Here is a 53,058-nt window from a genome sequence, read left to right on the forward strand (position 1 = left end):
AGATATCGCCGCCGTCTCCAGCTATATTCAAGGCTTGCACTAAGGCCTGTGATCGAGCGTTGTGAGTGATGTACATCTCTTGCAACGTTAACTCTCGATTAATCCGTCGATGCAAACATAAAAAGGGTAGCTTTGGCTGCCCTTTTTTGTGGCCGCTGCCGTTACACTACAGAACTCAAGCCCGCCGGAATCTGTCTGAAAACAGGTCGTGCGAGGCGACCCAATTGTCCAGGAGTAAAGCATGCGTAATCTGATCATCAGCGCCGCACTCGTCGCTGCCAGCCTGTTCGGCATGACTGCCCAAGCCGCCGAAAAACCTGAAGCGCCCTACGTCGAACTGAGCAATCCGGTCCCGGTTGCCGAACCTGGCAAGATCGAAGTCGTGGAGTTGTTCTGGTACGGCTGCCCGCACTGCTATGCCTTTGAACCCGTCATCAACCCTTGGGTTGAAAAGCTCCCTTCCGACGTAAATTTCGTGCGCATTCCGGCCATGTTTGGCGGCCCTTGGGATGCACACGGCCAGATGTTCTTGACGCTTGAAGCCATGGGTGTCGAGAGCAAGGTTCACGCTGCGGTGTTCAACGCGATCCAGAAAGAACACAAAAAGCTGACTGACAAGGAAGACATGGCGGACTTCCTGGCGACCCAAGGTGTAGACAAGGATAAATTCCTGGCCACCTTCGACTCCTTTGCCATCAAGGGCCAGATCAACAAAGCCAAAGAGCTTGCAAAGAAATATGAAATCACCGGCGTGCCTACCATGATCGTCAATGGCAAGTATCGCTTTGACATCGGTTCTGCCGGCGGTGCCGAACAAGCGCTGAAACTGGCCGACCAACTGGTCGCCAAAGAGCGTGCGGCAACCAAGGCCGTCGCCAACTAAGCGCGGCAACTGCCATGCGCCGCTGGGGAACTGAACGCATCGTTGGCCTGCACGACCCGCGGGTCAACGAGCATCACCTGGAATCGACGGGGTTGCCCGTGGACAGCCGTCTGCGTTTGCTCAGTTTCAATATCCAGGTCGGCATCAGTACCGAGCGTTATCGGCACTATCTGACCCGCGGCTGGCAGCATCTGTTGCCGCACACCGGGCGTGCCGACAACCTGCAAAAAATCGGCAATCTGCTGGGCGACTTCGATCTGGTCGCCTTGCAGGAAGCCGATGGCGGCAGCCTGCGATCGGGCTACGTCAATCAGGTCGAACACCTGGCGCAGCTCGGCGCCTTCCCTTATTGGTATCAACAACTCAATCGCAATCTCGGTCATCTCGGCCAGCACAGCAATGGCGTGCTCAGTCGCCTGCGCCCGTGGGCGATCGAGGATCATCCGCTGCCGGGGCCCAAGGGTCGCGGGGCCATTCTGGTGCGCTTCGGCGAAGGTCCGGAGGCGCTCGTGGTGGTGATGATGCACCTGGCGCTGGGCGCTCGCGCCCGTAGCATGCAACTGGCTTACATCCGCGAGTTGATCGGCGGTTATAAGCACCAGGTGCTGATGGGCGATATGAATACCCATGCCGGTGACTTGCTGCAACATTCCCCGCTGCGCGATTTAGGCCTGCTCGCGCCGCAGATGGAAGCGACCTTTCCCAGCTGGCGCCCACAGCGCTGCCTGGACCACATTCTGCTCAGCCCCACCCTGACGCTTGAAAAGGTCGAGGTGCTGGCACAACCCATTTCCGATCACCTGCCGGTCGCGGTAGAAATTCGTCTGCCGGGCTCGCTCACGGCCGATGCATTCCCCGCGTTGAGTCCTGCCTGAATGAGCGACGAAGCACAGCGCTGGAAAGAGAAATACCTCAAAAGCATCGAACAACAGGAAAAGCTCGAACGTCGATGGGACGCCCGGCTCGACCTGCTGCGTCGCGGGCTGGTGCGCAGCACCCTGGCTGCCGAAGGCACCGATCGCGCCGTTGACCAATGCATGAAGGAAATGCGCGAAGTCGTACGCACAGACGACATGGACGCCGGCCTGGCAGCCTTGCTGCCGCGCCTGGAAAAAGCCGTGCTCGACTCCGAGCAGCGCCGGGAAACCCGGGTTGATCAAGTCAGCGCCGCACTGACGGCTCTGGTCTCCCAGTTGCAGGCATTGCCGCTGCCACGGGAAGTGAGCCGGCCACTGAAGAGTTTCGCCAAGCAGCTGGACGGACGTGTCGGCCAGGCTCGCGAAATCCCGTTGCTGCTCAGCGAACTGAGCGGCTTGCAAGGCAAAGCCTTGAGCCTGCTGGAGAACCCTGTAGAACCAGGTCGCCCGGGGTTGCTACAGCGCCTGTTCGGCAGCCGGGAGGACGACGCCGCGCCACAGATCGCCACCGCCGAATTGCCAATGCCTGCCCCGCAATCTGTCGAACCGATTGCCGCACTGCTGGCCGAGCGCCCACACGCGACAGTCAATCTCGCGCCAGCCGCCGACAAATCGCAAGGGGTGATGCCAACCGTAGAAGCTGCCCTGCCCGCCACTGCGCCCCCTGAGCCCGTGGAAGCACCGGCACCTGCAGCAGCCCCCACAGCTGAAATGGTGGCGTTCGCCCCACCCGTCCTGGAGCCGGAGGCCACGAGCAGCCAGCCCCCAGAGCCACAATTCCAGCCGAACATCGAACAGCCGCAAGAGCCAGTTCCATCGATCGCCGTACCCGCCACCCAGGCTCCGCCGGCAATCAACCCGGATGAACTGATCCCGGAGACCGGCGATCCGCAAACGCCAGAACACGACATTCTGTATGCCCTGCCGGACTCGCCGGAACCGTCCTACAGCTCTGTGGCCAAGCACATCGAAGACACTCTGCTGGGCCTTCTCGACGACCTGACGCTGCCCGAGCGCCATCGACCGCAAGCCGAAGCGATGCGCAATCGTCTTCAAAATGGTTTGAACTGGTATGAGCTGCTGCCAATCCTCGACGATCTGGCAACATTGATGCTGGCCATTACCGACAGCGGTCAGCACGAATTCGAAGCGTATCTGCAGCGACTCAACGAGCGCCTCGAGTCATTTCAAAGCAACCTGCAAGCGGCCAGCGAAGGCCACGCCGACAACCGTTCTGCCGCGCGGGAGATGGACACGCAGATTCGCGAGCAAGTCGACGGCCTGCAAAGCAGCATGCATGAAGCGGCGGACCTCGATGATCTCAAGCACATGCTGGAAGACCATCTCGAAGGCCTGCTCGGCACCATGGACCAGCACCAGAAGCAACGCGACGAGCGCGAGCAGGAAGTCGCGGCCCGCCTGCAAAGCCTGGCTGAAAGGGTGGCCCACATGGAGCAGGAAGCGCTGGGCTACCGCGAGCACCTCGAAGAACAGCGCCAGAAGGCTTTGATCGATCCGTTGACCGGCCTGCCGAATCGAGCGGCCTGGAGCGAACGGCTGGACCACGAAATCAGTCAATGGCAACAACACGGTAATACCCTGTTGCTGGCGATGCTCGACCTCGACCATTTCAAACGCATCAACGACAACTACGGCCATCTGGCAGGCGACAAGGTGCTGAAAATCATCGCCAGTGTGCTGCGCAAGCGTCTGCGCGGGACGGACTTCATAGCCAGGTTTGGCGGTGAGGAGTTTGTGCTGTTGATGCCTGCCACGGCGCCGATGGCCGGCGCGAAACTGCTGGAAACCTTGCGCGCATCGATCGAAGCTTGCCCGTTCCACTTCAAGGGCGAGCGAGTCACTATCACCATTTCCATGGGACTGACCGCCTTCAGACCGGGCGAGCATAGCGACCTGGTGCTTAAAAGAGCCGATCAGGCGCTATATCGCGCGAAAAATACCGGCCGCAACCGGATAGAACTGGGCTGACAGTTAATTGTTCCATTTTGTTTAAAGGCGCGCTTTTGCGGTCGGCGCGCAAGGCAATACGTTACACTGTTGCATTATTGTCTCGCGTGTATTGCCTCCACCATGAAATTTCTTGCTCTTATTGCTTCGCTGCTTGTATTAGCCGGTTGCGCCAGCGGTCCCCGGATTGACACCAGCCACCCTTCAGCTAATCACGACAGCCGTATTCAGTTCGTGGTGATGCATTACACCTCCGCATCCCTGGAGGACTCGCTGCAATTGCTGACCCATGGCGAGGTCAGCAGCCATTACCTGATCGGCGACGACAAGCACGCCACCATCTATAAGCTGATGGATGAAAATCTTCGGGCCTGGCACGCTGGCGAAAGCCAATGGCAAGGCCGGACCTGGCTGAATTCCAGTTCCATTGGCATCGAAATCGTCAATCCAGGCTTCCAGGACACCCCGACCGGGCGCCTCTGGTATCCCTACAGCGAAGCCCAGGTTCAGTCGATGATCTTTCTGCTCAAGGACATCAGCAAGCGCCAGGGCATCAGCCCTCGCCATATCATCGGCCATAGCGACATCGCCCCCATGCGCAAGCTCGACCCTGGCCCGCTGTTCCCCTGGAAACGCCTGGCGGCCGAAGGCCTGGGGATCTGGCCAAACGAACAGGTCGTGGCGCGTCAGCAAGCGCAGTACGCCGCGCAACTGCCAAGCATCAGCTGGTTTCAGGCGCAACTAGCCCGTCTGGGCTACGCCACGCCACAAACCGGCGAACTGGATGAAGCGACACGCAATGTGCTGGCGGCTTTTCAGTTGCATTTTCGCCCGTCCCGTTTCGACGGCACGCCGGACGCGCAAACCGCGGCGCTTCTCCAGGTGTTGAACCAGACAAAATAATGACGCCCGCCCGACGGTCAGGGCTTTTCCCCAATCAGCAGCTATAACTCATTGGTAATTCTTCGGATATTCCATGATGACGGCTGCTCGAGAGAGGCTGCGTAGCTGGTTCTATCGCCCTTGGTTTCTGGCGACGCTGGCGGCTGCCTTGAGTGCGACGCTGCTGATGACCGGCAGTCTGTTCATTGCGATGCATCAGGTCGAAGACAACGAAAGCCAGGAGATGAACGCCCAGGGGGAGCGCTTTCTGGTCCGTCTGGAGCAGCTGTTCGGGCAACTGCGCGAAAGCCTCGACGACCTTGAAGCTCAACCACTGCGGGGCTGCGATGATGAAATGATCGCCACATTGCAGCAGGTCAGCTTCAATTACCGCTTCGTTTACGAAGCCGCTTACATGGATGCTTCAGGAATCTGCTCCAACCGCCCCCGTCAGGAAGGGCTGTCGGTGATCCGGCCACCGGACATCGAGGGCCCCACCTACAGCTATTGGTTGAACACCACCACCGAACCCGATGAGAACCGCGCCGCACTGATGCTGGGGCGTGGCAATTTCCGGGTGGCTACGTCCCGCGGGCATTTGACCGACATGGTTGATCTGTCTCCGGGGAGCAGCCTGCTGGTAGTGCTCGACCACGACACCCGCGCGATTCCCGTGCTCGGTGTCGCGCAGGAGTGGCCCCCGACGCAACCCTGGCCCCCGAAAAGCCAAGATGCACTGCAAGTCACCCCTACCCGCCTGATTTACCGAATGCCGACCAACGCTCCCGAATACCAACTGGTGCTGATCACCCCGCGTACCGGGATGCATGTGCCGGCCGTTTGGTGGTGGCTGCTTCCGGCCAGCCTCGCACTCAGTGCCTGCGTAGGCATTCTGGTGTTTCTGCTGGTGCGCCAGCGTCAATCACTGGATGCTGAACTGCACGGCGCGATACAACGAGGCGAATTGCAGGTGTTGTATCAGCCGATCTTCGACCTCGACAGTCGCAACTGTGTCGGAGCCGAAGCCTTGCTGCGCTGGCGAAGGCCGGACGGCACCTTGACCAGCCCCGAGCTGTTCATTCCCATGGCGGAAAACACCGGCCAGATCCGCCAGATGACTGATTTCGTATTACAGCGCCTGCTGGAACAGCTCGGACAACTGTTGCGCGCCAATCCGCAGTTGTATATCTCGGTCAACCTGGCGGCCTGCGACGTCATGGTGCCGCGTATCGGTCAGGTGATGGCGCGCCTGCTGGCCTTGCACCGTGTAGCCGCCAAACAGATTGCCTTTGAGGTGACCGAGCGCGGATTGGTTGATGTCGTGGTGGCCAGAGAAAACCTGCAGGCCTTGCGCGATGTCGGGCATCAGGTGCTGATCGATGACTTCGGCACTGGCTATTGCAGCCTCGCCTACCTGCAAACACTGCCCGTGGACTGCCTGAAAATCGACAAGGCATTTATCGACGCGCTGGGTCATGACGCCGCCAGCAGCGGCGTGGCACCGCACATCATTCGCATGGCCCAGGCCCTGCAACTCAAGGTGATTGCCGAAGGCATCGAATATGAAGCCCAGGCAGAGTTTCTGAGCAGCGAGGGGGTGAAGTTCGGTCAGGGCTGGCTGTTCGCGCACCCATTGAGCGCTGTGCAATTCATCGAATTGATTACCCGTGGCCGCCGACAAGCAACGCGGCGTCTGGATGACGAAGACTGAGAGGGTTCAGGCTTATACCGCCAGCGCCATGTAGAACTGCGAACCCTGCCCTGGCCGTGAATACACGCCCATCCGCCCACCGTGCAACTGCACGATCTCCTTGCACAGCGCCAGACCGAGCCCGGCGCCGCCCTTCTTGCGGCCGACTTGAACAAAAGGCTCGAATATCCTCCCCTGCTGGCTGTAGGCAATGCCTTCGCCGTTGTCTTCGACACTGATAATCACCCGCTCTCCATGGCGTCGAGCCTGCAACCGTATCAGGCCATCGCGGGAGGTATGGCGCAAGGCGTTGTCGATCAGGTTGTCGAGCACCCGCTCCAGTTGCGCCTGATCGGCTTGCAGCCGCGGCAACTCCCCCTGTACTTCCACCAACAGCTCAATGCCCTTTTCCTGTGCCAGACCGGTAAAGCGCGCCTGGGCCTGCTCCAGCAAATCCTCGATGGAGCATGGCGCCAGGGTGAGTTTTTGCAGGCCGTTCTGATAGCGTGAGAAATTCAGCAGGTCGTTGATCAACTGCATCAAGCGCTGCATTTCTTCATTCACGGTGTTCAGCAAGTCGGCTTCACGGGAGTCCTCGGCAAAATGCGTCCGCTCGCGGAATAGACCGAATGCCATGTGCATCCCGGTGACAGGCGTGCGCAACTCATGGGAAGCACGCAAGACGAACTCGCTGCGCACCCGCTCGAAGGCGCGCTGTTCGGTTACGTCATGCAACACCATCACGGCGCCGAGAATATGACCTTGGGTGTGGATGACCGGGGTCAGGCTATACGTCAGCAATCGCGACTCCCCATCGACCTCGATGCTCAGGTCGTCCGGCACTCGCTCCAGGGTGCCGCCGCGCAGCACCAATTGCAGCTGTTCATCCAGTTCGGGACGCTCGAGTGCCGTGCCCAGCCCTTGGCCGAGACGCTCGCCGTCCCAACCTAACTGGCGCTGAGCCACCGGGTTGAGGTGCTCGAGATGACCTTGACGATCAATGATCAGCAAACCGTCGTCGATGCTGTCGAGCACCGCTTGCAAACGCTGCTGTCCGGCGAGCAGTTCGTCGATATTAGTGGCTTGGTGCTGCCGCAGGGCCTCTGCCATGACTCCAAAACGGCGGGTCAGCTGGTTCATTTCCACTGCCGAGGAAATCGGCAGGGTCACTTCGAAATTACCCTGGCCGATGTTGTCGGCGGCCGCCGCCAAGGCCTCGATCGGAGCCCCGAAACGCTGGGCGATCGCATGGGCGGTAATGAACCCGATGAACAGCACCCCCACCCCGACCAACCCGAGCAAGCCGGCAATCAGCAACGCCCGGTCCCGAGCCTGACTTTCGGTTTCACTGATGTTATCCAGCGCGCGCTTCTGTTCGGTGATCAAACCGTTGCGTAGCGTGTTGAATTTTTCCGTGAGATCCCCGCCTCCGGTTAGCACCTGTGCCATGTCGCGGGAAGGATCGTAGGCCTGCAGAAAACTCTCGTAATCAGCCTTGGCCCTTTGGAACCCATACTGGTCACCCTCGCCGGACGATTCGTGAGCAATGCCCTCATCGAGCAGCTCGAGGTAATGCTGTCTGGATGCCTCGAACGCTGCGGGATCAGGTTTCTCGCCGAGCATGATGATCAGTTGATCACCCAGGGTCTGGCGCAGCTTCAATCCCAGATCCAGCCTGACGAAGTTGTCACGGATCAGAGCCTCCTGTGTACCGGCCATCTGCATCACGCTGACCAGCCCGAGCAACAGCCCGAGCAGTGCCACCGTGATCAAAGCTGAGATACTCAGGAACAGCCGGGTGCGCAACGTCATCGCCAGTTTCATCGGGTGCGGCTCACAGGTTGTACTGCTTGCGTTTGCGGTACAGGGTCGAGGCGTCGATACCCAAGGTCTTGGCCGCCTGATCCAGCGTATCGGCGGTGGCAAGGACCGCACCGATATGGGCTTTCTCCAGCTCATCCAGGCTCAACGCGGCGCCAATGCGTGGCGTATTGTTGGTCGGAACGTCGGCCATGCCCAAGTGGCTGATCTCGACGCGCTCCTGTGGACAAATAATGCTCGCCCGCTCCACCACGTTGCGCAGCTCGCGGATATTGCCGGGCCAGCGGTAGCTGAGCAGCGCCTCGCGGGCCTCATCGCTGAAACACCGGGCCGGACGCGAGTACTCCTTGACGAAGCGCGCCAGGAAACGGTCAGCCAGGTTCAGAATGTCTTCCCTGCGTTCGCGAAGCGGCGGCAGGTGCAAGGTGATGACGTTCAGTCGATAGAGCAAATCCTCGCGAAAACGGCCGTCGCGAACCATGTCTTCGAGGTTGAGGTTGGTGGCCGCGAGGATTCGCACGTCGGCCCGGCGGGTCACCGGATCGCCCACCCGCTCGTATTCCTTGTCCTGGATGAAACGCAGCAACTTTGGTTGTAAAGTCAACGGAAAATCGCCGATCTCGTCGAGAAACAACGTTCCGCCATCAGCCTGATTGACGCGACCCAAGGTGCTTTCGCTGGCACCGGTGAACGCGCCACGGCTGTGGCCGAAGAGTTCACTGTCCATTAATTCCGCTGTCAGGGACGGGCAGTTGATGGTGATGCAGGATTTCTTCTGGCGTTTGCTCCAGCCATGAATGGCCTGTGCCAGCTCACCTTTACCGGTGCCGGACTCTCCGAGTATCAGAATGTTGGCATCTGTACTGGCAACCTGGAGCGCGGTTTCAAGCACCACTTTCATCGCCGGGCTGTGGGAATCCAGCCCCTCCTTGGGTTTACGCACTTCACCTTCGAGGGCTTCCAGGCGTGCCGAGAGTTGCCGCACTTCCAGCTGTTTGGCGGTTGCCAGACGCAACTGATCGGGGCTGCAAGGTTTGACCAGATAGTCGGCGGCACCGGCCTGAATCGCATCCACGGCAGTGTCCACGGCCGAATGAGCGGTGACGATCACCACGCGCATCCAGGGCGCCTGAATCCGCATTTGGGCCAGCACATCGAGACCGTTGTCTTCACCCAGGCGCAAATCGAGGAAACACAAATCGAAAACCTGACGCTGCAACAAGGCTTCGGCCTGAGCAGCGCTGGTCGCGGTGGCCACGCTGTAGCCTTCGTCTTCGAGGCAATAGCGAAAGGTTCGAAGGATGGCGGACTCGTCGTCCACCAGCAGAATGCGGCCTTGATGCTCAGTGGCTGATTCCATGTTCCTACGCTCCTTTAATAGTGTTCTTGGTTAGTCCCGGAGAAATCGGGCAAGTTGCATGGTTGATTCTGGTCGATTCCAGCCACAACAGGCTATCTATCTGCTCAAAGCGCAGCTAATACGCTGATTTATCCGGCTTTTAATTTACAGACCATTCTTTCAGCGATTGCCTGCGTCCCTTTCTGACATCTGCGCCCTCCCCGCAATTCAAAAATATTGAAAGTGCCTGCGAACTCATCGTGCATTACGCACGACCGCAAAAGGATCATCGTGCAGGATGCGTCAAAAACGTTTTTTACAAGCAACACAACCATTTGATTTTTATCGTTTTTATTCTTTATGAAAGCTGGCATGCGGGCTGCAATGGTCTGGGTAATCAGGGCATTTAATGAACCAGCGCCCGCCAAAGATCACTACCCAGATGGGAGGAACTTCAGGATGAATCGCCAAAGTGCCGCCCCATTGCGTCTCTCGCCACTGCATATCCAGCAAGGTTTGTTTGCCCTGCTGGCATTGTTGATCACCTTGATTGGCGGCCAACAGTTCATGCGCTGGGAGCAGAGCCAGCAACCGGAGCCTGCGCACCTTTCGATTCAGCATGCCCCCCAAACCCAATTCCGCGCTGTCAGCAGCAACCCGGCTGACAACGCCTCGATGCGAATGATGGACGTCGACCAGGCCGGGCCTGTGGATGAGACGCCCCCTCAGGAACGTTGGGTGTTTTAAACAAAGCGAACTTGGCGCGCTCAACGCGCCGGGAAAGGCACCACAAGCAACATCCTTAAATAGAAACGTAAGGAGAATCACCATGTTGAGCTGGGCAATCACATTCCTGATCATTGCCATCATCGCTGCAGTACTGGGCTTCGGTGGCATCGCCGGCACCGCCACGGGTATCGCCAAGATTCTCTTTGTCGTATTCCTGGTGATGTTTATTGCTTCCTTCTTCTTTGGCCGTCGCGGTCGAGGTTGAGACGGGCATTTCGTTCAAAGTCGAAGCGCCCATAGGGCTCCCGGACGAAGGCATGCAGAAGATGTTGATGGAGCGACTGAAAAAAGATCCGGACAGCTATTGAGTTCAAAACACGAAAGAGGTCTCGCGCTCTTTCCACTGCGCTACCCGAGGACGGTAGACGCATGACCAAGGGGTCGGGATGTTCTGACTGCTTCAGGGTCGGAGTGACCTACGGGTACAGGGAGTACCTGCGCAAGGGCCGGGTCAGGTAAGGCTGCTACGCAAGTTCGCCGGCCCAGGGTGGCTCGACGAACTTGCGGAGAGCTTCAACGTGCAAAACGTTGATCTAGAGCATTCTGCTCATCTGTTCTTGCTGCATATTCCCCGCCAAACCATTTCGCGGTGTTTCTTCGTGACCGTATATCGAGAAAGCCCCGACTTTCTCGCGAAGAAAATTCGCAATCAAATGTAGGGTTTTTCCCAAATTCCCACCGGTTCGAAAAACATCAACCTACGCTGAAATGGCCGGTTCACGGCACTTATACCTGCCGAAATGTCGTATTCGAACCGGCTGGGACGTGGGTTTCAGTTGAAAAATCTCATGCCGATTCGGCATAGGGTAGGCGTTTACGGCATTAGACGGCGCTTCCCGGCATCGGAATAGTTGCGCCTTTTTCGCTGCCAGAGAGCTGTAAATGCTCGCTCGCGGGGACCTTATACGGGGGCCGATGCAAAACTTCTTCGCCATCGTGCGTTGCAGTTCATGCATCGGCCTGAGTCAAACGCAAGTAAGGGTAAAGATATGAAGAAGGCAAAGCTTAGCCTCGCCTGGCAGATCCTCATCGGTCTGGTTCTGGGGATAGCAATAGGTGCACTGCTCAACCACTTCAGCGCTGAAAAGGCCTGGTGGATCAGCAATGTCCTGCAACCAGCAGGCGATATCTTTATCCGTCTGATCAAGATGATCGTGATCCCGATCGTAATCTCCTCGCTGGTCGTCGGCATCGCTGGCGTTGGGGACGCGAAAAAACTCGGGCGTATCGGTCTGAAGACCATCATTTACTTCGAGATCGTCACCACTATCGCCATTCTGGTCGGTCTGGTGCTGGCCAACGTGGTCCATCCGGGCAGCGGCATCGACATGAGCACCCTGGGTACCGTGGATATTTCCAAGTACCAGGCCACTGCTGCCGAGGTTCAGCATGAACACGCGTTCATCGAAACCATCCTCAACCTGATCCCGTCGAACATCTTTGCGGCCATGATGCGCGGCGAGATGCTGCCGATCATCTTCTTCTCCGTGTTGTTCGGTCTCGGTATGTCGAGCCTGCAATCGGACCTGCGCGAACCGCTGGTGAAGATGTTCCAGGGCGTGTCGGAAAGCATGTTCAAAGTCACCCACATGATCATGAACTACGCCCCGATCGGCGTGTTCGCACTGATCGCGGTGACCGTGGCCAACTTCGGCTTCGCCTCCCTGTTGCCGCTGGCCAAGCTGGTCGTCCTGGTTTACTTCGCCGTTGCCTTCTTCGCCTTCGTGGTGCTGGGCCTGATCGCTCGCCTGTTCGGCTTCTCGGTGATCAAGCTGATGCGCATCTTCAAGGATGAGCTGGTCCTGGCCTACTCCACCGCCAGTTCCGAAACCGTGCTGCCGCGCGTGATCGAGAAGATGGAAGCCTACGGCGCGCCGAAAGCCATTTGCAGCTTCGTGGTACCGACCGGCTACTCGTTCAACCTCGACGGTTCGACCCTGTACCAGAGCATCGCGGCGATCTTCATTGCCCAGCTGTACGGCATCGACCTGTCGATCAGCCAACAATTGCTGCTGGTGCTGACCCTGATGGTCACCTCCAAAGGCATCGCCGGCGTACCGGGCGTGTCCTTCGTGGTCCTGCTGGCCACTCTGGGCAGCGTCGGTATTCCGCTGGAAGGCCTGGCGTTCATCGCCGGTGTCGACCGCATCATGGACATGGCCCGTACCGCGCTGAACGTGATCGGCAACGCCCTCGCCGTGCTGGTCATCTCGCGCTGGGAAGGCATGTACGACGACGCCAAGGGCCAGCGCTACTGGAACTCCCTGCCGCACTGGCGCAGCAAGGAAAAGCTGCCGGTTGGCGAGATTTCCCGCAACTGATCACAAACCCCTGTGGGAGCGGGCTTGCTCGCGAATGCGGCGTGTCAGTCAACAGAGTTGTTGAATGATGGCCTCTTCGAGAGCAAGCCCGCTCCCAGATGGGGTCCTCGCTAGCAGTGCCAGACAAACCCCGGAGAAATCCGGGGTTTGTCGTTTCTGCCTACCCCGCTATCATTCGCCGCATCTTCCGGGGGATTTGACTGATGCTTAATGGCCTGTGGCTTGGCTTCTTCATCGTGGCAGCCGTATCGGCGCTGGCGCAATGGCTGATCGGCGGTAACGCCGGGATCTTTGCGGCGATGGTGGAAAGTATTTTCGCCATGGCCAAATTATCGGTCGAGGTCATGGTCCTGTTGTTCGGCACCCTCACCCTCTGGCTGGGCTTTCTGCGGATCGCCGAGAAGGCCGGGATCGTCGAGTGGCTGGCGAAAGCGCTGGGGCCACTGTTCCTGCGCCTGATGCCGGAAGTGCCGGCCGGTCATCCCGCCATAGGCCTGATCACCCTGAACTTCGCCGCCAACGGCCTGGGCCTGGACAACGCCGCCACACCGATCGGCCTCAAAGCCATGAAGGCGCTGCAAGAGCTCAACCCCAGTGCAACGATCGCCAGCAACGCGCAGATCCTCTTCCTGGTGCTCAACGCGTCCTCCCTGACCCTGCTGCCCGTGACGATCTTCATGTACCGTGCCCAGCAAGGCGCACCCGATCCGACGCTGGTGTTCCTGCCGATCCTGCTTGCCACCAGTTGCTCGACCATCGTCGGCTTCCTGACCGTAGCGTTCATGCAACGCCTGCGCATCTGGGACCCGGTGGTGCTGGCATACCTGATTCCCGGCGCCCTCGCCCTTGGCGGCTTCATGGCACTGCTGGCGACGCTCTCGGCGACCGCGCTGGCGAGCCTGTCATCGGTCCTCGGCAACGTGACGCTGTTCGGCTTGATCATGCTGTTTATGATCATCGGCGCATTACGCAAGGTGAAGGTCTACGAGGCATTCGTCGAAGGCGCCAAAGAAGGCTTCGACGTCGCCAAGAACCTGTTGCCGTATCTGGTGGCGATGCTCTGCGCCGTGGGTGTGCTGCGAGCATCCGGAGCGTTGGATTTCGGTCTGGACGGGATTCGTCACCTGGTGGCGTGGGCCGGTTGGGACACGCGCTTTGTCGATGCCTTGCCGACCGCATTGGTCAAACCCTTTTCGGGCAGTGCCGCCCGGGCAATGCTGATCGAAACCATGAAGACCGAGGGGGTGGACAGCTTCCCGGCGCTGGTGGCGGCAACGATCCAGGGCAGTACCGAAACGACTTTCTATGTCTTGGCGGTGTATTTCGGCGCGGTGGGCATCCAGCGTGCACGGCATGCGGTGGGCTGTGCGCTGCTGGCGGAGCTTGGCGGGGTGCTGGGGGCCATCGGGGTTTGCTACTGGTTCTTCGGTTAAACGAAAACCCTGTGGGAGCGGGCAAGCTCGCTCCTTTCAGCGGTGGCTTCAGGGCCTCAGCGGCGGCACGACTTTCTGACCCTGCTCCACCGTCCAGGCCACCACCTGCGCCGTCAACTGGTCGCTGGCCTGGCCGAACCCGGCGACCACCGCCGGCACCTTCACATCGCTCAACGGCTGGCGCACTTCAAAGCGCCGACTGGCGAGGATGCGCTGGTCATACCCACGCACCAGCAATGCATCCAGCCGCACGACCACGCTCGCTGTCGTGCCCTGGTATTCGGTTTGAAATGCCTGCAGGTTGCCGCCCAGCTCCAGGTCCGCCTGCAGATTGCTGTCGTCAGTGCTGAGCAACGGCACCCGACCATCACGCTGGAAACCATCGAGCAGACGATTGCGCAGCAACACCGGTGCCGGGTCGCTCCAGCGGGAAGCCTTGTAGCTGCTGATCAGGTCACCCTGAGGGATCACGGCGATCTTCGGGTTGTTCAAGGCTTCGCTGGTCTGCGGCTTGGCCAGCCGCAACGACCAGTGCAGCACCGTGCTGTGATTGGCCGGTGCGCCGCTCTGGGCCGAGGGCAACCGGTAGACATCGGATGGCTCGGACTTGGGCAGAATCGAGCAGGCACTGATCAGTGCAAAACCGGCAGCCAAGGCTAACGGGATCAGCTTCATGGCGTGAACTCCTTGTTCTTGTCGCTGCCCAGCAGGTAACCGCTGGGGTTGGCCTCAAGTCGCTGGGAAATGGTGCGCAAAGAGCTCAAGGTATCGCGCAACTCACGTACCGCCGGCGCCAGGCCATTGAGGCCCTGCATGCCGTTGTTGAGGGAATCCTGATTAGTGGTGAGCAATGAGTTGAGGGTCGCGCTGCTCTGTTCCAGGGACTTCATGGCTTGCTCGGCACTGCCAAACATCTGCTTGCCCTGATCGTTGAGCAGGCCATTGGCGTTGCGCATCAGCCCTGCGGTTTGTTCGAGTGTGGCCGAGGCCTGTTTACCGATCGACGCCAGTTGCTGCATGGCCTGACCAATGTCGCCGCGCTGGTCAGCGATGGTGCTGGTGGTTTGCTCCAGATGCTCAAGGGTTTTGCTGATGCGCTCGACGTTTTCCGAAGAAAACATCTGATTGGCGTTCTGCATCAACACGTTCACACCCGTCATCAAATCGTTACTGTCACTCATCAAACGGGCGATGGGCGAGGGCGATGCCACGATGGTCGGCAAGTTGCCGTCCTTGCCCTTTAGCGTCGGACTTTGTGGCGTGCCACCGCTAAGCTGAATGATCGAGGTGCCAGTGATCCCGGTCAGCGCCAGTTTGGCCTGGGTGTCTTCCTTGATCGGGGTATCGCCGCCCAGGCGGATCCGTGCCAACACCCGGCGCGGATCGTTCGGGTCCAGGCGCAGCGTCACTACATCGCCGACCTTGATCCCGCTGTACTGCACGGCGCTGCCCTTGGACAAACCGCTGACCGCCTCGTTGAAGACGATTTCGTAATCCTTGAATTCGGTGTCGACGCTGGACTTGGCCAGCCACAAACCGAAGAGCAGGGCGCCTGCCACCACTATGACGGTGAACAGGCCGATCAACACGTGATGGGCTCGGGTTTCCATGTCAGACCTCGTTGAGCTGGTTAGCGGCCGCGAGGGCCATGGAAGTATTCGTGAATCCACGCGTCGTCGGTTTCCGAAACCTTGTCGATGGCATCCGCCACCAGTACTTTCTTTTGCGCCAGCACCGCCACCCGGTCGGTGATGGTGTAGAGCGTGTCGAGGTCGTGGGTGACCAGAAACACACTCAAACCCAACGCGTCGCGCAGGGTCAGAATCAATTGATCGAACGCCGCCGCGCCAATCGGGTCGAGACCAGCGGTGGGCTCGTCGAGAAACAGAATGTCCGGGTCCAGCGCCAGCGCCCGGGCCAGGGCGGCGCGCTTGATCATGCCGCCAGACAGTGAAGCAGGGTACTTGTCGGCCGCCGACAAGGGCAATCCGGCCAATGCCATTTTCACCGCCGCCAGGTGCTCGGCGTCGGTACGGCTCAGGCCGGCGTGTTCGATCAGGGGCAGGGCGACGTTCTCGGTCACCGTCAGCGAAGAGAACAGGGCGCCTTTCTGGAACAACACACCGAAGCGCCGTTCGATCAGCGAGCGCTCGTGCTCCGACAGGCTCGGCAAGTTCTTGCCGAAGACCTTCACCAGCCCTTCGCTGGGCTGACGCAAGCCGACGATGCTGCGCAACAGCACCGACTTGCCGCTGCCGGAACCGCCGACCACCGCCAAAATTTCGCCCTTGTACAAATCCAGGTCGAGGTTCTCGTGCACGCTCTGGCGGCCGAAACGATTGCACAACCCACGGACTTCGATCACCGCCTCGGAGGGCGCTCGGGGTAAACGACTCACCAGCCCATCTCCATGAAAAACAATGCGGCCACGGCATCGAGGACGATCACCACGAAAATCGACTGCACCACGCTCGACGTGGTGTGCGCGCCGACGGACTCGGCGCTGCCACTGACCTTGAAGCCTTCGAGACAGCCGATGGCGGCAATCAGGAACGCAAAAATCGGCGCTTTGACGATTCCCACCAGGAAGTGCTGAATACCAATGTCCGATTGCAGCAGTGACAGGAACATCGCCGGCGAAATATCCAGCGACAGCGCACACACCACGCCACCGCCGACAATCCCCGACAACATCGCCAGGAAGGTCAGCATCGGCAGCGCCACCAGCAACGCCAATACCCGCGGCACCACCAGCAACTCCATCGGGTCGAGGCCGAGGGTGCGTATCGCGTCGATTTCTTCGTTGGCCTTCATCGAGCCGATTTGCGCGGTGAACGCGCTGGCGGTGCGGCCGGCCATCAGGATTGCGGTGAGCAACACACCGAATTCCCGCAAAAAAGAGAACGCCACCAGATCCACGGTAAAAATACTCGCGCCGAAACTCGCCAGCACGGTCGCGCCGAGAAACGCTACCACGGCGCCCACCAGAAAGGTCAGCAGGGCGACGATGGGAGCGGCGTCGAGGCCGGTCTGCTCAATATGGGCGACCATCGGCGTGAGGCGCCAGCGCTTGGGACAAAACAGCCCGCGCGCGATGGTTTGCAGGATCAGGCCGACGAAGCCCAGCAGCTGCAGGAGGTCCTGCCAGACCGCATCGACCGCACGGCCAATGCGAGTCAGCAGTTGAATGCCGACGCTGATTTCCGGCTCTTTTATCGGCACGCAGAAATCAGTCAGCGAGCAATACACCGTCTGCAGCAAGGCGCGATCGGCGGAGGAAAGGGTGCAATCAGGGTGTTCGGCGGATTTGCCCAGACGCTCGGAGCCCAGCAACTCCACTAACAGCGATGCACCCGCCGTATCCAGGGCACCGAGGCCGTTGAGGTCGATGGGGGTGTTGTTGTCGTATTGGCCGCGGAGCTTTTCGCTCAGGTGACTGAGATCGGCGTAATGGGCGAGCGTCCAGTCCCCCGTGACCCGCAGCAGGGCTGGGATGTGCGAGGTATCCAGTCGGGCACTGCCGGGCGTTGTGCTACTGGTCATAAGCTCCTGCTTGTTCGGCAATTGCGCAGACCAGATTAATAGCACGAACCGCGTTACTTATCTTTGATAGGTGTGCTGTCCATGACCTTGAAGCGCAGCACGCCGATCAACTGGCCGTCTTCGGTGAGCACCCGAACCTGCCATTTGCCCGCGGAATTGCCGGGGAAGTTCTGCTTGTGGGTCCAGGCACGGTAGCCTTCCTTGCGTCCACCGTGGATATCCAGAGGGATGCGGTCAACCTCTTTACCGTTGAACATCCAGACGTGATAAATCCGCTCGTCCAGCCCCCGCGGGGCATTGATCGCGGTGTAGGCGTACAAACCGTCGCCACGAATCTGCTCGGCGCTGACTTCTTCCAGGCTCTTGCCGGGAGTTCGGTCCTGCATCTGGGTGCTGATCGCCACATCGGTCATCCACAGGGTGGCCGGCGGAACCCAGGAACGCAGCACCCAGCCGACAGCGCCGATGCCAACGGTGATGCTGAGGATCGCCAGCGCATTGCGCACGGTCCGAATCGGGAAGATCGACGCCAGACTCGGGAACGACAGCACCATGGCAATGCCCAGCGCCAGTTTGAAGCTCTGGGAGGTGGTCAGGTGCAGGATGACGGGCAGGGCGGTCAGCAGGGCGGCGAACAGGGTCAGGGTATGCAGCGCCAGGAACGCCCAGCGGCGCGGCGCCAGCCATTTGTAGTAGAGCGGGTCGGTGATCGAGATCAGCGCCGCCATGCCCAGCAACCCCGTGAAAAACAGTTGGCCGCTGTTCCAGGTGGTGGTGATGAAAAAGAACGGCAGGACGAAGAACAGGCTTTCCTGATGGATCATCTGCGTCGCATAACGCAGCAGGGGCTGGGGTATTTCGCGTTTGAAGACCCTGGCGAACAACTTGGTGAGGCTGTTTTCCAGCATCAGCCAGACCCAGCTGACCAGCATGATGGTGGTGATCCAGGTCGCCAGGCTTTGTTGGCGATCCACCAAGATGAAGCTGCCGACCCCGGAAATGAAACCGCCGAGCGCGATGACCCCGGGATAGCGCTTCATCAATTCCAGGATGCGCTGTATGTACAGGGTCAGAGTCGGCATTCGGCGGTTCACAATAGTCGTGGGAAAAATCCCCGACAGGGTACCGTCCGAGGGGGCCTGTGGCGAGGGGGCTTGCCCCCGTTCGGCTGCGCAGCAGTCGCAATATCGGCGAATGCGGTGTACCTGATAAACCAGGTTGCCGCATTTTCAGGGCCGCTTCGCAGCCCAACGGGGGCAAGCCCCCTCGCCACACAAAACCCGTTGCCACAGGGAAATAACTACTTTCTGCCGTGAACACGCCAACCCAATGCCCCAAGCACCATCAATCCAAATCCCCCGGCAATCGCCCACATCAACTGGTCATAACTCATCAGCGGCTTCTCGATCCGCAAATACCCCGGTTGCAACAACAACTCACGCATCGCCTTGTTCGCCTCGGCCAGCGTCACTTCCTGCAGCGCCTTGGCCGGGTTGGTGAAATGGCCATCCTCGTAGTCTCCAAGGGCGCTCCAGTAGTAATCCGCCAAGGCGCTGTTGCCTTGCACGGCCCAGGCCTGCCGGGCGATGGCGGCCTGTTTGAGGCGGGCGAAGGTGGTGGCGTCGAGCCCGTTCTTGAGCAGATCGGCTTTGAGCTCATCCAGCACTTGTTCTGCTGCAGACACGTTGTCGCGTTCAAGGTCGGCGTTCAGGCTCATGAAGCCCACTCCGCCAAACACCTCACGCTCGGCCGAGGGCCCGTAGGACAACCCATGAACCAGGCGCAGTTGGCGATAGAGCGCCCAGTCCAGGTAGTCCTTGAGCAAATCGAACGTTTCGTCGTGCTGATCCTCCAGCACCGGCTCCGGCACCAGCCAGTGCAACTTGGCGCTGCCACCGACGAAACCGCTACTCAAATCGCGCTGGTGGGCCGCGCTGGCCTGGATGTCCGGCAAGGGCAAGTGCTCAGTCGGCTCAACCGACTGGAGTGCACCGTAAGTCCGTTCCAGATAGGCCGGCAGCAGGCGGTCGAGCTCGCCGACCACGATCAGGGTCATGTTGTTGGGTGCGTACCAGGCTTTGCGCACCTTCTCCAGCTGCTCGCGGGTCAGGTGATCGACTTCGGCGCGCTCGGGGCATTTGAGGCCCAGTTCCACCGCCAATTGGTTGCTGGCGGTGTGGCCCAGGTCCTGGCGATCCAGCCAGCGTTGCAGGTGCGAATAATGGCCACCGTCTTCGCGCTCGACCACCTGCTTGGCGACGTTGATCGCGTTGTCGTCAATACGGGTCTGGGTCAGCAGCGCCAACAACAGATCGAGGACCTTACGCTGGTTTTTCGCCGGGGCTTCGATGACGAACGTGGTGTCGGCGTTGCTGGTGTAAGCGTTCCACTCACCACCCAGGGCCTGCATGCGCTCCTCCAGACCACCTTCGCCGGTGGCGTCGATGCCGCTGAACAGCAAGTGTTCGAGCAGATGCGGCAGCTCCTTGTCGGCGCAGCTGAAATCATCCAGACCCACGCCAATCACCAGCCGAATTGCCACATGCCCGCGCTCGGTGCCCGGCTTGAGGACCAATTGCAGACCGTTGGGCAACGTATAGCCCTCGACCTGAAAGCGATCCAGGGCAAATGAAGGCAGGGCGCCGAGCAACAGACAAGCGAACAGCAAACAACGCATAACGAATTTCCGTACGACCAGCGTAAGTACAACAGACTTCAGGTAACTGTGGACGTTCAGGGTGAATGAGTGATGTCAGCCAAATCGTCGACCATCAGAGCGCCGGTATCCGAAGTGCCCAACACCGCATAAGCGCTGCTGCAAAACAGCGAATTGAGACGCCTCATGTCAGCGATCAGCTCCAGATGCAGCGAACTGGTCTCGATGCTCTGCACAATCTTACGGTGCAAACGACTGACATGAGCGTGGGCCAGGCGGCGTTCCTGTGCGCGAAAGCGACGTTTCTCACGCAGTAACTGACGGGCACTTTCCGGGTCGGAACTGAGGAACACCGACAACCCCAGACGCAAGTTGGCAATCAGTTGGCTGTGCAGCCCCGCCAACTCCTCCAGACCGACCTCGGAAAACGACCGGCGCTGCGAGGTTTTCTGCTGCTGAACCTTGCGCAGCATGCGTTCGATCAGGTCGCTGGCCAGTTTCAGGTTGATCGCCAACTCGATGATTTCCGCCCAACGCTTGCTGTCCTGCTCGCTGAGGTCTTCGCGGGGCATTTGCGCCAGATAGAGTTTGATCGCGCTGTAGAGCGCTTCGACATCATCGGTCAGGCGCCGGATTTCCTGGGTGACTGCCGTCTGTTTGCCACGCAGTACGGCGAGCATGGCTTCAAGCATGTTGTCGACCAGATCGCCGATACGCAGGGTTTCCCGAGCGGCATTGGCCAGCGCCAGGCTGGGGGTCACCAATGCTGTCGGGTCAAGGTGCCGCGGTTTGGCCGTGCCGTTGATATCCGGCCGCTCTGGCAGTAACCACGCACAGAGCCTGGCCATCGGCCCGACGCTGGGCAACAGGAGCAGGCAACGCGCAGTGTTGTAGAGCAGGTGGAAGCCGATGACCATTTCCTGAGCGCTGAAGTCGAAGCTGTCGATCCAGTGCACCAGTGGATCGAGCACCGGAATGATCAGCAGCAGACCAATCAGTTTGTACAACAGGCTGCCAAACGCCACCTGACGGCCGGCGGCGTTCTGCATGCTGGTGCTGAGGAAGGCGAGAATGCCGCTGCCGATGTTGGCACCAATCACCAGGCCGATCGCCACCGGCAGACTGATCACATTGGCACCGGCGAGGGTCGCGGTCAGCAGGACGGCAGCCAGGCTGGAATAGGAAATCATCGCGAACAGCGCGCCGACCAACGCATCGAGCAGGATGTCGCCGGTCAGTGAGGCGAAAATGACCTTCACCCCCTGAGCATGCGTGATCGGCGCGGCGGCCTCGACGATCAGTTGCAGCGCCAGAATGATCAACCCCAGACCGATGCTGACCCGCCCCATCTGCCCGACCCGGGTCTGCTTGCGCGACAGAAAGAAAATCACTCCGAGGAAGATCAGCAGCGGCGACAGCCACGACAGATCGAGGGTCAGTACCCGCGCCATCAGTGCGGTCCCGACGTCGGCACCGAGCATGGTCGCCAAGGCCGGGGTCAGCGCCATCAGACCCTGACCGACAAACGAGGTGACGAGCATGGCGGTGGCATTGCTGCTCTGGACCATGGCCGTCACCACAATCCCGGCGACAAACGCCAGCCAGCGCCTGGACATGTTCTGGCCAATCACATGGCGCAAGTTGGAGCCATAAACCCGCAGGATGCCGGTTCGGACGATGTGCGTGCCCCAGATCAACAAGGCCACGGCCGATAATAAATTGAGCAGGGTGAGCATACAGGCCCCCTGTGGTGGTAGCGCCCCAGTGGGGCAAGTCGACGGTGCCGCGCGTTTTTCTACGTTCTGTACTTAAGCTGTAGTCGGCTAACGGTCTGGACGCCAGCATCGCATAGCTAAAGCAGCGATTGAAATAAAACTGTCATGAAAACAGTTTGATGCAGACATGACAAAGGGGCCAAAAGGCCCCTTTGTGATGGCAGGGTGTTCGGGTTATTGGCCCGGAACATCCTTGCGCAGTTTCACCGGCTCTTGCTGTGTGCGTTTTTTCGCAATCGCGGTGCGCATCCTGATGTTGATCGCTTCCACTGCCAGCGAGAACGCCATGGCGAAGTAGACGTAGCCTTTTGGCACGTGCACATCGAAGGACTCGGCAATCAGCACGGTACCGACGATCAACAGGAAAGACAGCGCCAGCATCTTCAGCGACGGGTGCCTGTCGATGAACTCGCTGATGGTGCCGGAAGCCCACATCATCACCAGCACAGCAACGATGATTGCCGCAACCATGACCGGAACGTGGGACACCATGCCAACGGCAGTGATGACGGAGTCCAGCGAGAACACGATGTCGATGATCGCGATCTGGATAATGGTGTAGAGGAAGTTGCCGCCCTTGCCACTTGGCTCGTCGCTGGTTTCATCCTCGCCTTCCAGCGCGTGATACATCTCTTGCGAGCTTTTCCACAGCAGGAACAGACCACCGAAGAACAGGATCAGGTCACGCCCGGAAATGCCCTGGCCGAACACTTCGAACAGGTCCGCGGTGAGACGCATGACCCAGGTGATCGACAGCAGCAACAGAATCCGCGTGACCATGGCCAGCGCGAGGCCGAAGATCCGGGTACGCGCCTGCATGTGTTTGGGCATGCGGCTGACCAGGATCGAGATCATGATGATGTTGTCGATGCCCAGGACGATCTCCAGGGCGGTCAGGGTGAAGAAGGCAACCCAGATTTCAGGGTTGGTCAGCCATTCCATGTGTATTCCTTTGAGGATGTGTTTAAACCACGAAGGGCCCAGGCTTCAAACAAAGCCTGGACCCCTCATGGTGAGTCTTGGGCTTATAGCGTGCTGAACAGCGGAAAAATCCCCATCAGCAATGCAGCGACCAGTATGCACAGGCAAACCAGCACTGCCCACTTCAGGGTGAACCGCTGATGGTCACCGAATTCGATACCGGCCAGGGCCACCAACAGGTAGGTCGATGGTACCAGCGGGCTCAGCAAGTGGACGGGCTGACCGACGATCGAGGCACGTGCCATTTCTACCGCGGTTATACCGTAATGACTGGCGGCTTCGGCAAGCACTGGTAACACGCCGTAATAAAATGCGTCGTTCGACATGAAGAACGTGAACGGCATGCTCACCAGCGCGGTGATCACGGCGAGGTACGGGCCGAGGAAATCCGGGATGACTGCCAGCAGGCTCTTGGACATTGCATCGACCATGCCCGTGCCCGTCAGGATACCGGTGAAGATGCCTGCGGCAAAGATCAACCCGACCACCGCCAACACGCTACCGGCGTGGGCCGCAACGCGGTCCTTCTGCTGTTGCAGGCAAGGGTAGTTGACGATCATCGCGATACTGAACGCCACCATGAACAGCACCGGCAGCGGCAACAGACCAGCGATCAAGGTGCCCATCAGTGCCAGGGTCAGCGCGCCGTTGAACCAGATCAGCTTTGGACGACGGGCATCCGGGAACTGCGAGACGCTGATTTCGCTGTGATCGATTTCATCACCGACCAAATGCAATTCACCCAGACGCGCACGCTCGCGCTTACCGTAGAAGTAGGCAATCGCCAGAATCGCCACCACACCAGCCAGCATCGCCGGAATCATCGGCACGAAAATCGCGGACGGGTCCACATGCAGCGCACTGGCCGCGCGAGCGGTCGGACCGCCCCACGGGGTCATGTTCATCACGCCACCGGCGAGGATGATCAGACCGGCCATGATCCGCGGGCTCATGCCGATGCGGCTGTAGAGCGGCAGCATGGCGGCCACGCAGATCATGTAAGTGGTGGCGCCATCACCGTCCATGGACACGATCAGTGCCAGCACGGCGGTACCGACCGACACTTTCAACGGGTCGCCCTTGACCAGTTTGAGGATCTTGCGCACGGCCGGGTCAAACAGGCCGGAATCGATCATCAGGGCGAAGTAAAGGATGGCGAACATCAGCATCACGCCGGTTGGTGCGAGCTTGGTGATGCCTTCGAGCATCATCGGGCCGATTTTCGGCGAGAAACCGCCGAACAGGGCGAAGATGATCGGGATGATGATCAGGGCGATCAGCGCGGACAGGCGCTTGGTCATGATCAGGAACATGAACGTGATGACCATGGCAAAGCCAAGGAAAGTCAGCATAGGAATACTCCAGGCGTAGCGCGGCTAGGGAATGGGCGAACCGATGAGGTCAGCGCAGAACGGGAAGCACGAAACGTACGGGCGGAGGTGCAGCGAAGAGGCGGATAAGAGTGGACATCAGAATCACCATTGTTGTTGTTAAATGGGCCGGGCGGGCAATGAAACACTCGCGTTGGCCAACCGGTCTGTTGCCGGCAGTGAGGCGATCCTAATCGGGGAAGCTTTCAGCCAGCTTTCGCGGATGAAAGCATTGACCGAATGTACGACCGGTCGTCGGCTGGGTTGAAAGTCCGTAAACACGGGCTCAGGAGGAAAAAACATGGGCGAACTTCACACTGGCGGCTGCCACTGCGGACAAATCCGCTATCAATTCAGCGGGCTATTGCAGGATATCGCCCACTGCCATTGCTCGATTTCTGGTGAGACAGGAGAACAACTCTGATCAGAAAACAGACAGGTCCAGCGGCCGGATCGCCCCCATCCAGATCGCGTGCTCGGTGTGGTCGAGCAGATCGTTGCCGGTATCCGGGTGCAGGAACACCACCAACCCCTTGCGATTGAGCGCCAGCCACGGCAACACCTCGCCAATGTATTGCGGCTCGAAAGCCAATTGGCAGCTCCAGTCCGGGTGCGGACCGACCGGGCGCTCGTGCACGCGGCCCATCTTCAGCGGAAACAATTGCGCGGCCTGCTCGCACAAGGCCCGGGCCTGCGGGAGGGTGTTGGCGTCAAAATAGACATGGGCGTGGTAGCCCTTGATCTGTTGCATCTGAAACCTCTTTATACCTGGTCGAACCCACACCGTTCCCTGCAGGTCTCACGCTATATAGGCAGGACGTTCGGAGCACAGCCATGAAAAATGCCGAAACCCCGGTAGTGAAGGTAGTGCTTTATGGTGCCATGAGTAGCCTGGGCAGTGCGCTGATAGCTGAAATGCTGCGGCGCCAACATGAAGTGATCGCGATTCTCGATGACCTGACGGCACTCGCGCCACGCCCCGGATTGCGCACCAAGGCCGGCAATCTGTTCGATGCCAAACGGGTCAAGCAAAGCGTAGCCGGTTGTTCGGCGGTGATCTGCCTGCTGGATGCGCCGGGGTTGCCGATGAACAGCGAACACATCGAAAAATCCATCGTGCCCGGCCCGGTCGAGCAGGTGCTGGCAGTGGATGCACTGATTGACGGCATGCAGGCCGCGGGTATCGCGCGGTTGTTTGTGGTGGGTGATTTCGAGGTGCTGGACGATCCGGAGATAGAAGACGAACTGCAACGCCACGCCGCTGAAGAAATCCGCGAGGCGCTGCAAAGCAGCCCATTGCACTGGACCCTGGTGAATGCCCCACGCGGCGTACCGGGACTGTCCATCGAGCATTTCAGTCACATCAGTACGAGCCTGGAACCCGGCCTGGCCGAACCGCTGGAACGGCTGAACCGAGTTGCCGTCGGGATTGCCGACGAGTTATGGCTGAATTTGCACGTGGGCCAGCATGTGAATTTTGTCGCGACTTCGGAACCGTAAAGCCCTCATACCGCAATCGATGGCAAAGGAAGGCCATTAAGCGATTGCGCACTGCTGGCCTGTTCCGCCATCAACCAATCCACAAATGTTTGAATCAACGCCCCGCGCCGTTTGCGCTGGGGCAGGACCACGTAATAACCCAGCCTGGAAATCACTGTCTCGGCAATCGGTCGACACAACAGACCTTGCGCCAGCAAGTTATCCACAAGGTGCCGCCAACCGATCGCAACGCCCTGGCCGCCAATCGCCGCCTGAATCAGCAACGTGTAATTGTCGAAGCGCAGTTGCCCCGGCGCTGGCGCCGACGTGATCCCCAGTTCGCGAAACACGCCGCTCCAGTCGAACCAGTTGCTGCTGTGTTCGCCTCGCAGGTGCAGCAGCGGAAACTCCAGCAATGACTGAGCCGGCAAGGGCAGGGGACGATCCTTCAAGAGCAGCGGACTGCACACCGGAAACACTTCTTCACTGAATAACCAATGGCTCTCGCCTTGCTTGAACCGGCCATCGCCGAACAGCACCGCCACATCGATATCAGTGCGCAGCATGTTGTGGCTGCGCTCACTGGTAACCAGGCTGACATCCACTTGAGGATGGGCGGTATGGAAGCGGTGCAGCCGTGGCATCAGCCAGTACGCGGCGAAGGCGAAGTCGGTGGCCACCTGCAACACTTCGTGTTGCTGCTGTGCACTGATCGCGCTCAATCCGGCGTCGATATTCTGTAAACCGAGCTGAACTTGCTCAAACAGAATCGCGCCAGCCTCGGTCAGTTCGATACCGCGATAAATGCGGTCAAACAATCGTATTGCGAGCTGCTCCTCCAATCGTTTGATCTGCTGACTGATGGCCGGTTGCGTGGTGCCGAGCTCCACTGCAGCAGCAGTAAAGCTGCGTTGGCGGGCCGCGGTCTCAAAGACACGCAGCAGGTCCAGAGACAAATCACCGAGAGCTTCATACATAAGCTGTGCTTATCCTAGTCATTGCCTGGCGTGGGCTTTACCACAAATTCCATGGGTTGCATGCTCGACCACAGCACTCTCGCATAAATATCCACTATGGAATGCCGCGATCACATGAAGCGCAAAAATATTCTTTTCATCATGGCCGATCAAATGGCCGCGCCAATGTTGCCGTTCTACGGCCCTTCGCCCATCAAACTGCCGAATCTGAGCCGCCTCGCCGCCCAAGGCGTGGTATTCGACGCCGCGTATTGCAACAGCCCGCTCTGCGCGCCGTCACGTTTCACCCTGGTCAGCGGTCAGTTGCCGAGCAAGATCGGCGCCTACGACAACGCGGCCGATTTCCCCGCCGACGTTCCAACTTATGCCCACTACCTGCGGCGCCTCGGCTACCGCACTGCGCTGTCGGGCAAGATGCACTTCTGCGGTCCGGACCAGTTGCACGGCTATGAAGAACGCCTAACCAGTGACATCTACCCGGCCGACTACGGTTGGGCGGTGAACTGGGACGAGCCGGACGTGCGACCGACCTGGTACCACAACATGTCGTCGGTGCTGCAAGCCGGGCCCTGCGTGCGCACCAACCAGCTGGATTTCGACGAAGAGGTGGTGTTCAAGGCCCAGCAATACCTGTTCGATCACATCCGCGAGGATGGCGATCAGCCATTCTGCCTGACCGTGTCGATGACTCACCCACACGACCCGTACACGATTCCCAAGGCGTTCTGGGATCTGTACGACGACGCCGACATCCCTTTGCCGGAAACACCCGCACAGGATGAACTCGATCCTCACTCCCAGCGCCTGCTCAAAGTCTATGACCTGTGGGACAAGCCGCTGCCTGTGGATAAGATTCGCGACGCGCGCCGTGCCTACTTCGGGGCGTGCAGCTATATCGACAGCAACGTCGGCAAACTCCTGCAAACACTCGAGGAAACCGGGCTGATCGATGACACCATCATTGTGTTCTCCGGTGACCACGGCGACATGCTCGGCGAGCGCGGCCTCTGGTACAAAATGCACTGGTACGAAATGGCCGCCCGCGTACCGCTGCTGATCAGTGCGCCGGGGCAATTCGGCGCCGGACGGGTCAGCGCGGCAGTATCCACCGCCGACCTGCTGCCGACCTTTGTGGAACTGGCCGGCGGCTCATTGGAGCCAGGCCTGCCGCTGGACGGCCGCTCGCTGGTTTCACACCTGCAAGGGCAGGGCGGTCACGACGAGGTGTTCGGTGAATACATGGCCGAAGGCACCATCAGCCCGTTGATGATGATTCGGCGCGGCGCCTACAAATTCATCTACAGCGAAGACGACCCTTGCCTGCTCTTCGACGTGCACAACGACCCGCATGAACAGGAAGAACTCAGCCATTCGCCGCAATATCGTCAGCTGTTCGAGGATTTTCTCGCCGAAGCACGGGCTAAATGGAATATCCCGGCGATCCACCAACAGGTGCTCGCCAGTCAGCGACGCCGGCGTTTCGTCGCCGGCGCCCTGACCATCGGCAAGCTGAAGAGCTGGGATCACCAGCCGCTGGTGGACGCCAGTCAGCAGTACATGCGCAACCACATCGACCTCGACGATCTGGAGCGTAAAGCCCGTTATCCACAACCCTGCCAAAACCAATAATGTTAAGGGGACGTCCATGCAAAAGTTATCCACAGTACTGACAGTCGGGCTTCTGGCTCTGGGCAGCGCCTCGGCGTACGCCGAGCAAAGCTGCGAAACGGTGAAGATGGCCGACCCCGGCTGGAGCGACATCGCCGCCACCAACGCCATCACCGGGTTTCTGCTGGACGGCATGGGCTACAAGGCCAAGGTCGACACGCTGGCGGTGCCGATCACCTTTGGCGGTCTGAAGGATGGCCAGGTGGACGTCTTCCTCGGCAACTGGATGCCGGCGCAGCAAGGCTTCTACGACAAGTTCGTGGCCAACGGCGATGTCACACAACTGGCGAAGAACCTCGACGGCACCGAGTTCACCCTGGCGGTCCCGGATTACGTCTGGGACGCGGGTGTGCATAACTTTAACGACTTGAACAAGTACGCCGAGCTACATCCAAAAGAAGTCGACAAGAAGATCTATGGCATCGGCTCCGGCGCCCCGGCGAACATTTCGCTGCAAGAGATCATCAAGAAGAATGACTACGACATGGGTCAGTGGAAACTGATCGAGTCCAGCGAGCAAGCAATGCTGGCCGAAGTGTCCCGCGCGGTGAAGAAACAGAAGTTCGTGACCTTCCTCGGCTGGACGCCACACCCGATGAACGTGCAGTTGAAAATGCATTATCTGAAGGGCGGCGAGAAGTACTTCGGTGACACCGGCAGCGTTTATACGCTGACCCGCAAAGGTTATGCACAGGCCTGCCCGAACGTCGGCAAGCTGCTCACCAACCTGAGTTTCACCCAGGAAATGGAGAACAGCATCATGGCCGAGGTGGTGAACAAGAAGGTCAGCAATGCAGACGCGGCCAAGGCGTGGATCAAGGCCAATCCGGCGGTGCTGGATAAATGGCTCGATGGTGTGAAGACTGTGGATGGCAAGGATGCTCTGCCGGCGGTCAAAGCCAAGTTGTAACGGTTCTCTGTGGCGAGGGAGCTTGCTCCCGCTGGAGTGCGTAGCGCTCCCATTTCGGCGAACACGGTTTATCTGTCTCACCGAGTTGTCCGGATTGGCGGCTGCTGCGCAACCGAGCGGGAGCAAGCTCCCTCGCCACAATGATCGTTTTACCCTGTTACCCTTGTGCAAAACCCCGCCCGAGAGGACCCATGGCCTTCCCCAGCCGCCATTCACTCTTTCCCTTCCTGACCTGGTTGCCCCGGCAAACCCGCGCCAGCGTCGGTCGTGACCTGATCGTCGGCCTGAGCGGCGCGATTCTCGCGTTGCCACAATCGATTGCCTACGCCCTGATCGCCGGTCTCCCACCGGAATATGGTCTGTACGCCGCCATCATCCCGGTACTGATTGCCTGCCTCTGGGGTTCGTCGTGGCATTTGATCTGCGGTCCTACAGCAGCCATTTCCATTGTCCTGTACGCCAGCGTCAGTCCTCTGGCCGTCCCTGCATCGCAGGACTACGTCACGTTGATCCTGCTTCTGACTTTCCTTGCGGGCATTTTCCAGTGGTTACTGGGTTTGCTGCGGTTCGGTGCCTTGGTGAATTTCGTCTCTCACTCGGTGGTGCTGGGCTTCACTCTCGGCGCGGCGGTGGTGATTGCCATCGGGCAGCTGCCGAACCTGCTGGGGCTGGATGTGCCCAACCAGGCCACGGCGCTCAACAGTTTGATGATGCTGCTCAATCATCTCGGCGAAGTAGACAAACCCTCGCTGCTGCTGGGCCTGGCAACGGTTGCGGTTGGCATTGTGCTCAAACTGCTGGTACCACGCTGGCCAACGCTGTTGATCGCGCTGGCCCTGAGCGGATTGCTGGTGTGGCTGTGGCCAGCGATGTTCGGTCATGTGAAGCTGGTCAGCGCGTTTGTCGGGCGGCTGCCGCCCTTCAGCCCGCTGCCGCTGGATCTGGACCTGATACTGCGCCTGCTGCCCAGTGCGGTGGCGGTCGGCATGCTCGGGCTGGTGACCAGCCTGTCGATTGCCCGCTCCCTGTCGGCCCGCTCGCAGCAATTGCTCGATGCCAATCAGGAAGTTCGCGCCCAGGGTTTCTCGAACATGGTCGGGGCGTTTTTTTCCGGTTCGCTGTCCGCCGGTTCCTTCACTCGCTCGGCCCTGAGCTATGACGCCGGTGCCTGCTCGCCACTGGCGGGCGTTTTTTCGGCGTTGTGGGTGGCGTTGTTCGCGATCTTCGGTGCGACGTTGATCGCGCACATCCCGATCCCGGCCATGGCCGGCAGCATTTTGCTGATCGCCTGGGGATTGGTGGACCATCGCGGCATTCGCGCCTTGTTGCGAGTCAGCCGTGCCGAGTTTCTGGTGATGGCGCTGACCTGTGTCGCCACCCTGTTGCTTGAGTTGCAGACGGCGATCTACGCCGGGGTGTTGGCGTCACTGTTCTTCTACCTCAAACGCACCTCACAGCCACGGGTGCAGCACTGGCGCAATGGCGACGAAGACATTCTGAGGGTCGGCGGTTCGATCTTTTTCGGCGCCAGCCATTACCTGCAAGTGCGCCTGCAACGGATGCAAGGCCCGCGAGTGGTGATCGAGGCACAACAGATCAACTTCATCGACTACTCGGGCGTGGAAATGCTGCACCAGGAAGCACGACGGCTGCTGCGTCAGGATCGCAGCCTGACCCTGCGGCAGGCACGGCCGCAAGTGGTGGAGGAATTGAGGAAGCTGGAAGGGCCGGAGAAATGCCCGATCCGGTTTGAGGATTGAAACATTGCCCCCTGTAGGAGCGAGCGGTGCGGCGATCCGACTTGCCCGCGAAGAACGATGACGCGGTATTTCTGAAAAACCGCGGCGTTACCTTCGCGGGCAAGCCTCGCTCCTACAGGGTTACAGCGCCAGTTGCCGGCGAAGTTCGGCCAGCACCGGCGCCGTATCCGGGCGCACACCGCGCCATAGATAGAAAGCTTCCGCCGCCTGCTCGGCCAACATGCCCAAGCCATCCATCGACACCGCAGCCCCATGTTCACTGGCCCAGCGGCAGAACGAGGTTGGGTCCTTGCCGTACATCATGTCGTAGCAAACCGTCTTGCCCGGTTCGATCAAACTGCCGGCAATCGGCGGTACATCGCCGGACAGACTGGCGGATGTGGCGTTGATGATCAGGTCCACCGGCTCGCGCAGCCAATCGAAACCGCTGGCCGACACCGGCCCCAGATCGGCAAACAATTGCGCCAGCAATTCGGCTTTTTCCACGGTGCGGTTGGCAATGATCACCGACGCCGGTTGCTCCGCCAGCAGCGGCTCCAGCGCGCCGCGCACCGCGCCACCGGCCCCCAGCAGCAGAATGCGTTTGCCCGCGAGGCTGAATCCGGCGTTGACCGTCAGGTCCCGTACCAACCCGGCGCCATCGGTGTTGTCGCCCAGCAGACTGCCATCGGCCAGTTTGCTCAGGGTATTCACCGCGCCGGCCCGCTGCGCCCGCTGGGTCAAGCTGTTCGCCAGGCGATAGGCATCTTCCTTGAACGGCACTGTCACATTCGCCCCACGGCCTTCGCGGAAAAATTCCAGCGCACAGCCGGAAAAGTCGTCGAGAGGTGCCAGCAAGGTGCTGTAGTCCAGTTTCTGCCCGGTCTGCTCGGCGAACAGACGGTGGATCAGCGGCGACTTGCTGTGGCCGATCGGGTTACCGAATACGACATAACGGTCCATCAGAATTCCTCGTTCAGGCCTTGGCCAACCAATCGCGGTCTTGCAGGAAGTATTCGGTCAGGCGCGCTTCTTCGCTGCCCGGCTCGGCCTTCCAGTCGTAGGCCCAACGCACTTGCGGCGGCAGCGACATCAGAATCGACTCGGTGCGCCCGCCCGATTGCAGGCCGAACAGCGTGCCGCGGTCATAGACCAGGTTGAATTCAACGTAACGACCACGGCGAAATTCCTGGAACTCACGCTGTTTGGCGGTGAATGCATCATTCTTGCGGCGTTGCACGATCGGCAGGTACGCGTCGATGAACGCATCGCCGATGGCGCGCATGAAGGCGAAGCTGGTGTCGAAGTCCCACTCGTTCAAGTCATCAAAGAACAGGCCGCCAATGCCCCGTGGCTCGTGACGATGCTTGATGTGGAAGTAGCTGTCGCACCAAGCCTTGTAGCGCGGGTAAACGTCCGGGCCAAAGGGCGCGCAAGCCTGTTCGGCGACGCGGTGCCAATGCACGCAATCTTCTTCATTGCCGTAATAAGGGGTCAGGTCAAAGCCACCACCGAACCACCAGACCGGCTCTTCACCTTCTTTTTCGGCGATGAAAAAACGCACATTGGCGTGGGACGTCGGCACATAGGGGTTGTGCGGGTGAATCACCAACGACACGCCCAGGGCTTCGAAGCCTCGACCGGCCAGTTCCGGCCGATGGGCGCTGGCGGACGGTGGGAGACCGCTGCCAAACACGTGGGAAAAGTTGACACCGCCCTTTTCGATGACTGCGCCGTTCTCAATCACCCGGGTGCGACCACCACCACCGGCAGGCCGGGTCCAGGCGTCTTCGACGAAACGCGCGCCGCCGTCTTCGGCTTCCAGGGCAGCGCAAATGCGGTCTTGCAGGTCGAGCAGGTAGGCTTTTACGGCCTCGGTGCGGGTAGTCATGGCATCACCTTGAATCGGGCAAAGCTACGCGGCGCTCAAACAGGCCGGCGGCAAATTGCTGCGTAGGATAACACTGCACCTTGTGCCGTCGCAGTTGACGAAGATCAAGCTTGGGAGTTCGATAGAGCGCTTGGCGCTACAACTCTAGAAGCCAAGACCCAAGGAGAGTGCAGATGGCAAAGCGTATCCAGTTCCGCGTCCATGGCGGCCCCGAAGTGCTCGAACATGTAGATTACCAACCCGCCGAACCCGGCCCGCAACAGGTACGCGTGACCAACAAGGCCATCGGCCTGAATTTCATCGACACTTATTACCGTAGCGGTCTCTACGCACCTCCGACCCTGCCCTCGGGTCTGGGTGCTGAAGGCGCGGGCGTGGTCGAAGCGGTCGGTAGCGAAGTCACTCGCTTCAAGGTTGGCGATCGTGTGGCTTACGGCAGCGGCCCGTTGGGCGCCTACAGCTATATTCATGTATTGCCGGAAGCCAATCTGGTGCACCTGCCGGACGCCATCAGCTTCGAGCAAGCCGCCGGCGTGATGCTCAAAGGCCTGACCGTGCAGTACTTGCTGCGTCAGACCTATGAACTCAAGGGTGGCGAAACCATCCTGTTTCACGCCGCGGCCGGCGGTGTCGGATCGCTTGCCTGCCAATGGGCCAAGGCCTTGGGCGTGAAGCTGATCGGCACGGTCAGTTCACCAGAGAAAGCCGCCCTGGCGAAAGCCAATGGTGCCTGGGCGACCATCGATTACAGCCATGAAAACGTCGCACAACGCGTGCTGGAATTGACTGACGGTAAAAAAGTCCCGGTGGTGTACGACGGTGTAGGCAAAGATACCTGGCTGACATCGCTCGACAGCGTTGCGCCGCGGGGGCTGGTGGTGAGTTTCGGTAATGCTTCAGGTGCAGTCGATGGGGTGAATCTGGGGATTCTCGCGGCCAAGGGTTCGCTCTACGTGACCCGGCCGACGCTGGCGACCTACGCCAACAACGCGCAAAACCTGCAACGCATGGCTGATGAGCTGTTCGAGATGATCATCAGTGGCAAGCTGAAGGTGGACATCAGCCAGCTCTATCCACTGGCTGATGCGGCGAAAGCGCAGACCGAATTGTCGGCGCGGCGTACGACTGGTTCGACGATTCTGTTGCCTTGAGGGCCTCTTCGCGGGCAAGCCTCGCTCCTACAGGATTTGTGTCGTTCACACGATCACGGAACGACATTGATCCCCTGTAGGAGCGAGGCTTGCCCGCGAAGAACGATGACGCGGTCTCAATCCGGGCGCACCACATGCCCCGTCGCCAGATCGCGAATCACGCTCGGATTCTTGCGCCCGCCCAGATGGCCACCGAGCACATAATCAACCTGCCCCCGGAAATACTGCTCCACGCGAATCCGTGTCCGCGCCGCCGGCCGACCCTGAGGGTTCGCCGAGGTCGACACCAACGGGCCGACCAACGCACACAAATCCCGCACCACAGGGTGATCGCTGACCCGCAACGCCACTGTTTCATGCACACCGGTAATCCACTGGGGCAATAGATTCTGATGCGGCACCAGCCAGGTGTTGGGACCCGGCCAAGTGCTGGACATGCGATCCATCCACAACTCCGGGAAGTCTTCGAACAGGAAGTCGAACTGACGGATATTGTCGGCCACCAGAATCAGGCCTTTATCCACAGACCGGCCCTTGATCAGCAGCAGACGATCCACCGCTTCTTCGTCCCACGGGTCGCAACCCAAGCCCCAGACAGCTTCGGTTGGGTAGGCAATCACCGCCCCGGCGCGAATTTCTCGTGCGGCTTGCTGCACACGCCAACTGTTAACCATGAAAAACTCTCCGGAATAAGGCTCTGCGCAGTTTACCGATCTTCCTTATAAAACCTAGTTTACCCGCGCAAACCATCGGCCGCTCTCACAGACCGCCCGGCCGTCCATCTCCAGCTCCGTCAGCGCTGCCAGCACTTTCGACAAGGCCCAGCCGCTGGTGACCGACAAGGCTTCGCTGGTATGGGGCGCCGCGTGGAGCAATATGAGCAGTGGATGAGTCACCGTCGTTTGCGGCGTTTCTGTGGATAACGGCAGCCGTTGCCAGCCGCGCAAGGCCTCAAGGATGTGTTCGATGGTTTCCACCAGCACCGCACCGTCGCGGATCAGTTGATGACAGCCCTTCGCGCCAGGGTGATGGATCGACCCTGGAATCGCATACACCTCACGCCCCTGTTCCGCCGCCAGTCTCGCGGTGATCAATGAACCGCTGGCGACACTTGCCTCGACCACCAGTACACCAAGGGACAAACCGCTGATGATCCGATTGCGCCGGGGGAAGTTGCTCGGGGAAGGGCCGGCGTCCAGCGGGAACTCCGAAAGTACCGCACTTCCCGAGGCGATCATGGCGTCCGCCAGTCGTCGATTACGCTGTGGATAAAAATTTTCCAGCCCCGTGCCAAGCACCCCTACTGTTTGCCCGCCAACATCCAGAGCCGCCTGATGCGCGGCAGCATCGATGCCCAGAGCCAGACCGCTGGTGATGACAAAACCGGCGCCGGCCAGACTGCGGGAAAATGCGGTGGCAGTGTCCATGCCTGGTCGCGACGCCCGACGGCTGCCGACCATCGCCAACTGCGGTTTTTCCAGAATGCCCGGATCGCCCGCGACGAATAACAGCGGCGGCGCATCACTGATTTGTGCCAATAGCGCGGGGTAGTCAGGTTGGTCCCACATCAGTAAATGCTGGCCCGGGCGTTCTAGCCAGGCCAATGCGTGGCTGGCGCCATCACGAATTTCACTGCAGCGCCGGGCCTCCGCGCAAGCGAGAGGCAGGCCCAATGCACGCCAGGCACTGGCGGGTGCGCTGATGGCTTTGGAGGCAGAGCCGAAGGCTTCGAGCAACTTCTTGAAACGTGCCGGACCGAGTTCGGGCAAAAGGTGCAGGCGTAAACGAGCTTCCAGTTCCGCAGGGGAAACGGACGTACAGGCAGACAGCGACATGGATCATCCTTGATCGTTATAAAGTCCCGTCGAATCGGGAATAAGCTGTGGATAACTCTGTTGGTAACTTGTGGAACGTGTTTAAGGATTTCGCACCTTGTCCATCACCGCCAGAGAGCGCGATGCGTTAAGTACCAGCCCGTAACTGAGCTTGTCGTAGGTGCGGAATACCATCAGCAGGCCGGCCCGTTCGTCGGGGATTTTCAAGGGCTGACCGGTGATCCGGTCGCGCACGGTTTCGCCGGTTTTCATCACCACCAGCACATTGCCCTCGGCCAGACCATCGCGCTGCCCCTTGTTCAGCGTGACGACATCCAGCGCGCCAATCTGGGTGACCCCACGCGGCACATCGATGATCAGGCCATTGATGTCGGTGCTTGGCGCACTGGGCATGAAGGTCGAATTGATCGAGCGTTCTTCACCGCTGAACAACCGGTCGCCGAGTCGCACCTCTTGAGTGGTGCGTTGCAGGGCCAGGGTGGCGACGTCGCCCTCAGTGGCAATGATTTCGCCACCACCGATGTCGTCGGCGTTGATCCCCAGGAACTCCTTGCTCTGCGGATCGGTGTAGACCTTGCCCTGACGAAAGATGCCGTAGACCGACTGCGCCGGGTCGAAATGGCCACGCGCGAAGATTCGATCGCCGGTGCCGCTGAGTACCCGTTCGGCATCTCCGGCAACGATGTAGGGCGCCTTGTCGAAATCCTCGAGCTTGTCGACGATGCGATTGCTCAACAGAAAACTGTTGATCGACTTCAGCGGAATGCTCGGGATGGCGTCGGCCACCGGCGAACTGCGGACTCGTGGCGACAGCTTGATGGTGCCCCGGGAAGCGCCGCGGTTGAGGGTCAGGCGTGGCTGACCGTTGACGTAGACCAGCGACAGCGTATCGCCGGGATAGATGAGATTGGGGTTTTCAATCTGTGGATTGGCCTGCCACAGCTGCGGCCACTGCCACGGCTCACGCAGGTATTTGCCGGAAATGTCCCAGAGTGTGTCCCCTGCCACCACGGTGTATTGTTGTGGAAAACCTTCCCTGAGTTGCACTTGCCCATGCGCAAAACCGGCCGAGGCCAGAAGGAGCAAGGCGAGTAGTGATTTCCTCATGCGGTGAATCCCTTTATTATGTACGTTCGCGTGAAACGCCAGAGCCCTCGTGGCTCGCCTCCGGCTCATTATTGAAAAGCCGGAAGCTACGTTCACAACGGTAGCCTGCATCTTCGGACTCGCCAGGCCATCGACCCGACTTTACCTCACACGTGCAGCAATTAAGCTTATGGCCATTTTAGACATCCTCGAATTCCCCGATTCGCGCCTGCGCACTATCGCCAAACCAGTGGCCGTAGTGGACGACGAAGTGCGTCAGTTGGTCGACGACATGTTTGAAACAATGTATGAAGCGCCAGGCATCGGCCTCGCCGCTACCCAGGTCAACGTGCACAAACGTATCGTCGTGATGGACCTCTCCGAAGACCGCAGCGAACCGCGGGTGTTCATCAACCCCGAGTTCGAAACCCTGACCGACGAGATGGGTCAGTACCAGGAAGGCTGCCTCTCGGTGCCGGGCTTCTACGAAAACGTCGATCGCCCGCAAAAGGTCAAGATCAAGGCCCTGGACCGCGACGGCCAACCTTACGAACTGATCGCCGAAGGCCTGCTCGCCGTGTGCATCCAGCATGAATGCGACCACCTGAACGGCAAGTTGTTCGTCGATTACCTGTCCACGCTCAAACGCGACCGGATCAAGAAGAAACTGGAAAAGCTCCACCGCCAGAACGCTTGATGCCCTTCTTTCAAAGGCTTGCCGCGGCAAGCCTTTTTCTTTTCAAGATGCTTTGCAATTGAGAGCTTCCATGACTGAGCCACTGCGCATTGTCTTTGCCGGCACCCCGGAATTCGCCGCCGAACACCTCAAGGCCCTGCTGGGCAGTCCTTACGAGATCGTTGCGGTCTACACCCAACCGGACCGTCCGGCGGGCCGTGGGCAGAAGCTGATGCCAAGCCCGGTCAAGCAATTGGCTCTGGAGCACAACATCCAGGTGTTGCAACCGCCAACCCTGCGCAACGAAGACGCTCAGGCGGAACTGGCCGCGCTGAAACCGGATTTGATGGTGGTGGTCGCCTACGGCCTGATCCTGCCGCAAGTGGTGCTGGATATTCCGCGCCTGGGTTGCATCAACAGCCACGCCTCCTTGCTGCCACGCTGGCGCGGTGCGGCGCCGATCCAGCGTGCCGTTGAAGCGGGCGACAGCGAAAGCGGCGTGACCGTGATGCGCATGGAAGCCGGCCTCGATACCGGGCCGATGCTGCTCAAGGTCACCACGCCGATCAGCGCCGAAGACACCGGCGGCAGCCTCCACGATCGCCTCGCAGAGATGGGCCCACCGGCCGTGATCCAGGCGATTGCCGGCCTGGCTGCGGGCACACTGGAAGGCGAAGTGCAGGACGACAGCCTCGCCACCTACGCACACAAATTGAACAAGGACGAAGCGCGCATCGACTGGAACCGCCCGGCGGTTGAGCTGGAGCGTCTGGTTCGCGCCTTCAATCCATGGCCTATCTGCCACAGCACGCTGAACGGCGAAGCGCTGAAAGTGTTGGCCGCAGGCTTGGCCGAAGGGCAGGGCGCGCCGGGTGAAATCCTCAGTGCCAGCAAGGACGGCTTGATCGTCGCCTGCGGTGAACAAGCGCTGGTTCTGACCCGTCTGCAATTACCCGGCGGCAAAGCACTGAACTTCAGCGACTTGTTCAACAGCCGTCGTGAGAAATTCGCCGTCGGCACCGTCCTCGGTCAAACGGCAGACGCTCAATGAACCCACGTCTGGCCGCCGCCAAGGCACTTGCTGCAGTTCTTAACGGAAAAGCTTCACTCAACAGTTCTCTGCCGACACAAATGGACAAGGTTGAAGACCGCGATCGCGGCTTCACCCAGGACTTGGCCTTCGGCACGGCTCGCTGGCAGCCGCGTTTGTCGGCGCTGGCGGCCAAATTGCTGCAGAAACCGTTCAAGGCGGCTGATGCCGATGTCGAGGCGCTGTTGCTGGTGGGGCTTTATCAGCTGCTCTATACCCGCGTCCCGGCTCACGCCGCCATCGGCGAAACCGTCGGTTGCGCCGACAAGCTGAAAAAGCCGTGGGCCAAAGCCTTGCTCAACGCCGTGCTGCGCCGCGCCCAACGGGAAAGCGAAGCGCTGCTGGCCGAGCTGGAACGCGACCCGGTGGTGCGCACCGCCCACCCGCGCTGGCTGCAAAAATCCCTCAAGGCCTTCTGGCCTGAACAATGGGAAGCCATTTGCGCAGCGAACAACGCACACCCGCCGATGATTCTGCGGGTCAACCGTCGTCATCACACTCGCGATGCCTACCTCGGTTTGCTGACTGAGGCGGGTATCGCTGCCACGCCGTGCGTTTACAGTCGGGACGGCATCATTCTCGACGCCGCCGCCGACGTGCGCAGCCTGCCGGGTTTTGCCGAAGGCTGGATCAGCGTGCAAGACGAAGCCGCGCAATTGGCCGCCGATCTACTGGACCTGGCGCCGGGTCAACGGGTGCTGGATGCCTGCTGCGCACCGGGCGGCAAGACCTGCCACATCCTTGAGGCCGAGCCCAAACTGGCCGGCGTGGTGGCTGTGGATCTGGAAGCCAAGCGTCTGGTGCGGGTACGGGAAAACCTCGAGCGACTGGGCCTGAGCGCCGAACTGATCGCCGCCGACGGTCGCGACACCGCCACCTGGTGGGACGGCAAGCCGTTCCAGCGCATTCTGCTCGACGCGCCATGCTCGGCCACCGGGGTGATCCGTCGTCACCCGGACATCAAACTGACCCGCCAACCCGACGACATCGCCGCACTGGCGGTGCTTCAGGGCGAACTGCTCGACGCCATGTGGATAACCCTGGAAGTGGGCGGCATTCTGCTTTACGCCACCTGTTCCACGCTGCCGACCGAAAACACCGAAGTCATCGAAGCGTTCCTCGCCCGCACGCCAGGCGCCCGTGAACTGGACCTCGCCACGGCGGCCGGCATCAAGCAGCCCCATGGTCGCCAGTTGCTGGCCCAGGAAGGCGGCCACGACGGGTTCTACTACGCCAAGCTGATCAAGATTGCCGCCGCACGCGGTTAACCGGGTTTAAGGGAGTGACTGGATGAAGATCATCATCCTCGGCGCAGGGCAGGTCGGCGGTTCGCTGGCAGAACACTTGGCCAGCGAGGCCAACGACATCACCGTGGTCGACACCGATGGCGAACGCCTGCGCGACCTCGGCGATCGGCTGGACATCCGCACCGTGCAGGGTCGCGGCTCGCTGCCAACCGTACTGAGGCAGGCCGGTGCCGACGACGCCGACATGCTGGTGGCCGTGACCAACAGTGACGAAACCAACATGGTCGCCTGCCAGGTCGCCCACACCCTGTTCCACACCCCCACCAAGATCGCCCGGGTCCGCGAAGCCGCGTACCTGACCCGTACCGAACTGTTCGACAATGAAGCGATTCCGGTCGACGTGCTGATCAGTCCGGAACAGGTAGTCACCAATTACATCAAGCGCCTGATCCAGCATCCGGGCGCATTGCAGGTGATCGACTTCGCCGAAGGCAAAGCGCAGCTGGTAGCGGTCAAGGCGTACTACGGCGGGCCGCTGGTGGGCCAGCAATTGCGCCAGTTACGCGAACACATGCCGAATGTCGAAACCCGTGTGGCGGCGATTTTCCGTCGTGACCGGCCGATCCTGCCCCAGGGCAATACGGTGATCGAGGCTGACGATGAAGTGTTTTTCATCGCCGCCAAAGCGAACATTCGTGCAGTGATGAGCGAAATGCGCCGCCTCGATGAAAGCTACAAACGCATCGTCATCGCCGGTGGCGGGCAGATCGGTGAACGCCTGGCCGAGGCCATCGAAAGCCGTTACCAGGTGAAGATCATCGAGATGAACCCGGCCCGCTGCCGCTACCTCTCGGACAACCTCGACAGCACCGTGGTGTTGCAGGGCAGTGCTTCAGACCGGGATCTGCTGCTGGAAGAGAACATCGCCGACGCCGATATTTTCCTCGCCCTGACCAACGACGACGAAGCCAACATCATGTCGTCGCTGCTGGCCAAGCGCCTGGGCGCGAAGAAAGTGATGACGATCATCAACAACCCGGCCTACGTCGACCTTATCCAGGGCGGCGACATCGACATCGCCATCAGTCCGCAACTGGCGACCATCGGCACCTTGCTGGCCCACGTCCGGCGCGGGGACATCGTCAGCGTGCACTCATTGCGCCGGGGCGCGGCGGAAGCCATCGAGGCGATTGCCCACGGCGATGCGAAGTCGAGCAAGGTGATCGGCAAGGCTATCGAAAACATCGGCCTGCCACCGGGCACCACCATCGGCGCGATCATCCGCGACGAAGAAGTGATCATCGCCCACGACGACACCGTGATCGAAACCGGCGACCATGTAATTCTGTTCCTTGTGGATAAGAAGCATATTCGGGATGTGGAGAAGCTGTTCCATGTGGGGTTGAGCTTCTTCTGATCCGAAGGCCTCTTCGCGGTCAAGCCTCGCTCCTACAGGTTTGAGCCGTCCAGCTATTATGCGAACGACTGAACCGTGTAGGAGCGAGGCTTGCCCGCGAAGGCGATTTCGAACTCCCCCAAAAAACCAGAGGTGCCACCCAATGATCGAATCCCTGGAAAAAATGCTCGCCAAGGGTGTGGATAACTCATTGCTGCGCTTCGGCCTGGGCAAGGGGTATCTGGACCTTGGGGAAAACGCCAAGGCCGCAGAGCATTTCCAGCGCTGCGTCGAGTTCGATCCGAAGTATTCGGCAGCCTGGAAGCTGTTGGGCAAGGCCCATCTGGCGCTGGCGGATTACGCGGCGGCGCGACAGTCCTGGGAGCAGGGTCTGGAAGCTGCCCGCGCCCATGGCGACAAACAGGCAGAGAAGGAGATGACGGTGTTTCTGAAAAAGCTTGAGCGACAGGCGCACTGATCAGCGGTAACGCAGGCCAAGATCAATAGATCGCAGCCTACGGAGTTATCCACAGCAGCCTCAATACCAGCGAGCTTCACCCGGTGGACGCTTCTTGAAGCGCTTCATGCTCCACATGTACTGGCTCGGATAAGCCCGTACATAGCGCTCGACCACCTGGCTCATGGCCGCGCAGGAGGTTTCGGTATCGGTGCTGTACATGGCCTCTGGCGCAGCTTCGAGGATCACTTTGTATCCTGAACCGTCCGGCAGGCGCAGGGCATGCAGGAATACGCCGACCGCTTTGCCGCCGGCCAGCATGTTCGGCACGAATTTGCTGGTCAGGGCCTGAGTGGCGAAGAACGGCACGAAGATCCCGGCGGATTCGGCCGGTTCCGGGTCAGCCGGAATGCCCACCGCGCCACCCTTGCGCACTTCCTTGATCACGCTGAGGATCCCTTCCTTGGTGGAAGCCGCCACCCGGTTACCCAATTGCACTCGCTGCTTGCGCAGCAACTCATCCACCGCCTTCAGTTTTGGCGGGCGGTAGAAAATGATCGGTTTGCACTGGCTGCAATAGAAGTGGTTCAACACCTCCCAGTTGCCCAGGTGGCTGGTGATGCCAACCACACCTTTGCCAGACGCCAACGCCTCTTTCAAAACGTCGAGGCCTTCGACTTCGCGTACCAGGTCAATGGAACGCTGGGCTGGCCAGATCCACGCGCAGGCGCTTTCAGTCAGAGACTTGCCGATGTCTTTCAGGCTTTGCCCCACCAGACGCTCGCGCTCGGCCGGGTCCATTTGCGGAAAGCACTTGGCGAGGTTGATCCGCACCACGTCGCGGGAACGGTTGGGGGTTTTCCACATGATCCAGCCAATCGCCGAACCCACCGCTTGCACTGCCCGCCATGGCAGCAAGGCAAACAGCCGCAGAGCGCCTACCAGCAAGGCGCCTTTAAACTTATCCACAGGTCACTCCTGATCTTGTGCTGTGCGCGAGGCGGCTATTCTAACCGCCGTTCGCCAACGTAGCGTAGCGATCGCAATCCAGGGTGTGGTCCATGACCATGCCTGAAGCCTGCATCAGCGCGTAACAAATGGTCGGGCCGACGAACGTGAAGCCGGCTTTTTTCAGGCCTTTGCTCATCTCGATGGCGGCCGGTGTCACCGCCGGCACTTCACTGCGATCCTTGAAATGATTGATCACCGGCGTGCCGCCGACGAACGACCAGAGAAACGCCACCGGGTCTTCCAGCTCCAGCCAGGCCTGGGCATTGCGCCGGGCCGCGTTGAGTTTGAGACGATTGCGGATGATCCCCGGATCGAGCATCAGTTCATCGATTTCCGCATCGCTCATCTGCGCCACACGCTGTACGTCGAAGCCGAACAGCACCTTGCGATAACGCTCTCGCTTGCGCAATACAGTGATCCAGGAAAGCCCGGCCTGGAACCCTTCGAGCAAAAGCAACTCGAACAAACCCTGCGCATCGCGTAGCGGCGTGCCCCACTCCTGATCGTGATAAGCCATGTACAGCGGATCTTCGGTACACCAAAAGCAGCGTGGCATAAGGCTCCAGGGGGCGTGCGCAGGACCGAATCGGGTATACTCCCGCTCTTTAAATCGCAGCCCAAGAAACAGGTGAATTTCGTGAGCCAGCCTACGCCAGCCGTGCGTACCTTCCAAGACTTGATCCTCGCCCTCCAGCAATACTGGGCCGAGCAAGGTTGCGTGGTACTTCAGCCCTACGATATGGAAGTAGGCGCCGGCACTTTCCACACTGCCACATTCCTGCGCGCCATCGGCCCGGAAACCTGGAACGCCGCTTATGTGCAGCCCAGTCGTCGCCCGACTGACGGCCGCTACGGCGAAAACCCGAACCGTCTGCAGCACTACTATCAGTTCCAGGTAGTGCTGAAGCCGAACCCGGACAACTTCCAGGAACTGTACCTGGGCTCCCTCAAGCACGTGGGCCTCGACCCATTGGTGCATGACATCCGTTTCGTCGAAGACAACTGGGAGTCGCCAACGCTGGGCGCCTGGGGTCTGGGCTGGGAAGTCTGGCTCAACGGCATGGAAGTGACGCAGTTCACTTACTTCCAGCAAGCGGGCGGCATCGAGTGCTACCCGGTGACCGGCGAGATCACTTACGGTCTGGAGCGTCTGGCCATGTACCTGCAAGGCGTGGACTCGGTCTACGACCTGGTCTGGGCTGACGGTCCGTTCGGCAAGGTGACCTACGGCGACGTGTTCCACCAGAACGAAGTGGAGCAGTCGACCTACAACTTCGAACACGCCAACGTCGAGAAGCTGTTCGAACTGTTCGACTTCTACGAAAGCGAAGCCAAGCGCCTGATCGAACTCGATCAGCCACTGCCGTTGCCGAGCTACGAAATGGTGTTGAAGGCTTCCCACACCTTCAACCTGCTGGATGCGCGCCGAGCGATCTCGGTGACCGCGCGTCAGCAATACATTCTGCGTGTACGCACCCTGGCGCGTTCCGTCGCGCAAGCCTACCTGCTGGCTCGCGCCAAGCTCGGCTTCCCGATGGCGACCCCGGACCTGCGTGATGAAGTACTGGCCAAGCTGGAGGCTGCACAATGAGTGCTCAAGATTTTCTGGTTGAACTGGGCACCGAAGAACTGCCACCCAAAGCCCTGAATACCCTGGCCGACGCATTCCTGGCCGGTATCGACAAAGGCCTGCAAGCCGCTGGCCTGAACTACGAGAGCAAAACCGTCTACGCCGCGCCGCGTCGCCTGGCGGTGCTGATTACCGCGCTGGCAACCCAGCAGCCGGATCGCAGCATCAACCTCGACGGCCCGCCACGTCAGGCTGCATTCGATGCCGAAGGCAACCCGACTCAAGCGGCCCTGGGCTTCGCCAAGAAGTGCGGCGTAGAGCTGAGCGAAATCGATCAGAGCGGCCCGAAGCTGCGCTACAGCCAAAACATCGCCGGCAAGCCGACCGCAAGCCTGATGCCGACCATCGTCGAAGATTCCCTGAACGACCTGCCGATCCCCAAGCGCATGCGCTGGGGTGCCCGCAAGGAAGAATTCGTTCGCCCGACCCAATGGCTGGTGATGCTGCTCGGTGACCACGTCATCGACTGCACCATCCTCGCCCAGAAGGCCGGCCGCGATTCCCGTGGTCACCGCTTCCACCACCCGGAAAGCGTGCGCATCACCTCGCCAGCCAACTACCTGAACGATCTGCGTGCCGCTTATGTACTGGCCGACGCCAACGAGCGTCGCGAACTGATCAGCAAGCGCACCGAAGAACTGGCGACGATGCAGGAAGGTACGGCGATCGTTCCGCAAGCCTTGCTCGACGAAGTGACTGCGCTGGTTGAATGGCCAGTGCCGCTGGTGTGCTCGTTCGAAGAACGTTTCCTCGACGTGCCGCAGGAAGCGCTGATCACCACCATGCAGGACAACCAGAAGTACTTCTGCCTGCTGGATGCTGACGGCAAGTTGCTGCCACGTTTCATTACCGTGGCCAACATCGAAAGCAAGGATGCGCAGCAGATCATCGCCGGTAACGAGAAAGTGGTTCGCCCACGCCTGACCGACGCCGAGTTCTTCTTCAAGCAAGACAAGAAGCAAAAACTCGAAGAATTCAATCTGCGTCTGCAGAACGTGGTGTTCCAGGAAAAACTCGGCAGCGTCTACGACAAGGCCGAGCGCGTGTCGAAGCTGGCGGCCTACATTGCCGCTCGCATCGGCGGTAACGCTTCCTGGGCGGCCCGTGCCGGCCTGCTGTCCAAGTGCGACCTGGCGACCGAAATGGTCGGTGAGTTCCCGGAGATGCAAGGTGTCGCCGGTTACTACTACGCCCTCAACGACGGCGAGCCGGAAGACGTCGCCCTGGCGCTGAACGAGCAGTACATGCCGCGCGGTGCCGGCGCTGAACTGCCGACCACCCTGACCGGTGCGGCCGTTGCCATCGCCGACAAGCTCGACACCCTGGTGGGCATTTTCGGTATCGGCATGCTGCCGACCGGCAGCAAAGACCCGTATGCCCTGCGCCGTGCCGCACTGGGTGTGTTGCGGATCCTGATCGACAAGAAACTCGACCTCGACCTGAACGACGCCGTGGCCTTCGCCGTGAATGCGTTCGGTGCCAAGGTCAAGGCTGCCGGCCTCAATGACGCGGTGCTGGAGTTCATCTTCGACCGTCTGCGTGCCCGTTACGAAGACGAAGGCGTGGACGTCGCGACCTACCTGTCGGTACGTGCCTTGAAGCCGGGTTCGGCCCTGGACTTCGACCAGCGCGTACAAGCGGTAGAAGCGTTCCGCAAATTGCCGGAAGCTGCTGCCCTGGCCGCCGTGAACAAGCGCGTGTCGAACCTGTTGAGCAAGATCGAAGGCTCCGTGCCGACGGTCGTTGAAGCCAAATACTTCGACAACGCCAACGAGTTCTCGCTGTATTCGGCGATCCAGCAGGCAGACCAGGCTGTGCAGCCAATGGCCGCTGCCCGTCAGTACAGCGAATCGCTGGCGCGTCTGGCCGCATTGCGCGAGCCGGTGGATGCGTTCTTCGAAGCAGTGATGGTCAACGCCGAAGACGCCAAGGTGCGAGCCAACCGCTATGCGCTGCTGGCGCGTCTGCGTGGCTTGTTCCTCGGCGTCGCCGACATTTCGTTGCTGGGCTGAGGGGCTGCTGTTGAAACTGCTGATTCTCGATCGGGACGGGGTGATCAATTACGACTCCGACGCGTACATCAAGTCGGTGGAGGAGTGGATTCCACTCCCCGGTTCGATCGAAGCGATCGCGCAGTTGAGCAAGGCCGGCTGGACGGTGGCGGTCGCCACCAACCAGTCAGGCATCGCTCGCGGCTATTACGACATCGCCACCCTGGAGACCATGCACGCTCGCTTGCGCGAGTTGGTGGCGGAGCAGGGCGGCGAAGTCGGGCTGATCGTCTATTGCCCGCACGGGCCAGACGATGGCTGCGATTGCCGCAAGCCAAAACCGGGGATGTTGAAAACCATCGCCGCGCATTACAACGTTTCGCTGACGAATCTATGGTTCGTCGGCGATACTCTCGGTGACCTGGAGGCCGCCAAAGCCGTCGACTGTCAGCCAGTTTTGGTAAAGACCGGGAAAGGCGAAAAGACTCAGGGCAAGACCCTACCGGCAGGCACCTTGATTTTTGACGATCTGGCGGCGATTGCCGCAGAACTTATCCACAACTAAGGCTCTTCTGACATCCTGGCCAAGGACTGATCGGGAGTGCGCTTGAATAGGCGGGCAGTGCCCGCAACGGTAAATGTCGCCATGTCGATACTGCAGGCCATCAGAAATTTCCTCTTTTACCTGCTGCTGGGCACCAGTTCGTTGCTCTGGTGCACCCTGAGCTTTTTTATCGCGCCGTTTCTGCCGTTCAAGGCGCGTTATCGCTTTATCAACGTGTACTGGTGCCGCTGCGCCTTGTGGTTGAGCAAAGTCTTTCTGGGTATCCGCTACGAAGTGAAGGGTGCCGAAAACGTGCCTGAGCAGCCCTGCGTGATTCAGTCGAACCACCAGAGCACCTGGGAGACGTTCTTTCTCTCGGCCTACTTCGAACCGTTGAGCCAAGTGCTCAAGCGCGAGCTGCTCTACGTGCCGTTCTTCGGCTGGGCCATGGCCATGCTGCGGCCGATCGCCATCGACCGTGACAACCCGAAAGCCGCGCTCAAGCATGTGGCGAAAAGGGGCGATGAACTGCTCAAGGACAAGGTCTGGGTGCTGATTTTCCCGGAAGGAACTCGCGTTCCCTACGGCACCATCGGCAAGTTCTCCCGAGGCGGCACCGCATTGGCCGTCAATGCGTCATTGCCCGTTCTGCCGATTGCGCACAATGCCGGCAAGTTCTGGCCGAAAACCGGTTGGGCCAAAAAGCGGGGCGTGATCACCGTGATCATCGGCGCTCCGATGTACGCCGAGGGTAGCGGGCCACGGGCCATTGCCGATCTGAATGACCGGGTGCAGGCCTGGAACGAACAGATGCAGCGCGAGATGGGTTCGCTGCCAGCAGCCCCGGCGGCGCCGAGTGCGACCGATCAAGTGGTTGTCTGAGATTCTGTGGATAACCTGTGTACCGTTTTGTTGAAAAGCGCTGTATTTAATGTTTAAGCTTATGATTTATATACATATTTCTAAAGCAAATAAAACGCCGAAAAACGTGCATAAGTTTTATACGACGTAAAAAAACCGGCTGATATATAGCCGGTTTTTTTATGCCTGTGAAAAGGCTTTGACTCATTCGCTCAACAGGGGCAGCTGGATGCTGAACGTCGTACCTTGCCCCACTACGCTATGACAGGAAATCCGCCCGCCGTGACGATCCATCACCGCCTTGACCATGGACAACCCCAGCCCTAGGCCGTCACTGCCGTGAGCCGATGCAAAGCGTCGATACTGACTGAACAACTCCGGGAGTTCTTCGACGGCAATCCCTCGACCCTGGTCGGCGATCTCACACGTCAACCAACCCTTGGCACAACTCACCCGCACGGAGATCCGTGAACCCGCCGGACTGTACTTGATGGCGTTTTCCAGCAGGTTGAACAGTGCCCGTGTCAGTAACGACTGATCGGCCAGAACCAGGGCTTCAGCATCTTCGTCGAGGTCATGCAGCAATTGAATGTTTTTCAGATGAGCAATGCTCGAGGCCTGGTCGAAGGTATCGAGCAACAACATGGCAAACATGCTCGGCTGAAACTGATAGGCCTCGGATTCAGCCTTTGCCAACTGCACAAAGGCCTCGGTCAGATTCAGCGCCTTGCGCACTTGTAACTCGATCTGACTGAACACTTGAGTGTCGCCAGACACCTGATGCCGCTGAACGTCGAGCAAAGCCAGAATCGCCGAGTGGGGGGCCCTCAGGTCATGAGACAGAAAACGCAGCAACACGGCCCGCTGTTCCTCGGCGTCCCGTTCGACGCTCAAGTCCGTGAGGCTCAGTAACCAGCCAATCACCGAGTCGCCCTCGGCCGGCAACAGCGGCGCCAGGTCCAGACGCAGGCTGCGTGCCTGGGTGTCACGAAACTCCAGCAACTCCAGGGTCGACAACGCAGGTAGCGCTCCATCGGACTGTACCGGATAACCCAACTCGCTCAGTTGCTCGAGCATGTCCTCGCCCACCAGGCTGCTGGAAAATATCTCTCGGGCCTTGCGGTTGGCCAATAGAATCCGCCCGTTCGGATCGCTGATCAGCGTCGCCACCGGCAGGTACTCAAGGCCATCGGCAATAAAGCGCCGGGTGTCGCGGGTCCGGCTCATGGCCTGCTCCAGCGCAACGATTTGCCCTTGCAGCACATCGCCAGCCGGGGCTTGGGTGCGGCGGCGTTCGGGAAAGACTTTCGGTTCGCTGTCCAGACGCGCCAGTTCCCAGCCGAAATAGGCGAGCACCGCATTCAGCCTTCGCCAATTCCAGATCAGGTAACCCAACAGCATACCCAACAGACTCGCGGCCGGTGACCACCACCAGCCAAGACGTAGCAGCAGGCTCGACCCCAGCAGCGCGACCGCCATTGCCCCCAGGGTCAGCCAAAGGGCGCGACGGGGACGCACCAACATCAGGCCCAGCAATTCACCGACAATCACTACTGATAACAACGCCGCCAAGCGTTCATCGACCACCACGATATTGCGCTGTTGCAGCAGCCCGTTGAGGATATTTGCCTGGATCTCGATACCCGGGGTGGTGCCGATGCTCGCCGATTGCGGTGTCACATAACGGTCCCCCAGGCCTGGCGCGGTGGAACCGATCAGGATCAAGCGATCGCGCAGCAACTCGGGCGGGACTTCACCGCGCAAGACGCTGACGTAGGGCACACTGGGAAAACCCGCATCGGAACGGATGAAAGGAATCCGTATTTCGTGGGCTCGCTGCCAGCCTTGCGGCGACGACAGGGCCGGGGCCCCGGGCATCGGTACATTTCCCTTGTCGGCAAGGGTCTCTTCGTACAGCAGCCAGGCCAGTTGCACGCGTGTTTGTTGTGCCGGCCCTTCGCTCAAATACACACTGCGCACGATCCCGTCAGCATCTGCTTCGGCATTGATGTGCCCGATGCCTTTGACGCAATGGCTCAGTGGCGCCACCGGTTCAATTTCCCCCAAAGGCTGTCCATAACGCGCCACGCCTTCGCGCAGCAGCGGCACGAAGACATTCCCGGCACGACAAGCCGCCTGGGCCAGAAGCTGATCGTTGCCGGGATGGCTATCGGGCTCGCTGAAAATCACGTCGAACAGAATGCCTTTGACGTTCGCGGCGCTGAGCCGATCAAGCAATTGCGCGTGCATCGCTCGCGACCAGGGCCATTTGCCAAGCTGCTGCAAGCTGTAGTCGTCGATCGTGACGATGAGTATCCGTGGGTCCACCGGCAGCGGACTCAGCCGGCGCAGGTTGTCGTACAGCAGATGGCTCAAGGTCAGGCCCTGGCTCATGGACAGCAACGCCGTCAGCGGCAACAGGATCAGGCTGACCCACAGCCACTCGCGGACCATCCGCCGAAACAGCCGCTGAGCCTGGGTCGGCTCGCGACCGTCCTTCCATGGGCGACCCTTCATTGGTCGTCAGCCGGGGCGCTATTGGACACGCGTGGTCCTGGGGTAATAGAAAATGTCATACACCCCGGTTTCTCCCTCTAACCCCTGAGCGTCATATGCCGACAGACGGACATGATAGAACAACGCTTTCAGCCCGCTGAATTTGACCTCGGGCGTGCTGGAAAACTGTTCTTGTTTGATGTCCAGAAAAGCAGCGTCAGTGGCCACTTGCGCCCGATAACGCGTGGCCCCCTCGATAGGCTTCATGATCAATTGCCAGACAGGCACATTACCCGTCTGACCGGCTTGCCCCAACAAACGTGGCGCGGGTAACAAGTCGATTGGCGTCAACGTGCCTTGTTTCTGAATACGCAAACCCTGACGGGCCATGACCTGGACTTCGTCACCCTCCAGGCCCTGAGTCTGTTTGGCAGTGGAGCGGGCAGAGCGGGGGGGCGACGGTTCCTCATCACGATTGACCGCCACTTGCCCGTTCAGCACTTCCAGTAATGCCTGACCACCATCATCGTTGCGCGCCCGGAAGTGCGTACCCCGTACGCCCAGTACACCGACCGGCGTGACGATCTGAAAACGATCATGGTCGCTGGCACGCTTGATCACATACGACTCGACCTGACCCTGCTCGAGGATAACCTGAGGGATCGAGTGTTCTTCATTGAGGTGCAGCGTGATCTGGGAACTGGAAGGCAGTACTACCCGCGAGCCATCGCCCAGGGACAGGCTGACAAACGCCGAAGGCGAGGTCTTGACGCCTTCCTGCTCGTCGATCGGCATGCCTTCTTGCAGTGGCGTCTGTTTGCCTTTGGCATCCAGTTTCCAGGCTTCGCCAGTCAGATGCTCGACAGTCGCGGGCAGCGGTTGGCCGCGACATTGTTGATTGTCATCGATATAAGGCAGGCGTTTTGCCGAGGCGCCAGCCGCCGATACACTCGGGGTGAGTAATCCCATCAAGCCGGCAACCAGTAAAAGACAAACGCCAGAACGGCGTGGGAGCAATAAGGTCATGGGGTTCATGGATTGGCTTTTATGCTCTTATACAAATCATGCCGGGAAACGCACGCGCTTGACGCACGATACCTGACCGGATGCTCTGGCAGATAGCCATGGGAGCAAAGGAAATGAGATGACACATCCCTGTGTCGGAGCCGAGCAGGCACTCCTTGTGTTTTCCCCTGAACTGCAGACCCGCCGAAAACCGGCGATCGACGGTCCTGCAGTTTGGCATTGACGCTCCCTGCGTCGGAGCACATCCCAATGCCCCTGTGCCGCTCAGCGAAATGAATTTACCGGCATAAACGACCTTGCGCGGTCATTCTCAATATTTGTTCAGAATTGACTGAAGGCGCCTAAAACACCCAACGTTGCGCCGAGGGAATGTCGAGCTGGGCGGCTTCCACCTGTGCGGAGTGCACCGGGGCAAAACCTGGCGAGTCCCCCATCACCGTGTTCGTCTCTGCCGGGCCGAAGTAACGCGGCGCGACATTCTGCTCGATGACTGGTGTTGACTGGACCGTGGTGCATCCCAATCCGAGACCCGCGGCCAACATCAACGCTGCCAATCTTGTAAACCCGTTAAAGAGAATCTTTAGACGCATTTTTCCCCACAGTCCCTCTTGAGCATTCTGCCGATCATTCATCACCTACCGGCTAAGTGATATCAGCGTATCCACACTTGGGAAGTTCGCAGCAATTCGCCACAATTGTTCAGATTCAATCAATCAGCCTAAACTCCCGCAGGAATTTTCTTAACGTTGCACTTACGAGATGAAGGAAACACTCGGCATGCGTGTCGCAATACTGGATGACGAACCCGCCGAACTCCGCCGGGTGGAACAGACACTGCGACAGATCCCCGTAACGGGGGAGCAGGCGTGGACGTTGCACAGTTTCGAGCGGGGAGAGGATTTGTTACGGCAACTTCGCCGGGAAACTTTCGACCTGCTGATCCTCGACTGGCAATTGCCCGATATCAGCGGCCTGTCGTTGTTGCGCTGGACCCGGGAACACATGGACTCACCACCGGCTGCGATCATGCTCACCAGTCGCGACACCGAAAGCGATATCGTCCAGGCCTTGAACGCCGGGGCCGACGATTACGTGAGCAAACCGTTTCGTCCCAACGAGTTGATGGCGCGGGTCAGCGCAGTACTTCGCCGACATGGACTGCAACGCGCGGCGGCCACTGAAATACTGACATTCAATGACCTCCAATTCGACGACGCCGAACTCACCGTCACCCGTGCCTCCACCCCCATCAGCCTGACCGAACGGGAATACCGTCTCGCCCGCTGCCTGTTCGCCAATCTGGGCCGGCCTTTATCCCGTGAATACTTGTATGAGCGCTTCTGGACCCATGAAGAAATCCTGTCCTCCCGGCCCCTGGATACTCATATTTATCGCCTGCGCAACAAGCTGGGCCTGACGGCTGATCGCGGTTGGCAACTGCTGACGATTTACGGGTATGGGTATCGGCTTGAGAGCGTAGCGACTGCCAGCGAGTGAAGAGCTGTTACATTCCTACGATCAATAAAAAA

48 protein-coding genes and 1 pseudogene (1 of these 49 only partly in view) are annotated in these 53,058 nt (G+C 59.8%); 26 read left to right on the forward strand and 23 right to left on the reverse strand.

Annotated elements, in window-relative coordinates:
* From AC30D7_RS22630 to AC30D7_RS22655, 6 genes are all read left to right on the forward strand, one after another.
* Window positions 1-43, forward strand: the final stretch of a protein-coding gene (locus AC30D7_RS22630; protein ID WP_490135541.1) for a c-type cytochrome. It extends 569 nt beyond the left edge of the window; the window shows 43 of its 612 coding nt (coding positions 570-612); its start codon lies off the left edge, out of view; the stop codon is at window positions 41-43.
* 198 nt (window positions 44-241) lie between these two features.
* Window positions 242-883 carry a thiol:disulfide interchange protein DsbA/DsbL gene (locus tag AC30D7_RS22635; RefSeq protein ID WP_019580303.1) on the forward strand — a complete coding sequence of 214 codons (642 nt, stop codon included), beginning with the start codon at window positions 242-244 and terminating at the stop codon, window positions 881-883.
* 14 nt (window positions 884-897) lie between these two features.
* Entirely contained in the window at window positions 898-1,758 is an 861-nt protein-coding gene (locus AC30D7_RS22640; RefSeq protein ID WP_007940704.1) for an endonuclease/exonuclease/phosphatase family protein, read from the forward strand.
* Entirely contained in the window at window positions 1,759-3,789 is a 2,031-nt protein-coding gene (locus AC30D7_RS22645; RefSeq protein ID WP_490135542.1) for a GGDEF domain-containing protein, read from the forward strand.
* Window positions 3,790-3,891: 102 nt separating this feature from the next.
* A complete protein-coding gene (locus AC30D7_RS22650; protein WP_490135543.1) occupies window positions 3,892-4,671 on the forward strand; it encodes an N-acetylmuramoyl-L-alanine amidase in 780 nt (259 codons plus the stop codon).
* Between the two features lie 73 nt (window positions 4,672-4,744).
* A complete protein-coding gene (locus AC30D7_RS22655; RefSeq protein ID WP_490135544.1) occupies window positions 4,745-6,361 on the forward strand; it encodes an EAL domain-containing protein in 1,617 nt (538 codons plus the stop codon).
* Between the two features lie 12 nt (window positions 6,362-6,373).
* Here the strand turns inward: AC30D7_RS22655 and AC30D7_RS22660 are convergent, their stop codons facing one another.
* Together AC30D7_RS22660 and algB are read right to left on the reverse strand one after the other, a co-directional pair.
* Window positions 6,374-8,164 (reverse strand): KinB sensor domain-containing domain, encoded by a 1,791-nt coding sequence (locus AC30D7_RS22660; RefSeq protein WP_490135545.1) that lies wholly within the window; start codon window positions 8,162-8,164, stop codon window positions 6,374-6,376.
* Window positions 8,165-8,174: 10 nt separating this feature from the next.
* The gene (algB, locus tag AC30D7_RS22665; RefSeq protein WP_490135546.1) at window positions 8,175-9,521 is read right to left on the reverse strand and encodes a sigma-54-dependent response regulator transcription factor AlgB; all 1,347 of its coding nucleotides are present in this window, start codon (window positions 9,519-9,521) and stop codon (window positions 8,175-8,177) included.
* Between the two features lie 438 nt (window positions 9,522-9,959).
* Between algB and AC30D7_RS22670 the strand changes: the two genes are divergently transcribed.
* The 4 genes from AC30D7_RS22670 to AC30D7_RS22685 all read left to right on the forward strand — a co-directional run bounded on the left by AC30D7_RS22670 (window position 9,960) and on the right by AC30D7_RS22685 (window position 14,043).
* A complete protein-coding gene (locus tag AC30D7_RS22670) occupies window positions 9,960-10,247 on the forward strand; it encodes a hypothetical protein (protein WP_490135547.1) in 288 nt (95 codons plus the stop codon).
* An 82-nt stretch (window positions 10,248-10,329) separates the two neighbouring features.
* Window positions 10,330-10,494, forward strand: coding sequence for a DUF1328 domain-containing protein (locus tag AC30D7_RS22675; protein ID WP_003177151.1), 165 nt, complete (start codon window positions 10,330-10,332; stop codon window positions 10,492-10,494).
* A 784-nt stretch (window positions 10,495-11,278) separates the two neighbouring features.
* Complete coding sequence (gene gltP, locus AC30D7_RS22680) at window positions 11,279-12,610, forward strand: glutamate/aspartate:proton symporter GltP (RefSeq protein ID WP_490135548.1); 1,332 nt, start codon at window positions 11,279-11,281, stop codon at window positions 12,608-12,610.
* Window positions 12,611-12,813: 203 nt separating this feature from the next.
* Complete coding sequence (locus AC30D7_RS22685; RefSeq protein ID WP_019580309.1) at window positions 12,814-14,043, forward strand: nucleoside recognition domain-containing protein; 1,230 nt, start codon at window positions 12,814-12,816, stop codon at window positions 14,041-14,043.
* Window positions 14,044-14,091: 48 nt separating this feature from the next.
* On the opposite strand, the gene AC30D7_RS22690 is transcribed toward AC30D7_RS22685, so the two are convergent.
* The 9 genes from AC30D7_RS22690 to AC30D7_RS22730 form a co-directional block, all read right to left on the reverse strand.
* A complete protein-coding gene (locus tag AC30D7_RS22690) occupies window positions 14,092-14,718 on the reverse strand; it encodes an ABC-type transport auxiliary lipoprotein family protein (protein WP_490135549.1) in 627 nt (208 codons plus the stop codon).
* Entirely contained in the window at window positions 14,715-15,653 is a 939-nt protein-coding gene (locus tag AC30D7_RS22695; RefSeq protein WP_490135550.1) for an MlaD family protein, read from the reverse strand. Before AC30D7_RS22695 ends, AC30D7_RS22690 begins: the two co-directional genes overlap by 4 nt.
* A 20-nt stretch (window positions 15,654-15,673) precedes the next feature.
* Window positions 15,674-16,441, reverse strand: a complete 768-nt coding sequence (locus AC30D7_RS22700) for an ABC transporter ATP-binding protein (protein ID WP_490135551.1) — start codon at window positions 16,439-16,441, stop codon at window positions 15,674-15,676.
* On the reverse strand, window positions 16,438-17,586 hold the full coding sequence (locus tag AC30D7_RS22705; protein WP_490135552.1) for an MlaE family ABC transporter permease: 1,149 nt from the start codon (window positions 17,584-17,586) through the stop codon (window positions 16,438-16,440). The genes AC30D7_RS22700 and AC30D7_RS22705 overlap by 4 nt, the downstream gene beginning before the upstream one ends.
* Window positions 17,587-17,639: 53 nt before the next feature.
* Window positions 17,640-18,668: a DUF5924 family protein gene (locus AC30D7_RS22710; protein WP_490135553.1), complete on the reverse strand. Its 1,029-nt coding sequence runs from the start codon at window positions 18,666-18,668 to the stop codon at window positions 17,640-17,642.
* A gap of 218 nt (window positions 18,669-18,886) precedes the next feature.
* On the reverse strand, window positions 18,887-20,263 hold the full coding sequence (locus AC30D7_RS22715; RefSeq protein ID WP_490135554.1) for a M16 family metallopeptidase: 1,377 nt from the start codon (window positions 20,261-20,263) through the stop codon (window positions 18,887-18,889).
* A gap of 56 nt (window positions 20,264-20,319) precedes the next feature.
* Window positions 20,320-21,978 carry a Na/Pi cotransporter family protein gene (locus AC30D7_RS22720; RefSeq protein WP_490135555.1) on the reverse strand — a complete coding sequence of 553 codons (1,659 nt, stop codon included), beginning with the start codon at window positions 21,976-21,978 and terminating at the stop codon, window positions 20,320-20,322.
* A 213-nt stretch (window positions 21,979-22,191) separates the two neighbouring features.
* A complete protein-coding gene (locus AC30D7_RS22725) occupies window positions 22,192-22,959 on the reverse strand; it encodes a TerC family protein (RefSeq protein WP_019580315.1) in 768 nt (255 codons plus the stop codon).
* A gap of 83 nt (window positions 22,960-23,042) precedes the next feature.
* A complete protein-coding gene (locus tag AC30D7_RS22730) occupies window positions 23,043-24,350 on the reverse strand; it encodes a CitMHS family transporter (RefSeq protein WP_205888962.1) in 1,308 nt (435 codons plus the stop codon).
* A gap of 319 nt (window positions 24,351-24,669) precedes the next feature.
* On the opposite strand from AC30D7_RS22730, the pseudogene AC30D7_RS22735 reads away from it, so the two are divergent.
* A pseudogene (locus AC30D7_RS22735) lies at window positions 24,670-24,765 on the forward strand (GFA family protein); the annotation flags it as partial.
* A 27-nt stretch (window positions 24,766-24,792) separates the two neighbouring features.
* On the opposite strand, the gene AC30D7_RS22740 reads toward AC30D7_RS22735, so the two are convergent.
* Window positions 24,793-25,119, reverse strand: coding sequence for a DOPA 4,5-dioxygenase family protein (locus AC30D7_RS22740; RefSeq protein WP_490135556.1), 327 nt, complete (start codon window positions 25,117-25,119; stop codon window positions 24,793-24,795).
* Window positions 25,120-25,202: 83 nt separating this feature from the next.
* Between AC30D7_RS22740 and AC30D7_RS22745 the strand changes: the two genes are divergently transcribed.
* On the forward strand, window positions 25,203-25,868 hold the full coding sequence (locus tag AC30D7_RS22745; RefSeq protein WP_490135557.1) for an NAD(P)-dependent oxidoreductase: 666 nt from the start codon (window positions 25,203-25,205) through the stop codon (window positions 25,866-25,868).
* Window positions 25,869-25,873: 5 nt separating this feature from the next.
* Here AC30D7_RS22745 and AC30D7_RS22750 read toward each other — a convergent pair whose 3' ends face one another.
* A complete protein-coding gene (locus AC30D7_RS22750; protein WP_490135558.1) occupies window positions 25,874-26,824 on the reverse strand; it encodes a choline sulfate utilization transcriptional regulator in 951 nt (316 codons plus the stop codon).
* A 114-nt stretch (window positions 26,825-26,938) separates the two neighbouring features.
* Here AC30D7_RS22750 and betC point away from each other — a divergent pair, with 114 nt between their 5' ends.
* The 3 genes from betC to AC30D7_RS22765 all read left to right on the forward strand — a co-directional run bounded on the left by betC (window position 26,939) and on the right by AC30D7_RS22765 (window position 31,162).
* Window positions 26,939-28,453: a choline-sulfatase gene (betC, locus tag AC30D7_RS22755; protein WP_490135559.1), complete on the forward strand. Its 1,515-nt coding sequence runs from the start codon at window positions 26,939-26,941 to the stop codon at window positions 28,451-28,453.
* 16 nt (window positions 28,454-28,469) lie between these two features.
* Window positions 28,470-29,402: a choline ABC transporter substrate-binding protein gene (gene choX / locus AC30D7_RS22760; protein ID WP_490135560.1), complete on the forward strand. Its 933-nt coding sequence runs from the start codon at window positions 28,470-28,472 to the stop codon at window positions 29,400-29,402.
* A 191-nt stretch (window positions 29,403-29,593) separates the two neighbouring features.
* Complete coding sequence (locus AC30D7_RS22765; protein ID WP_490135561.1) at window positions 29,594-31,162, forward strand: SulP family inorganic anion transporter; 1,569 nt, start codon at window positions 29,594-29,596, stop codon at window positions 31,160-31,162.
* Between the two features lie 120 nt (window positions 31,163-31,282).
* Here AC30D7_RS22765 and aroE read toward each other — a convergent pair whose 3' ends face one another.
* Together aroE and hemF are read right to left on the reverse strand one after the other, a co-directional pair.
* Window positions 31,283-32,104, reverse strand: a complete 822-nt coding sequence (aroE, locus tag AC30D7_RS22770) for a shikimate dehydrogenase (protein WP_490135562.1) — start codon at window positions 32,102-32,104, stop codon at window positions 31,283-31,285.
* Between the two features lie 13 nt (window positions 32,105-32,117).
* Window positions 32,118-33,032 (reverse strand): oxygen-dependent coproporphyrinogen oxidase, encoded by a 915-nt coding sequence (gene hemF / locus AC30D7_RS22775; protein WP_490135563.1) that lies wholly within the window; start codon window positions 33,030-33,032, stop codon window positions 32,118-32,120.
* Between the two features lie 173 nt (window positions 33,033-33,205).
* Here hemF and AC30D7_RS22780 point away from each other — a divergent pair, with 173 nt between their 5' ends.
* On the forward strand, window positions 33,206-34,183 hold the full coding sequence (locus AC30D7_RS22780) for an NADPH:quinone reductase (protein ID WP_490135564.1): 978 nt from the start codon (window positions 33,206-33,208) through the stop codon (window positions 34,181-34,183).
* 116 nt (window positions 34,184-34,299) lie between these two features.
* Here the strand turns inward: AC30D7_RS22780 and tsaC are convergent, their stop codons facing one another.
* The 3 genes from tsaC to AC30D7_RS22795 all read right to left on the reverse strand — a co-directional run bounded on the left by tsaC (window position 34,300) and on the right by AC30D7_RS22795 (window position 37,125).
* A complete protein-coding gene (gene tsaC / locus AC30D7_RS22785; RefSeq protein ID WP_490135565.1) occupies window positions 34,300-34,857 on the reverse strand; it encodes an L-threonylcarbamoyladenylate synthase type 1 TsaC in 558 nt (185 codons plus the stop codon).
* Window positions 34,858-34,911: 54 nt separating this feature from the next.
* Window positions 34,912-36,018 (reverse strand): DNA-processing protein DprA, encoded by a 1,107-nt coding sequence (gene dprA, locus AC30D7_RS22790; protein WP_490135566.1) that lies wholly within the window; start codon window positions 36,016-36,018, stop codon window positions 34,912-34,914.
* 81 nt (window positions 36,019-36,099) lie between these two features.
* Window positions 36,100-37,125, reverse strand: coding sequence for a LysM peptidoglycan-binding domain-containing protein (locus AC30D7_RS22795; RefSeq protein ID WP_490135567.1), 1,026 nt, complete (start codon window positions 37,123-37,125; stop codon window positions 36,100-36,102).
* 169 nt (window positions 37,126-37,294) lie between these two features.
* Here AC30D7_RS22795 and def point away from each other — a divergent pair, with 169 nt between their 5' ends.
* The 5 genes from def to AC30D7_RS22820 all read left to right on the forward strand — a co-directional run bounded on the left by def (window position 37,295) and on the right by AC30D7_RS22820 (window position 41,991).
* Window positions 37,295-37,801, forward strand: a complete 507-nt coding sequence (gene def / locus AC30D7_RS22800) for a peptide deformylase (protein ID WP_007941507.1) — start codon at window positions 37,295-37,297, stop codon at window positions 37,799-37,801.
* A 70-nt stretch (window positions 37,802-37,871) separates the two neighbouring features.
* On the forward strand, window positions 37,872-38,831 hold the full coding sequence (fmt, locus tag AC30D7_RS22805) for a methionyl-tRNA formyltransferase (RefSeq protein ID WP_490135568.1): 960 nt from the start codon (window positions 37,872-37,874) through the stop codon (window positions 38,829-38,831).
* Entirely contained in the window at window positions 38,828-40,138 is a 1,311-nt protein-coding gene (gene rsmB, locus AC30D7_RS22810; protein ID WP_490135569.1) for a 16S rRNA (cytosine(967)-C(5))-methyltransferase RsmB, read from the forward strand. The genes fmt and rsmB overlap by 4 nt, the downstream gene beginning before the upstream one ends.
* Before the next feature lie 22 nt (window positions 40,139-40,160).
* Entirely contained in the window at window positions 40,161-41,534 is a 1,374-nt protein-coding gene (gene trkA / locus AC30D7_RS22815) for a Trk system potassium transporter TrkA (protein ID WP_490135570.1), read from the forward strand.
* Between the two features lie 142 nt (window positions 41,535-41,676).
* Window positions 41,677-41,991: a tetratricopeptide repeat protein gene (locus AC30D7_RS22820; RefSeq protein ID WP_490135571.1), complete on the forward strand. Its 315-nt coding sequence runs from the start codon at window positions 41,677-41,679 to the stop codon at window positions 41,989-41,991.
* Between the two features lie 60 nt (window positions 41,992-42,051).
* On the opposite strand, the gene AC30D7_RS22825 is transcribed toward AC30D7_RS22820, so the two are convergent.
* On the reverse strand, window positions 42,052-42,939 hold the full coding sequence (locus tag AC30D7_RS22825; RefSeq protein ID WP_490135572.1) for a lysophospholipid acyltransferase: 888 nt from the start codon (window positions 42,937-42,939) through the stop codon (window positions 42,052-42,054).
* 40 nt (window positions 42,940-42,979) lie between these two features.
* Window positions 42,980-43,537: a DNA-3-methyladenine glycosylase I gene (gene tag, locus AC30D7_RS22830; RefSeq protein ID WP_490135573.1), complete on the reverse strand. Its 558-nt coding sequence runs from the start codon at window positions 43,535-43,537 to the stop codon at window positions 42,980-42,982.
* A gap of 81 nt (window positions 43,538-43,618) precedes the next feature.
* Here tag and glyQ point away from each other — a divergent pair, with 81 nt between their 5' ends.
* From glyQ to AC30D7_RS22850, 4 genes are all read left to right on the forward strand, one after another.
* Window positions 43,619-44,572, forward strand: a complete 954-nt coding sequence (gene glyQ, locus AC30D7_RS22835; RefSeq protein ID WP_003213601.1) for a glycine--tRNA ligase subunit alpha — start codon at window positions 43,619-43,621, stop codon at window positions 44,570-44,572.
* On the forward strand, window positions 44,569-46,623 hold the full coding sequence (gene glyS / locus AC30D7_RS22840) for a glycine--tRNA ligase subunit beta (protein ID WP_490135574.1): 2,055 nt from the start codon (window positions 44,569-44,571) through the stop codon (window positions 46,621-46,623). The genes glyQ and glyS overlap by 4 nt, the downstream gene beginning before the upstream one ends.
* 4 nt (window positions 46,624-46,627) lie before the next feature.
* The gene (gmhB, locus tag AC30D7_RS22845) at window positions 46,628-47,167 is read left to right on the forward strand and encodes a D-glycero-beta-D-manno-heptose 1,7-bisphosphate 7-phosphatase (RefSeq protein WP_167331188.1); all 540 of its coding nucleotides are present in this window, start codon (window positions 46,628-46,630) and stop codon (window positions 47,165-47,167) included.
* An 81-nt stretch (window positions 47,168-47,248) separates the two neighbouring features.
* Complete coding sequence (locus tag AC30D7_RS22850) at window positions 47,249-48,028, forward strand: lysophospholipid acyltransferase family protein (protein ID WP_490135575.1); 780 nt, start codon at window positions 47,249-47,251, stop codon at window positions 48,026-48,028.
* 183 nt (window positions 48,029-48,211) lie between these two features.
* Here AC30D7_RS22850 and AC30D7_RS22855 read toward each other — a convergent pair whose 3' ends face one another.
* From AC30D7_RS22855 to AC30D7_RS22865, 3 genes are all read right to left on the reverse strand, one after another.
* Window positions 48,212-50,524, reverse strand: a complete 2,313-nt coding sequence (locus AC30D7_RS22855) for a CHASE2 domain-containing protein (RefSeq protein ID WP_490135576.1) — start codon at window positions 50,522-50,524, stop codon at window positions 48,212-48,214.
* Between the two features lie 18 nt (window positions 50,525-50,542).
* On the reverse strand, window positions 50,543-51,472 hold the full coding sequence (locus tag AC30D7_RS22860; RefSeq protein ID WP_490135577.1) for a FecR family protein: 930 nt from the start codon (window positions 51,470-51,472) through the stop codon (window positions 50,543-50,545).
* 398 nt (window positions 51,473-51,870) lie between these two features.
* On the reverse strand, window positions 51,871-52,161 hold the full coding sequence (locus AC30D7_RS22865; protein WP_490135578.1) for a hypothetical protein: 291 nt from the start codon (window positions 52,159-52,161) through the stop codon (window positions 51,871-51,873).
* Between the two features lie 145 nt (window positions 52,162-52,306).
* Here AC30D7_RS22865 and AC30D7_RS22870 point away from each other — a divergent pair, with 145 nt between their 5' ends.
* On the forward strand, window positions 52,307-53,026 hold the full coding sequence (locus AC30D7_RS22870; RefSeq protein ID WP_490135579.1) for a response regulator transcription factor: 720 nt from the start codon (window positions 52,307-52,309) through the stop codon (window positions 53,024-53,026).
* Window positions 53,027-53,058 lie beyond the last annotated feature (32 nt).

This window comes from Pseudomonas sp. DF5 (assembly GCF_058148225.1).

What these genes read in the sequence shown, in the direction of transcription:
- AC30D7_RS22745 (WP_490135557.1), top strand. Translation starts at nt 25,203, where the DNA reads ATGAAAAATGCCGAAACCCCGGTAGTGAAGGTAGTGCTTTATGGTGCC.
- AC30D7_RS22720 (WP_490135555.1), bottom strand. Translation starts at nt 21,978, where the DNA reads ATGCTCACCCTGCTCAATTTATTATCGGCCGTGGCCTTGTTGATCTGG.
- def (WP_007941507.1), top strand. Translation starts at nt 37,295, where the DNA reads ATGGCCATTTTAGACATCCTCGAATTCCCCGATTCGCGCCTGCGCACT.
- hemF (WP_490135563.1), bottom strand. Translation starts at nt 33,032, where the DNA reads ATGACTACCCGCACCGAGGCCGTAAAAGCCTACCTGCTCGACCTGCAA.
- algB (WP_490135546.1), bottom strand. Translation starts at nt 9,521, where the DNA reads ATGGAATCAGCCACTGAGCATCAAGGCCGCATTCTGCTGGTGGACGAC.
- AC30D7_RS22725 (WP_019580315.1), bottom strand. Translation starts at nt 22,959, where the DNA reads ATGGAATGGCTGACCAACCCTGAAATCTGGGTTGCCTTCTTCACCCTG.
- AC30D7_RS22730 (WP_205888962.1), bottom strand. Translation starts at nt 24,350, where the DNA reads ATGCTGACTTTCCTTGGCTTTGCCATGGTCATCACGTTCATGTTCCTG.
- AC30D7_RS22695 (WP_490135550.1), bottom strand. Translation starts at nt 15,653, where the DNA reads ATGGAAACCCGAGCCCATCACGTGTTGATCGGCCTGTTCACCGTCATA.
- rsmB (WP_490135569.1), top strand. Translation starts at nt 38,828, where the DNA reads ATGAACCCACGTCTGGCCGCCGCCAAGGCACTTGCTGCAGTTCTTAAC.
- AC30D7_RS22780 (WP_490135564.1), top strand. Translation starts at nt 33,206, where the DNA reads ATGGCAAAGCGTATCCAGTTCCGCGTCCATGGCGGCCCCGAAGTGCTC.
- AC30D7_RS22715 (WP_490135554.1), bottom strand. Translation starts at nt 20,263, where the DNA reads ATGCGTTGTTTGCTGTTCGCTTGTCTGTTGCTCGGCGCCCTGCCTTCA.
- AC30D7_RS22685 (WP_019580309.1), top strand. Translation starts at nt 12,814, where the DNA reads ATGCTTAATGGCCTGTGGCTTGGCTTCTTCATCGTGGCAGCCGTATCG.
- betC (WP_490135559.1), top strand. Translation starts at nt 26,939, where the DNA reads ATGAAGCGCAAAAATATTCTTTTCATCATGGCCGATCAAATGGCCGCG.
- AC30D7_RS22655 (WP_490135544.1), top strand. Translation starts at nt 4,745, where the DNA reads ATGATGACGGCTGCTCGAGAGAGGCTGCGTAGCTGGTTCTATCGCCCT.
- AC30D7_RS22870 (WP_490135579.1), top strand. Translation starts at nt 52,307, where the DNA reads ATGCGTGTCGCAATACTGGATGACGAACCCGCCGAACTCCGCCGGGTG.
- AC30D7_RS22795 (WP_490135567.1), bottom strand. Translation starts at nt 37,125, where the DNA reads ATGAGGAAATCACTACTCGCCTTGCTCCTTCTGGCCTCGGCCGGTTTT.
- fmt (WP_490135568.1), top strand. Translation starts at nt 37,872, where the DNA reads ATGACTGAGCCACTGCGCATTGTCTTTGCCGGCACCCCGGAATTCGCC.
- AC30D7_RS22640 (WP_007940704.1), top strand. Translation starts at nt 898, where the DNA reads ATGCGCCGCTGGGGAACTGAACGCATCGTTGGCCTGCACGACCCGCGG.
- AC30D7_RS22645 (WP_490135542.1), top strand. Translation starts at nt 1,759, where the DNA reads ATGAGCGACGAAGCACAGCGCTGGAAAGAGAAATACCTCAAAAGCATC.
- AC30D7_RS22865 (WP_490135578.1), bottom strand. Translation starts at nt 52,161, where the DNA reads ATGAATGATCGGCAGAATGCTCAAGAGGGACTGTGGGGAAAAATGCGT.
- trkA (WP_490135570.1), top strand. Translation starts at nt 40,161, where the DNA reads ATGAAGATCATCATCCTCGGCGCAGGGCAGGTCGGCGGTTCGCTGGCA.
- AC30D7_RS22740 (WP_490135556.1), bottom strand. Translation starts at nt 25,119, where the DNA reads ATGCAACAGATCAAGGGCTACCACGCCCATGTCTATTTTGACGCCAAC.
- AC30D7_RS22860 (WP_490135577.1), bottom strand. Translation starts at nt 51,472, where the DNA reads ATGGGATTACTCACCCCGAGTGTATCGGCGGCTGGCGCCTCGGCAAAA.
- AC30D7_RS22750 (WP_490135558.1), bottom strand. Translation starts at nt 26,824, where the DNA reads ATGTATGAAGCTCTCGGTGATTTGTCTCTGGACCTGCTGCGTGTCTTT.
- AC30D7_RS22705 (WP_490135552.1), bottom strand. Translation starts at nt 17,586, where the DNA reads ATGACCAGTAGCACAACGCCCGGCAGTGCCCGACTGGATACCTCGCAC.
- tsaC (WP_490135565.1), bottom strand. Translation starts at nt 34,857, where the DNA reads ATGGTTAACAGTTGGCGTGTGCAGCAAGCCGCACGAGAAATTCGCGCC.
- AC30D7_RS22650 (WP_490135543.1), top strand. Translation starts at nt 3,892, where the DNA reads ATGAAATTTCTTGCTCTTATTGCTTCGCTGCTTGTATTAGCCGGTTGC.
- AC30D7_RS22820 (WP_490135571.1), top strand. Translation starts at nt 41,677, where the DNA reads ATGATCGAATCCCTGGAAAAAATGCTCGCCAAGGGTGTGGATAACTCA.
- AC30D7_RS22850 (WP_490135575.1), top strand. Translation starts at nt 47,249, where the DNA reads ATGTCGATACTGCAGGCCATCAGAAATTTCCTCTTTTACCTGCTGCTG.
- AC30D7_RS22675 (WP_003177151.1), top strand. Translation starts at nt 10,330, where the DNA reads ATGTTGAGCTGGGCAATCACATTCCTGATCATTGCCATCATCGCTGCA.
- aroE (WP_490135562.1), bottom strand. Translation starts at nt 32,104, where the DNA reads ATGGACCGTTATGTCGTATTCGGTAACCCGATCGGCCACAGCAAGTCG.
- AC30D7_RS22765 (WP_490135561.1), top strand. Translation starts at nt 29,594, where the DNA reads ATGGCCTTCCCCAGCCGCCATTCACTCTTTCCCTTCCTGACCTGGTTG.
- AC30D7_RS22670 (WP_490135547.1), top strand. Translation starts at nt 9,960, where the DNA reads ATGAATCGCCAAAGTGCCGCCCCATTGCGTCTCTCGCCACTGCATATC.
- gltP (WP_490135548.1), top strand. Translation starts at nt 11,279, where the DNA reads ATGAAGAAGGCAAAGCTTAGCCTCGCCTGGCAGATCCTCATCGGTCTG.
- AC30D7_RS22690 (WP_490135549.1), bottom strand. Translation starts at nt 14,718, where the DNA reads ATGAAGCTGATCCCGTTAGCCTTGGCTGCCGGTTTTGCACTGATCAGT.
- tag (WP_490135573.1), bottom strand. Translation starts at nt 43,537, where the DNA reads ATGCCACGCTGCTTTTGGTGTACCGAAGATCCGCTGTACATGGCTTAT.
- AC30D7_RS22710 (WP_490135553.1), bottom strand. Translation starts at nt 18,668, where the DNA reads ATGCCGACTCTGACCCTGTACATACAGCGCATCCTGGAATTGATGAAG.
- glyS (WP_490135574.1), top strand. Translation starts at nt 44,569, where the DNA reads ATGAGTGCTCAAGATTTTCTGGTTGAACTGGGCACCGAAGAACTGCCA.
- AC30D7_RS22660 (WP_490135545.1), bottom strand. Translation starts at nt 8,164, where the DNA reads ATGAAACTGGCGATGACGTTGCGCACCCGGCTGTTCCTGAGTATCTCA.
- AC30D7_RS22855 (WP_490135576.1), bottom strand. Translation starts at nt 50,524, where the DNA reads ATGAAGGGTCGCCCATGGAAGGACGGTCGCGAGCCGACCCAGGCTCAG.
- dprA (WP_490135566.1), bottom strand. Translation starts at nt 36,018, where the DNA reads ATGTCGCTGTCTGCCTGTACGTCCGTTTCCCCTGCGGAACTGGAAGCT.
- choX (WP_490135560.1), top strand. Translation starts at nt 28,470, where the DNA reads ATGCAAAAGTTATCCACAGTACTGACAGTCGGGCTTCTGGCTCTGGGC.
- AC30D7_RS22635 (WP_019580303.1), top strand. Translation starts at nt 242, where the DNA reads ATGCGTAATCTGATCATCAGCGCCGCACTCGTCGCTGCCAGCCTGTTC.